This is a genomic window from Micrococcus sp. CS26 (genome assembly GCF_055522295.1).
Map to the genome: position 1 here is coordinate 1 of NZ_JBVFVY010000013.1, position 55613 is coordinate 55613.

Below are 55613 nucleotides of genomic sequence, written 5' to 3' on the forward strand. Positions count from 1 at the left end.
GCCCGCCGCCGTGGTCCGCGAGCCGGACCGCGAGCGCGGGCGGGACCACGGTGGTCTTGCCCGTGCCCGGGGGCGCCTCGACGACGGCCGCCCCGCGCGCGTCCAGCGCCGCCTCGAGGTCGGGCAGGGCGGCGGTGAACGTCAGCCCGGCACCGAGGCGGTCGAGGGCGGCGGCGAGGGCGGTGGGGACGGCGACGGGATCGGCGGGGGTGGGCATCGGGTCCATTGTGCCCGCCTCCGTCGCGCTGTCCCGGGACCGTCCCACTGACTAGGCTGTGACCCATGACCACACCCGTCCAGGAGCACCTCGATCGCCTCACGTCGGCCCACGCGGGTGAGGGGGAGGTCCCGGACGGGCTGGGCGTCGCGATGCTCATGGTGGACGGGCACCGCTACGTCTCCGGATCCATGACGCCCGTGCCGCTCGCCACGCTCGCCTCTCCCCTGTTCCACGCGCAGGCCCTCGAGGACCTCGGCGCGGTGCGGGTGGGCGAGCGCGTGGGCGCCGCCCCCGTGCGGGACCTGGACCACCGGGTCGAGGTGGACGCCGTCACGGGCCTGCCGCACAACCCGCTCCAGAACGCGGGCGCGGTGGCCACGGCCTCCCTGGTGAAGGGCCGCGGTGGCCGCGACCGCACCGCGCGCATGATGCAGCTGCTCTCCGCACTGTTCGACCGCGAGGTCACCGTCACGGAGTCGGCCGCGCGTGCGGAGAACCGCGCCCAGCATCACACCCGGTCCGCTGCGTGGCTGATGAAGTCCCTCGACACGCTGGACGCCGACCCCGAGACGCTGCTCGAGGACATCGCCACGGTGCGTGCCGCCGCCGTGACCGTGGAGGACCTCGCCCTGCTCGCCGGCACCCTCGCGCACGGCGGTGTCCACCCCGTCACCGGGGACCGTGTGCTGAGCGAGGAGACGGTCCGCGGTGTGCTCTCCGTGATGGACTCCTGCGGCATGGACACCCGGGACTCCCGGTGGGCATACGACGTCGGCCAGCCCGGCTGGGCGTCGACGCGCGGCGGCACGGTGCTCGTGGTGGTGCCGGGCCACCTCGGTCTGGCGCTGCAGTCGGACACGACGGACGAGAACGGGCTCGGCGCCGCGGCGATGGCCGCCCTGCGGACCCTCGTCGAGGACTTCGAGCTGCACCCGTCGGTGGTCACCGGCTCCCCGCGCGCGGCCCTGCGCACCCACTACCGGATCGATCAGGCGCCCTCGGGCACGGTGCGCAGCGCCGTCGTCCTCGAGGCGCTCGGGCGGTTCGCGGACACCGTGCACGTGATCGAGCTGGGCGGTCACCTCGGCTTCAGCCAGGTGGACGCGATCGCCCGCGTCAGCCGTGGTCTACCGGAGGTCCTCGAGACGCTCGTGGTGGACATGCGCTCGGTCAGCTCCATCTCCCGTCCGGCCCGGCTGCTGGTGGCCCAGTGGTTCGCCCGCGCGCTGGGCAACGGGCTCGACGTCGTCGTCGTGGACCGGGACGCCGCGGAGATGAAGGAGCTGATGGCGGCCGTCGAGGAGTCCGTGGAGGTCGACCTGCCCGAGCCGCTGCAGGATGAGGCCGAGGGGGTGGATCCCGCCGCCGAGGGTGCGCAGTTCGTGTTCTTCGACTCCCGCTCGCGGGCCGCCCAGTGGGCCGAGCAGCGGCTGCTCTCCCGGCACGCCCCCCACCTGCTGCCGCGGGACGCCCAGGAGGCGGCCGTGGCACCCCTGCTGCAGCACCTCTCCGCGGACGACGCGCGTCTGCTCGAGTCCATGATGGACGAGCGGGTCTACTCGGACGGCCAGATCATCCGTCGCGCCGGCCAGCCGTTCGGCGGCATCTACGTGATCGTCTCCGGCAGCGTGGAGCTCTCGGGTCAGGGCACGGGCAGCCGCCGCGTGCGCCGCACCCTGCTCACCCCGGGGATGACGTTCGGCGAGATGGCCCTGGGCCAGCCCGGCCGCCAGCCCTCCACCGTCCGCGCGCGCGGGCCGGTGACGGCGCGAGTCCTCACCGCCCAGGTGATGGTCGCGCTCCAGGAGGGCTTCCCCCAGCTGGCCCTGGCCCTGTGGGAGGCCCTGGCCCGCGACGCGTTCACCGCGCTAGGCCAGCTCATCCGGGAGACCGGCGCGCTGCAGGACTGACCACCCGCCGGGGCAGCGTCTCTGTGGGACGCGCCCCCACCCCCGTCACCGCCCGAGGATGTGGCGCAACGCGCCCTCCAGTTCGGGGTCGCGCATCTCGTAGCCGGAGGAGACCAGCCGGTCCGCCAGGACCTTCTGGTCGGCCGCGACGGTCTCCATCCGGCCCTCCTCGCCCAGCAGCAGGCGCGGCCCGGCCTCGGGCACCGGGATGACCGCGGGCCGGCGCAGCACCCGCCCGAGCACGGTGGCGAACTCCCGGGCCGTGACCGGCACGGGCGCCACTGCGTTCACCGGGCCGGTGACGCCGTCGTCGAGCACCGCGTGGGCGAAGGCCCCCGCGATGTCATCCGCGCCGATCCAGCTCAGCCACGGGCTGCCGTCGTGGCTCTCCCCACCCGAGGTCGCGACCGGACCGCCGAGGCCCGCGAGGAACAGCGGCAGCACCTGCTGCAGCATGCCCCCGGCCGGGCTCAGGACCACGCCGGTCCGCAGCATCGCGACCCGGATCCCGGCCGCCTCGGCGCGCCGGGCCTCCGCCTCCCAGTCCGCGACGACCTCGGCGAGGAAGTCGTCCCCGGGCTCCAGATCCTCGACGAGGCCGCTGCCGAACGGGCCCGTGCCCGCGTCCGCCCCGTAGTACCCGATCGCCGAGCCGTTCACGAGTGCCCGCGCCCGCGCCTCGTCCCCCTCCCGCGCGGCGATCCGGGCGAGCGCGTCCACGAGGGTGCGCGTGCCGCGCACGCGCGAGTCGTGCACGGCCTCCTTGTGCGCGTCCGAGAACCGGCCCGCGATGGGCTCGCCCGCCAGGTTCACGACGACGTCGGCCTCGGCCAGGGCGTCCTCATCCACGGTCTCCCGGCCGGGGTCCCACAGCGCCGCGTCCAGCGCGCCGGCCTTCTTCGGGCTCCGCACGAGCCGGATGACGCGGTGGCCGCCGGTGGTGAGCAGGGCACAGAGCTGCCGGCCGATCAGTCCGCCGGCCCCCGTCACGGCGACCGCGCGGGCCGGCCCGCCGACGAGGGGACCGGGGTGGGCGGCGTGGAAGTCCAGGTCGTCGGCCATCACGCGGGCGCGATAGGCGAACTGGCGGCCCAGCTCCGCCTCGAAGGCCTCGTGGGCGCGGCGCGAGGCCGCGGTGCCCAGAGCGGGCACGCGGGCCACCAGGGACTCCCCCGGCAGGGCGTACTCGATGTGGTCCGTCACGACCGTGCCGCGCCGGCCGTCCGCCGTGTCCGCCTCACCGGGCGCGGCGTCATCGAGCAGGTGAGTGTGCCGCCAGGAGGCCAGAGGTCCGGAGACCATCTCGTCCCGGAACATGCGGCCCTCCTCGTAGGCCGTGTGGCGGGCGCGCCACGGCACCGCGGGCGCGGCCCCACCGGGCAGGCGGGAGGCGACGGCGTCCGGCAGCAGGCCCGTGAGCATCCCGTGGGCCGCGCCGGCGAACAGGCCGGCCGCCCCGGGGGCCTGGATGCGCAGCCGTGACTCGGAGCCCACGCGGAGGCCGTCCGTGGGTCCCTGGACCACCTCGCCGGCGAAGGGCGGGGTGAGCCGCTCCAGCGCGCCGGGGTTCTCCAGCCAGCGGAAGACGACCTCACGCGGGTGGCGCAGGAGGGTGCGGTGCTCGAAGACGCGGATCTCAGTCATGGACGCCAGCCTGACACAGGGAGGGGACGCGCGAACACCTGTCCGGGCCGGGCCGTGCAGGACAATGAGGGGATGGACCTGCTTCCCGAGCTGCGCTGGACCGCCGCCGCCCTGCCCGCCACCGAGCTCACCCTCGTGGCCGTCTTCTCCCCCGAGGACCAGACGGTGCGCGCCTCCGGCGTGGCCGTGCCGGAGGACTCGGAGCCCCCCGCCGCCGCGATCGGGCGCCTCCTCGAGACGCTCATGGACCGGCTCGTGGCCCTGGACCCGGAGACCGCCGACCGCGAGATGAACCCGCGCCCCGTGGAGCCGCGCCCGGGCGTGTCCCAGCCCGTCGCCGACGCCCTGGCCGCCTACGCCGCGGGGGACGTGGCCGCGCTCGACGCCCTCGACGTCACCCAGCCGGGCACCGCGTTCCGGCAGCGGGCGTGGCGGGAGCTGCGCGGCATCGCCCCCGGCTCCCCCGCCACCTACGGCGGCCTGGCCGAGCGGTGCGGGGCCCCGCGGGCCGTGCGCGCGGCCGGCGGGGCGTGCGCCGCCAACCTGGTGGCCGTCGTCGTGCCCTGCCACCGCGTGGTGCGCGCCGACGGCGCCGCCGGCCACTACCTCTACGGCACCGCCGCGAAGCAGGCCCTGCTGGCCCACGAGGCGGCACACGCGGGCTGACCACCCCTCCCCCCGGGCAACGTCGGTTGAGTTGTCACGGGTCCGGGGCACGCACACCCGTGACAACTCAACCCGCGTTGCGGGCGGGGAGCCGTCTCGGGTGGCCGGGTGGCCGGGGGTCGGCGTCGGGCGCCGGGGAACGACAAGGGGCCGGGCCGCGCGCTCCACGCACGCGACCCGGCCCCCGGCGCTCGAATGCTCAGACGGAGAGCTTGTCCACGATCGCGTTGAGCGTCGCGGACGGGCGCATCACCGAGGTGACCTTCTCCAGCTCCGGCGCGTAGTAGCCGCCCAGGTCCACCGGGGAGCCCTGCACGCCGTTGAGCTCGGCCAGGATGGTCTCCTCCTGGGCCTCCAGCTCCTCGGCGACCGGCTTCGCCGCGGCCGCCAGCTCGGCGTCCTCGGTCTGCTTCGCCAGCTCGCGGGCCCAGTACAGCGCCAGGTAGAAGTGGCTGCCGCGGTTGTCCAGCTCGCCGACCTTGCGCTGCGGGGACTTGCCCTCGATCAGCAGGGTGCCCGTGGCGGCGTCCAGGGTGTCCGCCAGGACCTGCGCGCGGTGGTTCTCGTTCGCGACCGCCTCGTGCTCGAAGGACACGGCCAGCGCGAGGAACTCACCGAGGGAGTCCCAGCGCAGGTGGTTCTCCTCCACCAGCTGCTGCACGTGCTTCGGGGCGGAGCCGCCCGCACCGGTCTCGAACAGGCCGCCGCCGTTGAGCAGCGGGACGACCGAGAGCATCTTCGCGGAGGTGCCCAGCTCGAGGATCGGGAACAGGTCCGTGTTGTAGTCACGCAGCACGTTGCCGGTCACGGAGATGGTGTCCTCGCCGCGGCGGATGCGCTCCACCGAGAGCTTGGCGGCCTCGACCGGGGAGAGGATGCGGATGTCCAGGTCCTCGGTGTCGTGCTCCTTGAGGTACTCCTCGACCTTCTTGATGAGCTCACGGTCGTGGGCGCGGGTCTCGTCCAGCCAGAACACGGCCGGGGTCTGGGACGCGCGGGCGCGGGTCACGGCCAGCTTCACCCAGTCGCGCACCGGGACGTCCTTGGTCTGGCAGGCGCGCCAGATGTCGCCGGCCTCGACCTCGTGGGAGAGCAGGGTCTCCCCGGCGGAGTTCTTCACGGCCACGGTGCCCGCGGCGTCCATGATGAACGTCTTGTCGTGCGAGCCGTACTCCTCGGCCTTCTGCGCCATGAGGCCCACGTTCGGGACGGTGCCCATGGTGGTGGGGTCGTAGGCGCCGTTGGCCTTGCAGTCGTCGATCACGGCCTGGTAGACGCCGGCGTAGGAGGAGTCCGGGATGACGGCCAGGGTGTCCTGGGTCTGGTCGTCCTTGTTCCACATGCGGCCGGAGGTGCGGATCATGGCGGGCATGGAGGCGTCCACGATCACGTCGGAGGGCACGTGGAGGTTGGTGATGCCCTTGGCGGAGTTCACCATGGCCACGTCCGGGCCGTTCTCGTAGGCGGCGGCGATGGCGGCGCGCACACCCTCGGCGGTCTCGGCGTCGAGCTTGTCCAGGCCGCCCTCGATCGCGGCGAGGCCGTTGTTCGCGGACAGGCCGGCGGCGGCCAGCTGCTCGCCGTACTTCTCGAACAGCTCGGAGAAGTAGGCCTTCACGACGTGGCCGAAGATCACCGGGTCGGAGACCTTCATCATGGTGGCCTTCAGGTGCGCGGAGAAGAGGATGCCCTCCTCCTTGGCGCGCTTGACCTGCTCGGCGAGGAACGCGTCCAGGGCCTTGGCGGACATGAACGTGCCGTCCACGACCTCGCCCTTGAGGACCTTCAGGCCCTCCTTGAGCACGGTGGTCTTGCCGTCCTCGTCGGTGAACTCGATCGTCAGCACGTCGGCGGCCGGCAGGGTCACGGACTGCTCATTGGCGCGGAAGTCGTCCGCGCCCATGGTGGCGACGGCGGTCTTGGAGTCCGGGGTCCACTCGCCCATCGAGTGGGGGAAGCGCTTGGCGTACGCCTTCACGGCCTTCGGGGCGCGGCGGTCCGAGTTGCCCTCGCGCAGCACCGGGTTCACGGCGGAGCCCTTGACCGAGTCGTAGCGCGCCTTCGCGTCCTTCTCCTCGTCGGTCTCCGGCTCGTCCGGGTACTCCGGCAGCGCGTAGCCGTCCGCCTGCAGCTCCTTGATCGCGGCGCGCAGCTGCGGCACGGAGGCGGAGATGTTCGGCAGCTTGATGACGTTCGCCTCGGGGGACTTCACGAGCTCGCCGAGCTCGGCGAGGGCGTCCGCGGTGCGCTGCTCCTCGGGCAGGACGTCCTTGAACGCGGCGAGGATGCGGCCGGCCAGCGAGATGTCACGGGTCTCCAGCTCCACGCCGGCGGTGCCCGCGTAGGCGCGCACGATCGGCAGCAGCGACGCGGTGGCCAGCATGGGCGCCTCGTCCGTGAGCGTGTAGATGATCTTCGACATGCGGATGATCTCTCCTTCTGGCCGCACTCGAGACGCGGCCCTCGTCGGCAGGGAACGGGTGACTCGCCGCCAATCTACCCGGCGTCTCGGACGCGCCACACCGTGTGTGGCTCGGCGTCAGCGCCCCCGGCCGTCGCCGGTGCCCTCGCCGGGCCGGGAGGGATCGCCCGGGTACCAGGGGGGACGTCGGGTCGGAGGGGGCGCCCTCCGACGACGGCGTCGTGGGTCGTGGCCGGCTCAGATGCCGAGCACGGCCTGGGCGATGAAGAAGTAGACGACCAGGCCGAGGGCGTCCACGAGCGTCGAGATGAACGGGTTCGAGAACACGGCGGGGTCGGCGCCGATCGTGCGGGCCGCCAACGGCATGAGACCGCCGACGGTGGCGGCGAAGGAGCACACGGTGAACAGCGTCGCCCCGATCACGAGACCGACGGGCCACGAGAACACGAGCCCGGCGATCACGAGGCCCAGCAGGCCGATGCACCCGCCCAGGGCCATGCCGACACGCAGCTCGCGGAACATCACGCGCGGCGCGTCGCGGGGCCGGACGTCGTCGAGGGCGAGCGCCCGGGTGACCGTGGTGGCCGCCTGGTTGCCCGTGTTGCCGCCGGTGCCGATGATCAGCGGGATGAACAGGGAGAGGACGACCATCTCCTCGAGCGTGTCCTCGAAGACGCCGAGCACCTGCACGGTGAGGGTGGCGCCGACCGCGAGCACGAGCAGCCACGTGATGCGCGAGCGCATCAGCGCCAGCACGGAGGTCGCCAAATAGGGCCGGCCGAGGGGCTCCACACCACCGGCGCGCGCCGCGTCCTCCGTCGACTCCTCGTCGAGGACCTCGAGGGCGTCGGCCACGGTGAACACGCCGATCAGGCGCCCCTCCGAGTCCGTCACGGGGACCGTCCACAGGCGGCGGTCCGCACAGAGCCGGGCCACCTCCTCGGCGTCCTCGGTGGCGACCGCGGACACCGGTTCCCGCATGATCTCCGAGACCCGCGCGTCGAGCGGCTGCGTGACCAGGACGGAGACGTCCACGACGCCGGTCAGGCGCGCCTGCGGGCTCACCACCGGCACGGAGACGATGGCGGCCTGCTCCCGGCCGCCGTGGTCCCGGAGGTTCTCCAGGGCCACGGCCACGGTCCAGTCCTCGCGCAGACGCACCGGCGCCATGCGCAGCCGGCGGCCCACCGAGTCCGCCGGGTAGCCCAGGAGCCGACCGACCTCGCCGCGCGCCTCGGCGTCGAGCCCGGCGAGCATCTTCCGGGCCACGGTGGCCGGCATCTCGTCGAGCAGCCGGGCCTGGCCCGAGACCCGCAGCTCGGCGAAGAGGTCCTGGACCTGACCGTCCTGGAGCTGGCGCACCAGGTCGGACTGCTGGCCCGTCTCCATCGCCGCGAAGACGTGGACCGCCGTCGACTTGTCCAGGAGCCGGAACAGCACGGGGACCATGCGCGGCTCGGAGCGGTCGAGCAGTTCGAGCGCGTCGCCCGGAGACAGCGCGCGCAGCAGCTCGACCGCGCTGTCGAGGTCGTCCCTGCGCAGGTGCTCGCGGATGCGGTCCTCGACGCTCTCAACCTCGCGGCGGGTCATCGCCTCGTCACCTCCTGGGGGTCGCGGGGGCCCGGTCCGGGCCCCCGTCCGGCAGCGGCGCGCCGCGCTCAGCCGTGGAAGAAGTGGCGCGCCCCGGTCAGGTACAGGGTCACGCCGGCGGCCTCGGCCGCGGCCACGACCTCCTCGTCCCGGACGGAGCCGCCCGGCTGGACGACGGCCTTCACGCCGGCGTCGATGAGGATCTGCAGCCCGTCCGCGAACGGGAAGAACGCGTCCGAGGCGGCCACGGAGCCGCGGGCCCGCTCGGGGGCGCCCTCCCCGGAGACGTTCTCCGCGCCGCCGGCGCTGCTCACGTCCTGCCCGCCGGTCTGCGCGGCGCCCAGGGTGTTGGCGCGCTCGACGGCCAGGCGGCAGGAGTCGAGGCGGTTGACCTGGCCCATGCCCACGCCCACCGTGGCGCCGTCGTGGGCCAGCAGCACGGCGTTGGACTTGGCCGCGCGCACGGCACGCCACGCGAACGCCAGGTCGGCCAGGACGGCGTCGTCGGCGGCGGGACCGGCGGCGAGGGTCCAGGTGGCCGGGTCGTCGCCGTCCGCGTCCACCGCGTCCGCAATCTGCAGCAGCATGCCGCCGGAGACCTGCTTGGCCTCCACGGCGTCCCGCAGGAAGCCCTCGGGCAGGCTCAGCAGGCGCAGGTTCTTCTTGGCGGAGAGGATCTCCAGGGCCTCGGACTCGAACGCCGGGGCCACGACGACCTCCGTGAACACGTCCTTCACCTGGGCGGCCATGGCGGCGGTGACGGGGCGGTTGGCCGCGATCACGCCTCCGAACGCGGAGACCGGGTCGCACGCGTGGGCCTTGGCGTGCGCCTGCGCGATGTCCGTGCCCTCGTCCGTGACGGCCACGCCGCACGGGTTGGCGTGCTTGACGATCGCCACGGCCGGGACCGGGTGGTCGAAGGCGGCGCGCACCGCGGCATCGGCGTCCACGTAGTTGTTGTAGCTCATCGGCTTGCCGTGCAGCAGCTCGGCCTGCGCGATGCCGGGGGCCGCCGAGGAGTCCAGGTACAGCGCCGCGGGCTGGTGCGGGTTCTCGCCGTAGCGCAGGATCTGCGCGCGCTCGAGGGAGAAGCCGGCGTAGGGCGGGAACACGGGGATCTCGTCGGCGTGCGTGTCCTCGCCGAAGTGGGCGGCGGTCCAGGCGGCCACGGCGTTGTCGTACGCCGCGGTGTGGGCGAAGGCCAGGGCGGCCAGGCGCCGGCGGGCGTGCAGGTCGAAGCCGCCGGACTGCGCGGCCTGGACGACCTCTCCGTAGCGGGCCGGGTCCACGACGATCGCCACGGACGCGTGGTTCTTCGCGGCCGCGCGCACCATGGACGGCCCGCCGATGTCGATCTGCTCGACGACGGCGTCCTCCGCGGCGCCCGAGTTCACGGTGTCCACGAACGGGTAGAGGTTCACGACGACGAGGTCGAACGGCTCCACCTCGAGCTCGCGCAGCTGGGTCACGTGGTCCTCACGACGACGGTCGGCCAGGATGCCCGCGTGCACGCGCGGGTGCAGCGTCTTCACGCGGCCGTCCAGGCACTCCTGGAACCCGGTGACCTCGGCGACCTCGGTGACGGGCACGCCGGCGGCGGCGATGCGCTGGGCGGTGGAGCCGGTCGAGACGATCTGCACGCCCGCGGCGTGGAGCCCGGTGGCGAGCTCCTCGAGTCCGGTCTTGTCGTACACGGAGATCAGGGCCCGCTTCAGGGGCACCGTGTCCAGGACGGTGGGGATTGACTGGGCAGAGGTCACGAGGGGGCGCTCCTTCGAGGGGGTCCGGGTGCGTCCCCCAGCATAGGCCGGGCCGCATAATGGCCCAGGCGTCCGCGTGACGGACCGCCCCCACTCCACCCGACGAACGGGAGCCGACCATGTCCTCCGCCACCCCACCCCACCCCAGCGCCGACGGCGCGCACCCCGGGCCCACGTCCGACGTCGTCGCCCCCGACGCCACCCTGCCCACCGGTGAGGCGGTCGTCCAGGAGCTGCCGTGGCGCTGGTCCGTCCAGGGCCGCATCTTCCTGATCGGCGGCCTGGGCTTCATGTTCGACGCGTGGGACGTCACGCTCAACGGCGTGATGATCCCGCTGCTGCGCGAGGAGTGGGCCCTGGACAAGGCCGACGCCGCGTGGATCGGCACCGCCAACCTCATCGGCATGGCCGTGGGCGCGTTCCTGTGGGGCACCATCGCGGACCGCATCGGCCGCAAGGCGGCGTTCGCGTGGACGCTGGCGATCTTCTCCGTGTTCACGATCGCGGGCGCGCTGACGGACTCCCTGCTGTGGTTCGCGCTGTTCCGGTTCGTGGCCGGCATGGGCCTGGGCGGAACGATCCCCGTGGACTACGCGCTCGTGGGCGAGTTCACCCCGCGCCGGCTGCGCGGTCGCGTCCTGGCCGCGATGGACGGCTGGTGGCCCGTCGGTGCCGCGCTGTGCGGCCTCGTCTCCGCCTGGCTCGTGGGCACGTGGGGCGACTGGCGCCTGCCCCTGATGGCCATGGTCCTGCCGGCCCTGCTCGTGTTCGTCGTGCGCCTGGGCATCCCCGAGTCCCCGCTGTTCCTGATGAGCCGGGGCCGCGAGACACAGGCCCGCGCCGTCATCGACCGCATGGTGGCGGCCACCGGCGCGCCTCGCCGGCCCTACACGATGCCCCCGGCCGAGCCGGCCCGCTCCGGCGGCGTCGGCGCGCAGCTCGCCGCGGTCTGGCGGTTCTCCCCGCGCATCACCGCGGTCGCCTGGGCCCTGTTCGTGGCCATCATGCTCGTCTACTACATCGCGCTGCAGTGGCTGCCGACGTTCCTCATCGACGCCGGCTACGCGGAGGGCCGCGCCTTCATCATGACCTCCGGCATGGCCGCGGCCGGCCTGCTCGGCGTGGTCGTGGCCACCGCGCTGATCGAGGTCACCGGCCGCCGCTGGCTGCTGGCCGTCAGCGCCGTCGTCGCGAGCGCCCTGACCGTCTGGCTGGCGAGCGTGCTGGACGTGCCCGCTGCGGTGCTGCCGCTCGTGCTGACGTTCGGCTTCGTGGTGCAGGTCGCGATCCCGGTGCTCTACACGTACGTCTCCGAGCTGTACCCGACGACGCTGCGCGCCTCCGGCTTCGGCTGGGCGTCGGCGGCCTCGCGGGTGGGCGCGGGCCTGGGCCCGCTGCTCTTCGTGGGCACGCTGGTCCCCGCCCTCGGGCTGCCGGGGGCGTTCGCCGTCACCGGCGGGCTCGTGGTCCTGGCCTGCGCGGCGATGCTGGCGCTGGCCCCGGAGACCCGCGGCCGCGCCCTCGAGGTCAGCGCCGACTGAGCTCGCCGAGCACGCGCAGCAGCAGGGCCCGCTCCTGGACCTTGATGCGCTCGTGCAGCTCGGCCTCGGTGTCCGTGTCCAGCACGGGCACCGCGGCCTGCGCGAGGATCGGGCCGGTGTCCACGCCCGCGTCCACCACGTGCACGGTGCAGCCGGTGACCTTCACCCCGTGCGCCAGCGCGTCCCGGACGCCGTGGGCCCCCGGGAAGGACGGCAGCAGGGCCGGGTGGGTGTTGAGGATGCGGCCCTCGAACCGCTCGAGCAGCGGGGCGCCCAGGATCCGCATGAACCCGGAGCACACCACCCAGTCCGGCGCGTAGGCGGCGACGGCGTCCGCGAGCGCCTCGTCCCACGCGCGCCGGTCCGCGTGGTCCTTCGGTGACACCACGAACGTCTCGATCCCGTGGGCGCGGGCGCGCTCCAGGCCGCCGGCGTCGGCGACGTCGGCGCCCACCGCGGCGATCTCCACGTCCAGGGCGCCGGAGGCGACGGCGTCGAGGACGGCCTGCAGGTTGGTGCCGGAACCGGAGACGAGGGCAACGATGCGCATGCGCCCATCGTAGGGTGAGGGGGTGTCCGCCCCCGTTCCCTCCTCCCCGCCCCGCCCGCCGCAGGGCGCCCCGGACCCCGGCCGCGTCCGCACCGGTCGTGCCCTGCTGTGGCAGTCCGTGGCGCTGCTGGGGATGGTGCTCTCCTTCTCCCTCGTGCTGCCGTGGAAGCTGATCGCCCTCGCGCTGGGGCTGGTCGCCCTCGTGCTCGGCGTGCGCGTGTGGGTCACGAGCCGCGGCGCCGAGCGCTCGGGGCTGCCCCGCGCGGTGGCGTCCGCCGGCATGGCGATGGCGCTGATGGGCATGACGACGGCGGCGCTGCCGCTGCTCGCGTGGGACGCGACGGTCCAGCTCGAGCAGTGCAGCGCCTCCGCGCTCACCGTGCGGGCACAGCAGGCGTGCGCGGACGAGTTCACCCGTCAGGTGGAGGAGCGCACGGGGGTGCCCCAGCTGCGGCCCTGAGCCGCGGGCGTCAGTCCCGCGCCCGGCGCGGGGACGGCCGGTCGCGCGGGCCCGAGGCGCGGTCGCCGGACCGCGGCACCGTCGTCGTCCCGTCCCGGTGCCCGGCCACGGCCAGGGCGGTGAGGTAGCCGGCCGCGCAGCCCAGCGCGACCCACCCGGCGACGGCGGCGCACACCGCCCAGACGTGGGAGCCGATGTCCGTCAGCGTGCCGAGCCCGAGCGTCCCGGAGGTGAGGGCCAGCGGCACGAGCAGCAGCAGCCCCGTGAGCAGTCCGGTGAGCACGGCCAGGGCCAGCGTGGACAGTGTCAAGGACACCGCGCGGCTGCCGTGGCGGGTGTGCAGCCAGTCGTCGAGGTGGTTCTCCCCCTCCCGCAGCAGCCACACGCCGGCCACGGCGCCGGCGCCGATCGGCACGGCCAGCAGGAGCAGCTGCCACGGCGACCACGTCCCGGGCAGCGCACCCAGCGCCGGGAGGGCGGGCGCGGTGGCCGGCGTCGCGCCGAACACGGAGTAGAGGCTGTCCGCGCCCACGGAGAACCCCGGGCCCGCCGTCCACGCGATCGACCACGCGGTGAACGTGGGCAGCCAGCCGATCTGCAGCAGCGCCAGGAGCAGGCCGCCCAGCGGACCGCCCCCGATCGCCTCGGCCACGGTGACGACGGCGGTCCACTCGACGGCCAGCCGCCCCGCCACGAGCAGCGCGTTCAGGCCCGTCAGGGCGAGCACGGCGAGGACCGCGGCGCGCACCACGGACCAGGCGTACGAACCGGCCCAGCGTTCGTACTGCGAGCGCCGCGAGATCCGCTCCGTGAGGTCCAGGCCGATCAGGTGGGCCCAGGTGCCCGCCTCGCGCCGGGCCCCCGCGAGGGCGGCGACGCCGAAGAGCAGGGCGGGCAGCAGCGCCGCCGGGGCGGGGTGGACCGTCAGCTCGTCCGTGCCGGGCAGGAACGCCACGGCCAGCCCCACCAGGGCGTAGGCCCCCACCGCGCCCACGAAGGCCTGCCACGCCTGGTCCCGGTAGGACGCGCGGGCCAGGCGCCGGCCGGCCCGCCACGACAGCGCGAGCGGGACCAGGGTCAGGCCCCACGGCACGAGCCACGCCGTGCCGGTGATGAGGTGATCCGGCGCGGTGGGCATGGCCGTGGCCACGGTGACGGGCACCGCGTGCAGGGCCAGCCACAGGACGCCGCCCACCTGGACGGCACCCTCGATGGTCGGCCGCTCGAACCCGCCCGTGGCCCACACCGCGAGGGTGGGGACCATGACCGCCAGCAGGCTGATCATCGCCGTGACGAGCGCCTCGACCACCCCCTGCAGCCACAGCGGCAGGGGGACGGGGCGCAGCAGACGGGGCGCAGCGGGGCGGGAACTCACCCGTCCATGGTGCCACCCGACTCCGGGCGGCGCCTGGACGGGGGCGGGCCGCGCGGGCCGGTGCGACGACCGTCACGCGCCCCGAGAGTTCACCGCGGGGTCACCGGGCCGTCGTCGGCGGGTGTCCCGGCCGTGGTCCGGGGTCCTTAGCGTCGGCCACGTGCGTGTCGTCGTGGTCGCCGAATCGTTCCTGCCCCACATGAACGGGGTCACCAACTCCATCCTCCAGGTGCTGCGGCACCTGCGGGAACGGGGCGACGAGGCGATGGTGGTCGCCCCGGCCGCCTCGTGGTCCGCCGGGTGGACCCAACGCGCGGGCGCCGGTGAGGCCCCCCGCGAGGTCGAGGGCTTCCCCGTGCGCACCCTGCCCTCCGTGCCCCTGACCGGGTACACCTCCGTGCGGGTGGCCGCCGGCACGGTGGGCCGGCTGCGCGGCATGCTCGCCGACTTCGCCCCGGACGTGGTGCACATCGCCTCCCCCTTCGTGCTGGGCTGGCGCGCGGTGCAGGCGGCCGAGGAGCTCGGCATCCCCTCCGTGGCCGTCTACCAGACCGAGGTCCCCGGCTACGCGGCCCGGTACGGCGCCCCGTGGCTGGAGGACGTCCTGTGGAGCCACGTGGCGCGCCTGCACAACATGGCCACGCTGACGCTCGCGCCGTCGTCGTTCACCGTCCGGCAGCTGCACCGCCAGGGGGTGCGACGCGTGCACCTGTGGGGCCGCGGCGTCGACTCCCGCCGATTCCATCCCGCCAAGCGGGACGAGGCGCTGCGCGCCGAGCTCGCCCCGAACGGCGAGAAGCTCGTGGGCTTCGTGGGGCGGCTGGCGCACGAGAAGCAGGTCGGGGACCTGCGGGTGCTCTCGGACCTGCCGGGCACCCGCCTCGTGGTCATCGGCTCCGGGCCGCTGCGCGAACAGCTCGAGCGGGAGCTGCCCGGCGCGCACTTCGCCGGCTTCCAGGGGGGCGAGGACCTCGCGCGCCACGTGGCCAGCCTGGACCTGTTCGTGCACCCCGGCGAGTCCGACACCTTCGGCCAGACGCTGCAGGAGGCGATGGCCTCGGGCGTGCCCGTCGTCGCCGTCGGCCGCGGCGGCCCCCTCGACATCGTGGACGCCTCCCGCACCGGCTGGCTCTACCCGCCCGGCGAGCTGGACGAGCTGCGCCGCCACGTCGCGGACCTCGTGTACGACGACGTCAAGCGGGCCGCGTTCGCCGACGCGGCGTGGGCGTCGGTGCAGGGCCGGACCTGGCCGGTGCTGTGCGAGCAGCTCGTGGGCTACTACGAGAAGGCGATCGCGGTGCAGGAGCGCCGCCGCGTGGAGCTGGCCCGCCGGCTGCTGACGGCGCCGTCGCTGCTGGCCGCGCGCGTGTTCGGCTGAACCCCGGGCCGGACGCCGGGCGGGCGCCCGGCGGTCCGGGTCTCGCGTCCGGAGCCGTGGCTAGGGTGGCGGGCATGGACGCCACCCCGCACCCCCGACCCGCCGAGCCCGGCCCCCTGCCCGATCCCGCCGCGCCCCGCCGCCTCGCCGGCAAGGACGTGCACCCCGTCGGCCTCGGGTGCATGAACATCGTGCACGGCTACTCCGGATTCCTCGACGACGACGCCGCCGTCGACCTGCTCACCCGCGTGCTGGAGGACGGCACCGACCACCTGGACACCGCCACCCTCTACGGCGGCGGCCGCAGCGAGGAGCTCGTGGGGCGCGCGCTCGCCCGGGCGGGGTCGGACGTCCGCGAGCGCGTGCTGCTCGCCTCCAAGGGCGGGCTCGTGCGGGACGGGCAGCGGCGGATCGACGGCCGCCCGGAGACGCTGCGCGCGCACGTGGACGCCTCCCTGAGCCGGCTCGGCCAGGACCGGATCGACCTGTACTACCTGCACCGGCTGGACCCGGAGGTCCCCGTCGAGGAGTCCGTGGGGGCGCTCGCAGAGGCCGTCACGGAGGGCAAGATCGGGGCGATCGGCCTGTCCGAGGTCTCGGCCGTCACCCTGACCCGGGCCGTGGCCGTCCACCCGATCGCGGCCGTGCAGTCCGAGTACTCCCTCGCCACCCGCAACCCCGAGTGGGGCGTGCTCGAGGCGTGCCGCCGCCATGGGACCGCCTTCGTGGCCTTCTCCCCCGTCAGCCGCGGCCTGCTCACGGACGCGCCGCCGCGGCTGGGCGGGCTGGACGCGGGAGATCTGCGGCACCGGCTGCCCCGCTTCGCCGAGGGCCACTACGAGGCCAACCTGACGCTGCGCGAGGCGCTCTCGGCCGAGGCCGTCCGGCTCGGGACGAGCACGGCGGGGCTCGCCGTCGCCTGGGTCCTGGCCCAGGGCAAGGACGTCCTGGCGATCCCGGGCACCACCTCGTGGGAGCACTGGCTCGAGGACCGGGGCGCGCACGAGGTGCGGCTGACCCCGGCCGACGTCGCCCGGCTGGACGACCTCGTCAACGACGCGACCGTGGCGGGCCCGCGCTACAGCGAGAGCCAGCAGGCCAGCATCGACACCGAGGCGGCGCCGCCGCGCTGAGCCGAACGCGGGGCCCGGGGTGGCCCGCGTCTCATTTCGGCAACAGAGCGCACTCCCTGTCAGGATGGGCGTCAGGCACCGCGGCCTCCTCCGACCGCGGCGCGCCACGGCGGGGGCACCGCGGGGCGTCTCTACCCCGACGTCCGAGGAGGACACCATGAATGAGTCTCTGGAGACCCTGCGCGACGAAGTGTTCGCGCGCAACCCCGGCGAGGCCGAGTTCCACCAGGCGGTGTCCGAGGTGTTCGAGGCGCTGGGGCCGGTGGTGCAGCGCCACCCCCAGTACGTCGAGGCCGGGGTCATGCACCGCCTCTGCGAGCCGGAGCGCCAGATCATCTTCCGCGTCCCGTGGATCGACGACGCCGGCGTCGTGCAGGTCAACCGCGGGTTCCGCGTGGAGTTCAACTCGGCGCTCGGCCCGTACAAGGGCGGGCTGCGCTTCCACCCCTCCGTGTACCTCGGGATCGTCAAGTTCCTGGGCTTCGAGCAGATCTTCAAGAACTCGCTCACCGGCATGCCGATCGGCGGCGGCAAGGGCGGCTCGGACTTCGACCCCGCCGGCAAGTCCGACCGCGAGATCATGCGGTTCTGCCAGTCCTTCATGACGGAGCTGCATCGCCACATCGGTGAGCACACGGACGTGCCGGCCGGTGACATCGGCGTGGGCGCCCGCGAGATCGGCTACATGTTCGGCCAGTACAAGCGACTGACCAACCGCTTCGAGGCCGGCGCCCTCACCGGCAAGGGCCTGACGTGGGGCGGCTCGCTGGTCCGCACTGAGGCCACCGGCTACGGCGCCGTGATGTTCGTCGACTCCATGCTGCGCACGCGCGGCGAATCCATGGACGGTCAGCAGGTGCTGATCTCCGGCTCCGGCAACGTGGCCATCTACGCCGCGGAGAAGGCCGCCGCGCTCGGGGCCACCGTGCTCACCGCGTCCGACTCCTCGGGCTACATCGTGGACCCGGACGGCCTCGACCTGGACCTGCTCAAGCAGATCAAGGAGGTCGAGCGTGCCCGCATCTCCGAGTACGCCGAGCGCCGCGGCGGGCGGTCCCGCTACGTGACCGGCGGCAGCGTGTGGGACGTCGAGGGCACCGTGGCCCTGCCGTGTGCCACCCAGAACGAGCTCGACGAGTCCGCCGCGCGGACCCTGCTGAAGAACGGGGTGAAGGCCGTGGCCGAGGGCGCGAACATGCCCTGCACCGAGGCGGCCTCCCACCTGTTCGTCGACTCCGGGACGCTGTTCGGCCCGGGCAAGGCCGCCAACGCGGGCGGCGTGGCGACGTCGGCGCTGGAGATGCAGCAGAACGCCTCGCGGGACTCGTGGAACTTCGACTACACCCACGACCGGCTCGAGCAGATCATGCGCGACATCCACGACCGCTGTGTGGAGACCGCCGAGGAGTACGGCACGCCCGGCAACTACGTGGCGGGGGCGAACATCGCCGGGTTCATCAAGGTCGCCGACGCGATGATCGCCCAGGGCGTGGTCTGAGTCCCCGCCCTGCCCCTTCCGTGACCCTCCGCCGCCCTGCGACATCACCGCCGTTCTGACGCGCGGTGATGTCGCAGGGCGGCGGTCGCTCGAGGGCACCCGACTCCTGCACAGGCTCCCCGACGTCGGGTGCCCTCCACCGCCGGCGCGGCCGACCCCTCGCGCCCCGGACGGGCCCACGACACTGGGCCGCATGACCCCGCTCTCCGACCACTCGCGTACGCTGCTCCCGGGACGCGGGCCCCTGCTCAGCGCGGCGGACCCTCACGACGGGGCGGCGCGGCGCCGTCTCGAACGCGCCTGGACCCGCGGGGTCCTCGTGCGGCTCTGCCCGCGCGTCTACATCAGCGTCAGCGACTGGGCCGCGCTGCGTCCGTGCGACAGGGCGGTCGTGTCCGCCGTCGCCCTCTCGATCGCCCGCCCCGCGACGGTGTTCACGGGCCTGACCGCGGCCCGGTTGCACGGTCTGGGGCCGGCCGTCGAGCCGCCCGCGCTCGAGCTGCGCGCCCCCTCGCCCGGGCATCACGGCTGCGGTCCGCTGACCCGCCGTCCCCTCGCCCCCTCCCTGGTGGCCCACGACCGCCGGCTTCCCGTCCCGCCGCGCCGCCGACCCCGGTGGGGGCTGCCGGAGGCGGCCCCCGCCGCGCCTCAGCCGGTCGAGGCCGTCCTGTCGGACGGGCAGAGCCTGGGAACCGTCCTGGCGGATCCGCTGCCCACGGTGCTGCTGGTCCTCGGAGCGGCCACCCCGTTCCGCGACGCCGTGGCCCCGCTGGACGCGCTCGTCCGAGCCCGGCCCGAGGAGGCCGCACGCTGGGCGAGGCAGGCGGAGAGCCGACTCGGATCGGCGGCCGCCCTCCGCCGATTCGAGCGGGCCTGGCACTTCGCGGACGCGCGGGCGGAATCCGCCGGCGAGTCCTACAGCCGGGCCATCATCCACGAGCTCGGCTTCGTCCCGCCCACGGCGCTGCAGCATCGCCACCGGGATGCGAACGGACGCGAGGTGGCCCGCACGGACTTCTGGTGGGAGCAGGTGCGGGTGTACGGGGAGTTCGACGGGCTGGGCAAGTACGACCTGTCGTTCTTCGACGGTGACGACACGGCCCGCCGCGCCAGCATCCGCCGGGAGAAGGAACGGGAGGTGGCCCTGCAGCTGGTCACCCGGGCGGGTGCGCATTGGACGTGGGGAGACCTCCTGCGGCCGGACCGGCTGGCGCGGATCCTCACCGCCGCGGGCGTCCCCCGCTCGGTCTGATCCACGGCCGTCCCACGGGCCCGGTCCCGACTCGGCGAGCCCGAGCGGTCGACCTCCGCTCTGCGACATCGCAGCCGTGCTGCACGGCGGTGATGTCGCTGGGCGGCTGCCGGGCAGTCAGCAGCCCACCTCGGCCCACCTCAGCCGGCCAGCGCCGCCCGCTGCTCGGGGCTGATGCGCACGGGGCGGCCCGTCTGCCCGTCGACGAACACCATGACGGACGTCGCGGTGGCGCAGAGGGTGTCGTCGACGCCGTCGTGCAGGGCGTAGCCCACGTGCACCGAGGCGGCCTTCACGGCGTCCACGCTCACCACCACGCGCAGCGGCACGGGGCGGTAGGGCATCTGGGCCCGGTACTTCACGGTGTGCTCGGAGATGAACGTCCGCACACCGGGGGCCACCCCCTCGAGCAGGTCGATCGGCGGGGCCTGCCCGCCACCGGCGCCGGTGTTCGCGGGCACGCCGAAGGCCGCCACGCGGGCCTCCTCCAGCAGCTGCACCACGGCGATGTTGTTCACGTGGCCGTAGGCGTCCATGTCCGCCCAGCGCAGCGGGATGCGGACCTCGACGGAGCGCGAGGCGGTCATCGGGCGGCCTCCTCGTCCGCGGGCCGGCCGTCGCGCTGCCCCGGGGCGTCGAGGGTCGCCGGCGCCTCGTCGTCGCCGAGGATGTCCTCGCGCCAGGCCTCGGGCTGCACGTCCACGAACTCGACGGGCAGGATGCCCAGGTCCTCGAGCTGATTGGACAGCGTGGCCCCGTCCGGGCCGTAGCACCACGGGATGCCCGGGGTGGAATGGCGGGTGTCCTCCGCCCGGCCGCCCGCGAGCAGCGCCTGCGAGGGGGTCAGCTGCCGGATGACGATCGCCTTGACCCGGTCGGGGTGGCGCTGCGCGAACTCGGCGTAGATCTCGGGGTCGTGCTGGCCGTCGTCGCCCACCAGGATCCACTGGATGTCCGGGAACTGCTCGGCGAGGCGCTCGAGCTGGACCCTCTTGTGCTCCTGACCGGAGCGGAACCAGCGGTCCCTCGTGGGCCCCCAGCTGGTCAGCAGCAGAGCGCCGAGCGGGTAGAGGTTGCGGCCCAGGAAGCGGGTGAGGGTCTGCGCCACGTTCCACGCCCCCGTGGACAGGTACAGCACGGGGGCCTTCGGCTCGAGCTCGGCGATCCGGCGCAGCAGCACGGCGATCCCCGGGGTGGGCGTGCGGGCGTGCTCGTCGATCACGAACGAGTTCCAGGCCGCCAGCAGGGGGCGGGGCAGCGAGGTGACCACCACGGTGTCGTCGATGTCCGAGACCAGGCCGATCCGCGCGCCCGGCTCACAGATGTACAGGTCCATGACGGCGTGCTCCCCCTGGTCGCCGACGTGGAGGGTGGCGGTCTGCCAGCCGGGCTCCAGCTCGACGTCCAGCACGACGTCGACGACGCCCATCCGGTCCGTGCGCACCGTGGTGCGCAGGTCCCCCACCTGCACCTCCACCTCGGCGTAGGCCATGGGCGGGGCCACGAAGTTGCGCCAGCCGCGCACGCCGTCCGCCACCACCTTCGACAGCCGACGGCCGTTCATGAACTCCTCGTCGGAGGCGATCACCACACGGGAGAGGATCCGCACCCAGCTGGTGCTGCCGTAGCCCGTGAACGCCATGACCGTCGGCACGTTGCCGACACGCAGCGCGCGGGCGCGGTGCCAACGGTTCCACCCCTCCTGCAGGTGCGTGGCGACGTTCTCCACGGGAGTGGGGTCACCGGAAGGGGCCAGGCGGCCGCGCCGGGGCGCGGGCGTGGGGGCGTCGGAGGCTGCGGGCATGCGCCCAGTATTCCGCACCGCGCGCTCTCAGCGGATCTCGGGGACCAGCGCGGTCAGGCGGTCCAGCATGCGGCCGACCTTGCCGTTCTCGATCGCGGCGGCCACGTGCCCGTCCGCGAACCGCTCGCCGCGCACCAGGTAGGTGAACAGCGTGCCGAGGTCGGCCAGGGACGCCTCGGCGATGCCGGCCTCGCTCACCCGGTCCACGTTCCGCAGGTAGTCGACGTCGATGCCCGCCAGCTCCTGCGCGGCCACGAGGCCGGGGAACACGCGGTCGTCGTAGTCCGGGTAGACGCCGCCGAGGGTGCCGGGCGCGGGGGCGCCGTAGGAGGCGATCGGCCGGGCCTCGGTGCCGTAGCCGGCGGCGAGCAGCTCGCGCAGCGCACGCACGGCGGCCACGCGCTGGGGCGTGGGGGTCTGCGGGCCGGTGAGGGTGGCGTCGTCGTCGGGGGTCGGGAGGGGGTGCTCGGTCATGGCGGCTCCTCTGCTCGGGGGGGGTCGGCCCCATTGTCTCGCGTGCGGTCCGACGTGTCCGGGCCCCCGCCTAGGCTCGGGGCATGAGCCCCGCCCTGCCCCGCCCCGCCGAGCTGCGCGCGATCGCCCTCGACGCCGCCCGCGCGGTCGTCGGCGACCTCGCCGCCGCCTTCCGCTCCCCCACCGCCATCGGGCCCGAGGCCAAGACCACGCACCACGACCTCGTCACCGTGCACGACCGACACACCGAGGCCCGGCTCGTCGCCGCGCTCACGACGGCGGTCCCCGGCTCCGGCGTGCTCGGCGAGGAGCTCGGGGCGCAGGCCGGCACCGGTGAGGCCGCCCGGCTGACCTGGATCGTCGACCCCATCGACGGCACCTCCAACTTCACACACGGCTTCGCGATGTTCTCGGTGTCCCTGGCCGCCGAGGTCGACGGCGAGGTGGTGGCCGGCGTCGTGCTGGACCCCGTGGGCCGGCTGGCGTTCTCCGCCGACGCGGACGGCGCCTACCTCACCCGCGGCGACGGGCCGGAGCGCCCGCTGGCCGAGGTCGGCCGGCCGGCGCCGGCCGGCGGCGAGCGCGCCCAGAACCTCGTGACCTCCTATCCGGCGGGCGAGGCGCTCGCGCGCGAGGGCGAGGACGCGCTGCGCCGCTTCGGGCGGCTCGTGACCGCCCACGCGACCGTGCGCCGCACCGTCTCCGGCGCCCTCGAGCTCGCCCACACGGCGGCGGGCTGGGCCGACGCCGCGCTGTACGTGGACACCAAGCCCTGGGACGTCGCGGCGGGGCAGCTGATCCTGCGCCGCGCCGGGGGCAGGTGGCTCACGCCGGACCCGGCCGCGCCGTCGTCGGGCCGGCTCGTCGACGACGGCCCGCGCGCCCACACGTGCCCGTTCGCGCTCGCCGTCGCCCCGGGCCGCGAGGCGCCGACGACGGCGGCGGTGCTGGGTGACATCGTCGCCTCGCGGGCGACCGACCATGTATAGAGTGGATGTGAGCCCGATCTCAGCGCCGCGCCCGACGGCGCCCGTCCCGGCATGCCAGGAGGCCCCGATGACCCAGCAGCACCACGACACCGACGACGCCCCGTCGATGCAGCGCCCCGATCCGGTCGCGGAGCCCGGGGACCACCTGATGTTCGAGCACCCGGACGGCGAGGCCGTCCTGGTGCTGGACGAGGACCAGGTCTGGCGACTGCTGGGCCGCGTGGGCCACGCGCGCCTCGGGCTGGCCGTGGACGGGCGGCCGGACATCGTGCCGGTGAACGTGCGGGCCCACGACGGCGCCATCTACTTCCGCACCGCGCCCGGCTCGAAGCTCGCCGAGCTCACGGTGAACCCGCGCGTCGTGGTGCAGGCCGACGGGATCCTGGCCGACCAGGCCTGGTCCGTGCTCGTGCACGGCACCGCGCGCCGCCTGGACACGGAGGCGGAGATCGCGGAGGCCGAGTCCCTCGGCATCGAACCGTGGGTGCCGACGCTGAAGGACTTCTACGTCCGCGTGGACGTCCAGCGCGTGTCCGGCCGCCACTTCGTGTTCGGCCCGCACCCCGAGCGCAACGAGTCCCAGACCGACTGAGCCGCCGGCAGGACGCGTGGGCTGAGCCGGACGGCTCAGCCCACGTCCGCCGGGCTCAGGGCTGCGCCGGGGGCTGGCCGCCCTCGCCGCCCGCCGGGGGCTGGCCACCGCCGGGCCCGCCCATCCCGCCCTGCTCCTGCTCGGTGGTGGTGTCGATCGGGACGTCGATGGTGATGGCGAAGCCCTTCTCCGCGGAGCCCGTGATCTGCGGCAGCTGCGTCTCGTAGCCGTCCGAGAAGACGTTGTCCGTCTCGAGGCTGACCTTGGCGAAGTTCGCCGTCGACCCGTCGTAGGCTGAGGTGGCATAGACCTGCGAGGACTGCTCCTCGGGCATGGCGATCTGGGAGGTGAGGACGTTGTTCGTCGCGTCCGTGATGGACGCCTTGTCGGGGAACACCTCGAAGTGCAGATGGGGCCACCGGCCGTCGTAGCAGCCGGGCCACACCGTGGTGAAGGTGACCGTGCCGTCGTCGCCCACCACCTGGACGCCGCGCAGGTAGGTCTCCTCCGTGATGCCGTCCGAGTACATCGAGTAGCGGCCCTGCGCGTCGGCGTGCCAGAGGTACACGGCGGCGCCGGTCATCGCGGCGTCGCCGTTGGCCATGTCGATCACGTTCATCGTCACCGTCAGCGGGACGCCCTCGGCGACGGTGCCCGTGTCGATGCTCGTGGTCAGGTCGGAGCGTTCGATGCCGGACGCGTCGAGCACGTCCGGGCCGTTGGAGCCGTCGCCCGGGTACGGGCCTGCGGTCTCGGTGACCATCTCGGTCAGGGTGGCGGACGGCGAGGCGCTCGCCGCCGACGAGGAGGAGGCCGCGGGTGACGAGGAGCCGGCGCTCGCCGACGTCGAGCTGGAGGAGGACGAGGCGCCCTCCTGGACTCCGCACGCGGCGAGGACGAGGGCCCCCGCCCCCGCGCCGAAGATGCCCAGCGCGTTGCGGCGGGAGACGAGCGTGCCGACGTCGAAGGCGGCGCCCTGGTCCTCGACGTCCTCGGCCGGGGGGTGGGAGGCCCGGCCCTCGAAGGTGGGCGTGACGGCGGGGACCTCGCCTGCCTCGGTGACCTGGGGGAAGGGACGACGGGAGCGGGTCGGGAGCCAGGGGGCCATGGAGCTCCTCTCGTGGGGCGCCCGCCAGGTGGCGGGTCGCGTCGAGATGCCAGCATGGCAACGGATGCCGGACGTTTTCGTGAGATCGGCGGGATGGTTCCAGGACATCTCCTGGGCGGTTTCCGACACGGGCGGGACCGCCGGCGCCTCGGTCGACGCCTCAACTACCTGCCGGTCCAGCTCCGTTGCTGAAACATGCACCTGGAAAGGTGGCGCACACTCTCAGGGTCGAGTCAGCGATTCCGGCGCCGGGCCGTCTCAGACCTCCGGGGCCTCCCCCAGGTGGCTCGGCGCCCACATCGCCAGGCGGGTCTGCACCACCACGACGTTCGGCCCGTCCGCCTGGAACGCGCGCTCGAGCGCGCCGCGCACGTCCTCCACTCCCACCGTCTCGGCGGGCACGCCGAAGGAGGCGGCGAGGGCCTGGAAGTCCGGCCTGTCGAGCTCGGTGGCCGTGGCCTTGCCGAACGCGCCCTCCATGTACTCGCGCAGGATGCCGTATCCGCCGTCGTCGATGATCAGCCACGTCACCGCCGCGCCGTGCTGTCTGGCGGCCGCGAGCTCGGCGAGGGAGTACATCGCCGAGCCGTCGCCGGCGACGGCGAGCACGCGCCCGTCGATCCCGGTGCGTCCCTGGTGGGCCAGGCCCACCGCGCCGCCGAACGCGGCCGGGAACCCGTAGCCGAGCCCTCCGGCACCCTGCGCCGAGTGGAACTCGCCGTCCTGCGCGTCCCAGCAGTTCCACGCCCAGTAGGCGGCGATGGTCATGTCCCAGTACGTCTGCATGGTCGACGGAACGGCGGCGCGGATGTCCGCCAGGAGCCGGCGCTCCACGCCGAGGTCCTGGGCATCGAGGCGGGCGGTGATGCGCGCGTTGACGTCGGCGACCACCTCGGCCGGGGTGCGGCCGTGCCAGACGGCGGCGTCCTGCGCCACCGAGCCCGACTCGCGCAGCGCCGCGGCGAGCGCCTCGAGCGCCTGGCCGGCGTCGGCGCGCACACCCAGCGTGGGGTGGTTGGTCTCCAGCACGCGCGGCTCCGCGTCCACCTGGATGAGGCGGCCGCGCGGCTCGAGCGTGAAGTAGTTCGAGGTGACCTCGCCGAGCGAGGAGCCGACCACGAGCAGCACCTCCGCGTCCTCGAGCAGGTCTGTGACGAGGCGGTCCTCCACCCAGCCGCCGAGGCTGAGCGGGTGCTCCCACGGGAAGGCGGTGTTGCCGCCCGGCGAGCAGACCACGGGTGCCTGGAGCAGCTCCGCGACCTCCCGCAGGCTCTCCATCGCGGCCCGGCCGGAGCGGCGCACACCGCCGCCGGCCACGATCGCCACCCGCCCGGCCCCGCGCAGCCAGCGTGCGGACTCGGCCACGAGCTCGGCGCGCGGCGGGTGGTCGTAGGGCACGGCCAGGGCGTCCTCGACCGGGGGCACCATGACCTCGCCGAGCAGCACGTCCTGCGGGATCTCGACCCACACCGGCCCCTGCGGCACGGTGATGGCCTCGGCCCACGCGTCCTGGATGGCGGACGGGATGCCCGAGGCGTGGTGGACCGTGAACTGGGCCTTGGTGACGTTGCGGGCCGAGGCCTTCTGGTCGTCCAGCTGGTGCAGCATGCCCTTGCGCCGGGCGCCGAGCCCGGACAGCGGGATCTGCGAGGCGACCACGAGCATCGGCACGCCCGTGGCGTACGCCTCCTGCAGGCCGGCCAGTGAGGTGAGGGCGCCCGGGCCGGTGGAGAGGAACAGGACGCCGACCTCGCCGGTGGCCCGGGCGTATCCGTCCGCGGCGAAGGCGGCGTTGTTCTCCACGCGGTTCGAGACGAACTCCAGCGGGGAGCGGGACAGGGCGTCGAAGAGGCCGAGGGCGTGTTGGCCCGGGATGCCGAAGACCGTCCGTGCGCCCAGGGCGTGGAGCGTCTCGACGGCGAGGTCGCCGCCGTTGCGCCGCGGGGCCGCCGTCGTCGTCTGCTCGTCGCTCATCGGGCCGACTCCTCACCGGCGGCCGCGCGGGTGGCGCGGCGGTCGGCCATCAGGGAGATGAGGTCGTAGGCCACATGGGAGGCGGCGACGCCGGTCAGCTCGGCGTGGTCGTAGGCCGGGGCCACCTCCACCAGGTCTGCGCCCACGATGTCGAGCCCGCGCAGCCCACGCAGGATCTCGAGCAGCTCGCGGCTCGTGATGCCGCCGGCCTCGGGGGTGCCGGTGCCCGGCGCGTGCGCGGGGTCGAGGACGTCGATGTCCACCGAGATGTAGAGCGGCCGACCCCCGATGCGCTGGCGCAGCTGGTCCACGATCTCGTCCACGCCCTGACGGAACACGTCCGAGGAGGTGACGATGCCGAAGCCCATGCGGTGGTCGTCGTCGAGGTCCTTCTTGCCGTAGAGCGGACCGCGCGTGCCCACATGCGAGATGGCCTCGGTGTCCAGGATCCCCTCCTCCACGGCGCGGCGGAACGGCGTGCCGTGGGTGTACTCGGCCCCGAAGTAGGTGTCCCACGTGTCCAGGTGGGCGTCGAAGTGCAGCAGGGCAACGGGCTCGCCCGCCCGGGCGGAGGCGGCGCGCAGCAGCGGCAGCGCGATGGTGTGGTCGCCGCCGATGGTCATGAGCGAGGAGCCGTCCTCGGTGAGGTCCATCGCGTCCTGCTGGATCGCCTCGATGGCCTCGCCGATGTCGAACGGGTTCACCGCCATGTCCCCGGCGTCCACCACCTGGGCCTGCGCGAAGGGCGAGGTGTCCGTGGCGGGGTTGTACGGGCGCAGCAGCCGCGAGGACTGCCGCACGTGGCCGGACCCGAAGCGTGCACCGGGGCGGTAGGAGACGCCGGCGTCGAACGGTACGCCGACCACCTTGATCTCCGGGGCGACGCCGGCCGCGGCCGCCTCGTCCAGGCGCGGCAGCAGCGCGTAGGTGGGGGTGCCGCCGTAGCGGGGCACGAGGGCGGAGTTCACGGGGCCGAGGCGGCCGTTGTCCTCGACGCGGGGGATCTCGAGCATCTGGATGTCCTCTCTGGGCGGTTCGGTTCGGTCTGGTCGGTCTGGTCTGTCCGGTGTGGGCGCGCCGGACGGGGTCACGCGTGGCCCACGAGGGTCCACAGCACGACGGCGGGGCGGTCGTCCGGATTGGCCCACGAGTGGGGCTCGCGGCCGGGGAAGGTGACGGTGTCCCCCTCCTCCAACAGGTGCACGGCCTCGGTGGTCCGCAGCTCGAGGCGGCCGGTGACCACGTGCACCGCCTCCACGCGGCAGTCCACGGTGTACAGCTCCGCCTCCCCGCGGCCGCGCGGCGCGATGTCAGCGCGCAGGATCTGCAGGTCACGACTGCCGCGCGGGGTGATCAGGCGCTCGCGGATGCCCTCGCCGCCGAGGTTGACCGCGGGGGCGTCGGCGAGGCGCACGACCGTCACCTCGGGCGCGTCCAGGACGTCGCCCGGGCTCGCGCCGAGCACCTGGCACAGGGTCACGAGCGTGCTCACGGACGGGCTCGTCAGGTCCCGCTCGAGGCGGGAGAGGAAGCCCTTGCTGACGCCGGCCGCCTCGGCCAGCTGGGCCACGGTGAGCCGCCGCGCCTCGCGCAGCGCACGCAGCCGACGGCCGATCAGCGCCTGGCCCGGCGCGGTCTCGAGCGGGAGGGCCTTCATCGCGCTCCTCCCGACGTCGGCCAGGCGACATCGCCGATGTCACCCTGGACGACATGTTGTCTGATAAGCAACATGTGTTTACCGTAGGCCCGGATCGTGTGATCGGCAACACGACGATCTCTTGTGTCCCGCCGCGGCGCACCGCATCCCGGCGCCTCGGATCCCTTCGCTCCAAGGACCGCCCGTGACCCTCAACCTGACCATCGTCGCCGTCTACCTGGTCGGCATGCTCGCCTTCGGCTGGTGGGGCAAGGCCCGCGCCGCCAGCTCGGAGGACTACCTCGTGGCGGGCCGCCGCCTCGGGCCGGTGCTGTTCACCGGCACCATGGCCGCCGTCGTGCTCGGCGGCGCCGCCACCGTGGGCGGCGTCGGCCTGGGGTACGAGTTCGGGCTCTCCGGCGCGTGGCTCGTGGCCGCCATCGGCGTCGGCGTCCTCATCCTGTCGGTGGCGTTCGCCCCGATCCTGGCCCGCCTGAAGATCTACACCGTCTCGCAGATGCTCCGCCTGCGGTACGGCCGTGGCGGGGCCTCCCACGCCTCCTCCTTCGTGATGCTCGCCTACACGCTCATGCTCGCCGCCACCTCCACGGGCGCCTACGCGTCGCTCTTCGTGGTGCTCTTCGGCTGGGACCGCTGGCTGTCCGTCCTGGTGGGCGGCGGCATCGTGCTGGCCTACTCCGTGCTCGGCGGCATGTGGTCCATCACCCTGGCCGACATGGCCCAGTTCCTCATCATGACCATCGGCCTGTTCGCCCTCATGCTCCCCCTCTCCCTGGCCAACGCCGGCGGCTGGAGCGCCATGCAGGAGCGCCTGGGCGCCGAGTTCTTCAGCTGGGACGGGATCGGCGTGCAGTCGATCGTCACCTACTTCGTGATCTACACCCTCGGCCTGCTGATCGGCCAGGACGTCTGGCAGCGCGTGTTCACGGCCCGCTCCCCGCGCGTGGCCCAGATCGGCGGCGCCACCGCGGGGCTGTACTGCATCGTGTACGGCGTCGCCGGCGCCGTGATCGGCATGGCGGCGCGCACGGTGACCGCGGACATCGCCGCCACGGACGACGTGTTCGCGTGGGTCGCCCAGAACCTGCTGCCCGTGGGCGTGGGCGGCGTGGCCCTGGCGGCCGCCGTCGCGGCCATGATGTCCACCGCCTCGGGCGCGATCATCGCGGCCTCGACCGTGATGCGCACCGACATCCTCCCGATCCTCCGCGGCGAGGCCACCGCCGCCGAGGACGGCGCCGTCGCCGAGGACGCGGCCACGGAGACCGCGGCGGAGCTCGCCTCGAACCGCGGCTGGGTGCTGCTGCTCGGCGCCGTCGTGCTGGGGCTGGCGATCGTCGTCCCGGACGTGGTGGCGGCCCTGACCATCGCGTACGACATCCTCGTGGGCGGCCTGTTCGTCGCGATCGTCGGCGGCCTCGTGTGGAAGCGCGGCACCGGCACGGCGGCCCTGTGGTCCATGGTGGTCGGGACGGTGGGCACCCTCGGCACCATGGGCTGGCTCGAGCTGAACGCGGCCGAGCCCTTCGAGGGCGTCTTCGCGAACGAGCCGATCTACGTCGGCCTGGCCGCCTCCGCCGTCGTGTACGTCCTCCTCAGCCTGATGACCCGGCCCACCGACCCCGCGGTCCTCGAGGCCTGGCGGGTGCGCTCCCGCCACGGCGTCGACCCCGCGGTCCGAGCGCAGGTCTGACCCACGCTCCCGGGGCCTGTGATCCTCCGACGCCCGCACGATGGCCGAGGCCACGTGGTGCGGCGGGCGGCGGCGGGCGACCCTTCCCGCGGGCTCCCCCCGGCCCCTAGTGTCTCCGTACAGCCTGAGACCGGGACTCCCCCTCGGGTTCGCCCCGTCTCTCGCCCCACCTGGGGCCTCGCTGGAGACAGAAAGGCAACAGTTCTCATGACCACCAAGAACCGCGCCGTGGCATTCCACGGCATCAAGGACGTGCGCGTCGACGAGCTGGACTTCCCCAAGCTGGAGATGCCCGACGGCTCCGCCGCGCCGCACGGTGTCATCCTCAAGATCGTCGCGACCAACATCTGCGGCAGCGACCTGCACATCTACCGCGGGTCCTTCCCCGCCCCCGAGGGCATGGTGCTGGGTCACGAGATGACCGGCCAGGTGCTGGAGGTCGGCAGCGACGTCCAGTTCCTGCAGGAGGGCGACCTCGTCTCCGTGCCGTTCAACGTGGCCTGCGGCCGTTGCCGCAACTGCCGCGCCGGCCGGACCGAGATCTGCGAGACCGCCAACCCGGACCAGGCCTGCGCCGCCTACGGCTTCAATCTGGGCGGCTTCCAGGGCGGGCAGGCCGAGTACCTGTTCGTGCCGTACGCCGACTTCCAGCTGCTGCGCTTCCCGGACCAGGAGCAGGCGATGGAGAAGATCCTGGATCTGACCGTGCTCTCGGACATCCTCCCGACGGCGTTCCACGGCCTCGTGGAGGCCGGCGCCAAGCCCGGCTCCACCGTCTACATCGCCGGTGCCGGCCCCGTGGGCCGGTGCGCCGCGGCCGCCGCTCGGCTGCTGGGCGCCTCGTGCATCATCGTGGGCGACCAGGACGCCTCGCGACTGGAGCTGGTGCGCAAGCACGGCTGCGAGACCATCGACCTCTCCACCACGGAGAACCTGCAGGACGCCGTGAGCGACATCCTCGGCGAGCCGATGGTGGACTGCGCGGTGGACTGCGTCGGCTCCGAGGCCCACGGCCTGGGCTCCGCGTCCGATGAGATGCAGCCGATCGCCGCCGTGAACCAGGTCCTGGACATCACCCGTCCGGGCGGCGCCACGGGCATCATCGGCATCTACGGGCCGGACCCGATCGCGGAGACGAAGGCCGAGCAGGAGGGCACCTTCCCGGTGGACTTCGGCAAGGCCTGGATCAAGTCGCCCCACATCATCGGCGGCCAGGCGCCCGTCATGCGCTACAACCGCCAGCTGATGATGTCGATCCTGTGGGATCGGATGCCGTACCTGACGGAGATGGTCAACCCGCGCGTGATCAGCCTGGACGAGGCACCGCAGGCCTATGCGGAGTTCGACCAGGGCTCCCTGGAGAAGTTCGTCATCGACCCCCACGGCATGATCGCCCGCTGAGCGGTCCGCCTCCGGATGCACGACGGCGCCCCTCACCCGCCCCGCGCAGGTGAGGGGCGCCGTCGTCGTCCGCGGATCATGCCGCGTGCAGCAGCGTGGCGGTGATCCCGAGGGCCGCCAAGCCCACCACCAGCGCGACCATGCAGGCCACCGACGCCAGGGCCGGCCGGGCCTGCTCCCGCGCGATTCCGTCCGCGTGCGCCACGTAGCGCCGGCGCTGCGTGGCCAGCACCGCCGCCCCGCCGACGGCCGCCACCACCGCAGGCCCGAACGCCCACGCGCCGACGGTCGGCCACCACCTCAGGAACGTGAGGCTGAGGACGCCCAGCGCCAGGACCGTGCGGCCCCAGCTCATCACGGTGCGCTCGGGCTGCAGCCCCGGGTCGTGATGCAGGCGCATCGTCTCAGCCCCGCGGAAGGACGACGGCGGCCAGCAGCACCACGACGGCCAGCACGACGCCCCCCGCGAGGACCGGGACGATCAGCGGCAGCGGCAGCGGACGGCCGCGGCGCATCGCCCGCTCCACCCGGAGCCAGCGCGCGCCCGCGCCCAGGGCGAGCAGCGCCGCCAGGACGAGCAGCACCGTGCTCAGCACCACCCGGACCGGCGGCGCGAAGAGGGCGCCGGTGAACGCCTCCACCGCGACCCCGCCGGCCAGCAGCGCCAGCGCCGTCCGGACCCAGGCCAGGAACGTGCGCTCGTTGGCGAGCGTGAACCGGGGGTCCGGCTCCTCCCCGCCCGCCAGGAGGCGGTGCTGCCAGGCCGGCCGGCCGCCGTCGTGGGCGGCGGTCTCGGGGCCGTCGGGGGTCTCTGCTGCGTCCATGCGGCCATGGTAGCGACGGCGTAGACTGGCCGGTCGGGCGCGCCCGGCCGCGACGGCGCCGCCCGTCCCCGCCCGCCCATCCGATGGAGCCCCATGAGCCCCGCCCACACCGCCACGCCCGCGGCACGTCCCGAGCCGACCCGCGAACAGGTCCGACGCTGGCGCCGCTACCTCGCCGACGAGATCGCCGAGGGCCAGATCTACCGCGACATCGCCGCTCGCAAGGACGGCGTGGAGCGCGACATCCTGCTCGGCCTCGCCGAGGCCGAGCGCCGCCACGAACAGCACTGGCGGGCCCTCCTGGGCGAGCACGCCGAGAACCCGCCGCGCCCCTCCCTGCACCGCATCCTGCTGCGCTGGCTCGCGCGGATCTTCGGCTCCGTGTTCGTGCTGGCCCTGGCCCAGCGCGCCGAGTCGGACACTCCCTACGCGGAGGACCAGGACGCCCCCGAGGGCATGGTGGCGGACGAGGCCATCCACGAGGAGGTCGTGCGCGGCCTCGCCGCCCGGGGTCGCGAGCAGCTGGCCGGCAACTTCCGCGCCGCCGTCTTCGGCATGAACGACGGGCTGGTCTCCAACCTGGCGCTCGTGATGGGCATCGGCGCGACGGGCGTGGCGCCGTCCGTGGTGCTGTTCACCGGCGTGGCCGGCCTGCTGGCGGGCGCGCTGTCCATGGCGGCCGGCGAGTACGTCTCGGTGCGGTCCCAGCGGGAGCTGCTCGAGGCCTCCTCCCCCACCCAGATCACCCTCGAGGCGGCCCAGCACCTGGACCTGGACCACAACGAGCTCAAGCTCGTCTACCTGGCCCGCGGCATGACGCCCGAGGATGCCGAGCACCGCGCGCTCGAGCGCCTCGGCTATCTCACGTGCGACTGCAACCCGCAGTTCTCCGCCCGTCCCGACGGCTCCCAGGGGCCGGTGGACCACTCGGACTCCTTCGCGGAGATCGGCTCGGCGTGGAGCGCCTCCCTGTCCAGCTTCGCGTTCTTCGCCTCCGGCGCACTCATCCCGATCCTGCCGTACATCTTCGGCATGTCCGGGCTGTGGGCCCTGGGCCTGGCGGCGGCGATGGTGGGCGCGGCCCTGCTCTTCACCGGCGGTGTGGTCGGGCTGCTGTCCGGCTCCTCACCGCTGGCTCGGGGCCTGCGCCAGCTCGCGATCGGCTTCGGCGCCGCTGCCGTGACGTACGTGCTCGGCCTGCTCTTCGGCGCGAACGTGGGCTGACGGGCGCCCACCGCCTGCTCCGCCCCGCACAGCACACGGCCCCTGCCCCTCAGGACGAGGGACAGGGGCCGTGGTGCATCCGCCTGCCGGTGCGGAGCGCCGGCATCGGCGCCCCCCACCGCGGGATCAGGCCTGGGCCTGCAGGATCTCCCGCATGAGCTGGGCGGTCTCGGACGGGGTCTTGCCGACCTTCACGCCCGCGGCCTCGAGGGCCTCCTTCTTGGCCTGCGCGGTGCCGGCGGAGCCGGAGACGATGGCGCCGGCGTGGCCCATGGTCTTGCCCTCCGGGGCGGTGAAGCCGGCCACGTAGCCGACGACCGGCTTGGTGACGTTGGCCTTGATGAACTCGGCCGCACGCTCCTCGGCGTCGCCGCCGATCTCGCCGATCATCACGATGGCCTGGGTGTCCGGGTCGGCCTCGAACGCCTCGAGGGCGTCGATGTGGGTGGTGCCGATGATCGGGTCGCCGCCGATGCCGATGGCGGTGGAGAAGCCGAAGTCACGCAGCTCGTACATCATCTGGTAGGTCAGCGTGCCGGACTTGGACACGAGGCCGATGGGGCCGGAGCCGGTGATGGTGGCCGGGGTGATGCCCGCCAGGGCCTCGCCCGGGGTGATGACGCCGGGGCAGTTCGGGCCGATGATGCGGGTCTTCGGCTTGCCGTCCTCGCCGGTCTTGGACTGGGACAGGGCGAAGAACTCGGCGGTGTCCTGCACCGGGATGCCCTCGGTGATGACCACGAGCAGCGGGATCTCGGCCTCGATGGCCTCGATGGCGGCGTCCTTGGCGAAGGCCGGCGGCACGAAGGCCACGGACACGTCCGCACCGGTCTTCTCCATGGCCTCCTTGACGGTGCCGAAGACGGGCAGCTCGACGGCGTTGCCGTCCTTGTCCTCGTGGGACACGGTGGTGCCGGCCTTGCGGGCGTTCACGCCGCCCACGATGTTCGTGCCGGCCTTGAGCATGAGGCGGGTGTGCTTGGTGCCCTCACCGCCGGTGATGCCCTGGACGATGACCTTGGAGTCCTTGTTCAGGTAGATCGACATAGCTGTTTCCTCAGTCTTTCCGAACGGTCAGTTCGCGGAGTGGGCGAGCTCGGCGGCCTTGTCGGCGCCCTCGTCCATGGTGGCGGCCAGGGTGACGAGCGGGTGGTTCGCCTCCTGCAGGATGCGGCGGCCCTCCTCCACGGCGTTGCCGTCCAGACGCACGACCAGCGGCTTGGTGGCGGTGTCGCCCAGGATCTCGAGGGCCTTGACGATGCCGTTCGCGACGGCGTCGCACGCGGTGATGCCGCCGAAGACGTTCACGAACACGGACTTGACCTGCTCGTCGCCCAGGATGACATCGAGGCCGTTGGCCATGACCTCGGCGTTGGCGCCGCCTCCGATGTCCAGGAAGTTGGCCGGCTTCACGCCGCCGTGGTTCTCACCGGCGTACGCGACGACGTCGAGGGTGGACATCACGAGGCCGGCGCCGTTGCCGATCACGCCGACCTGGCCGTCCAGCTTCACGTAGTTGAGGTCGTTGGCCTTGGCCTTGGCCTCCAGCGGGTCCTCGGTGCGCTCGTCGACGAGGGCGGCGTGGCCCTCGTGGCGGAACGCCGCGTTGTCGTCGAGGGAGACCTTGCCGTCCAGGGCGAGGATCGTGCCGTCGCCGGTCTTCACCAGCGGGTTCACCTCGACGAGGGTGGCGTCCTCCTTCTCGAAGACCTCCCAGAGCTTCTGGATGACCTCGGCGACGTCGGCGCGCAGCTCCTCGGGGAAGCCCGCCTCGGTGACGATCTTCTGGGCGGTCTCGGCGTCGATGCCGGTCAGCGGGGAGACGGGCACCTTGGCGAGGGCCTCGGGGCGCTCCTCGGCGAGCTGCTCGATCTCCATGCCGCCCTCGACCGAGCACATGGCCAGGTAGGTGCGGTTGGCGCGGTCCAGCAGCACGGAGAAGTAGTACTCCTCGGCGATGTCGGCGCCCTGGGCGATCATGACCTGGTGCACGGTGTGGCCCTTGATGTCCATCCCCAGGATGGCCTTGGCGTGCTCGTAGGCCTCGTCGGCCGTCTTGGCGACCTTCACGCCGCCGGCCTTGCCGCGGCCGCCGACCTTCACCTGCGCCTTGACGACGGTGACGCCGCCGATCTTCTCCGCGGCCGCCTTGGCCTCGTCCGGGGTCTGCGCAACGATGCCGGCCAGCACGGGGACGCCGTGCGCCTCGAACAGATCGCGCGCCTGGTACTCATACAGGTCCACGGTGGTGTGTCCTTCTTGGTCGAAGACAGGGTCTGCCGGCCTCGCCTGCGGGCGCGGCCGACGTCGACGCCCCCTCCGTGGCCGGGCCGGGCACGGGGGCACAGCAGGGCGGCGGACGGCGGCGTTCCACGGCTCACTCTAGTCCACACCCCGGAGAGACCGGGGAGTCGGCGGGCCGGTCCCGTCAGCCCTCGACCTTCGTCAGCGGGGCGTAGCGCAGCAGCAGCCGCTTCTGCGCCCCGGTGGCGTCGAAGGTGACGGTCGCGACGGTCTTGTCCCCCGCGCCCGCGACGGCGTCCACACGCCCCTCGCCGAAGGTCGCGTGGGAGACGCGGTCGCCCGGGCTGAGCGCCACGATCTCCTTCTGCGGCTGCACCCGGCTCGGCGCCTTCCCGCGCACCACGGCGGAGGGCACCGTGAGGTCCGCCGGCTCGTCCCCGCGGGTGAGGCGCTGGGGCCGCGCGCCGTCGTCGTCCCGGGACCGCCACGCCGGCCGGCCGCCCCCGAACCGCCCCGCGTACCGCGAGGTGCCGGCGCCGGTCAGGCTCAACGACCCGGCCGAGCGCGTGGTGCCCTCCCGCTCCCAGTCGATGAGCGTCTCCGGGATCTCCCCGAGGAACTGGCTGGGCGGGTTGAACTGGTGCTGGCCCCACAGCGAGCGTGCCTCGGCGCGCGTCAGGAACAGGCGACGGCGGGCGCGCGTCAGGCCCACGTACGCCAGGCGACGCTCCTCCGCGAGCTCCTTCTCGTCCGTCATCGAGCGGGCGTGCGGGAACACCCCGTGCTCCATGCCCGTCAGGAACACCACGGGGAACTCGAGGCCCTTGGCGGTGTGCAGCGTCATGAGCGTGACCTGGCCCTGCTGCTCGGCGAGCGCCTCGCCCTCCACGTCCGGGGCCGTGGGCAGCTGGTCTGCGTCCGCCACGAGCGCCACCTGCTCGAGGAAGTCGGACAGGGTGCCGTCCGGGTGCGTCGTCTCGAAGGAGCGGACGACGGCGACGAGCTCGCCGAGGTTGTCCGCGCGGGACTCGTCCTGCAGGTCCTCGGACTCGCGGAGGGCGGCCAGCATCCCGGACTGCTCGAGGACGGCCTCCAGGACGGTGGCCGGGCCGGCGGACTCGGCGACCTGGCCGAGGTCGTCCATCATCTGCACGAAGCCGCGGACGGCCTTGAGCGAGCGGGCGGCCATGCCGGGGGCGTTCTCGGCGTCGCGCAGGGCCGCGGAGAACGTGGAGCGGTTGCGCTCGGCCCACGCGGCGATGGCGCCCTCGGCCCGGTCCCCGATGCCCCGTTTGGGCTCGTTGAGGATGCGGCGCACGTTGACGTCGTCGTCGGGGTTGACGATCACCCGCAGGTAGGCGAGCGCGTCCTTGATCTCCTTGCGGTCGTAGAAGCGCGTGCCGCCGATGACCCGGTACGGGATGCCGCGCGTCACCAGCCGCTCCTCGAGCGCGCGGGACTGCGCGTTGGTCCGGTAGAACACGGCGACGTCGGCCGGGCGGATCCCGTCCTCGTCCTGCAGCCGGTCGATGGTGGTGGCGATCCACTCCGCTTCGGCGGACTCGTTCTCCGCGGCGTAGCCGACGATCGCCGGGCCCTCCCCCTCGGCCGTCCACAGGCGCTTGGGGCGGCGGTCCGGGTTGCGCTCGATCACCGCGTTGGCGGCGTCCAGGATGGTCTGCGTGGAGCGGTAGTTCTGCTCGAGCTTGATGGTGACGGCGTCCGTGAAGTCCTGCTCGAACTCGACGATGTTGCGGATGTCCGCGCCGCGGAACGCGTAGATGGACTGGTCCGAGTCGCCGACGACGGTCAGCTCGCCGCCGGGGGTCTCCACGCCCTCGGGGTCGCCCGCCGGGCCGGCGAGGAGCCGGATCAGGCGGTACTGTGCGTGGTTGGTGTCCTGGTACTCGTCCACGAGGACGTGGCGGAACCGGCGGCGGTAGTTGTCCAGCACGCGCGGGAACGCCTCGAACATGTGGACCGTCATGCCGATCAGGTCGTCGAAGTCCAGGGCGTTGGCCTGGCGCAGGCGGGCCGTGTAGTCCCGGTAGACGGCGGCGACGGCGCGGCCCCACGGGTCCCCCTCGGCCACGGTGGCGGCGTAGTCGTCCGCCTCCACGAGCTCGTTCTTCAGGGAGCTGATGCGGTTCAGCAGGGCCTTGGGCGCGAAGCGCTTCGGGTCCAGCTCGTGCTGCTTGGCGACGGTGGTGACCAGGCGCAGGCTGTCCGCCGAGTCGTAGATGGTGAACGTGGACTTCAGCCCGATGTTGGCGGCCTCGTTGCGCAGCAGCCGCACGGCGGAGGAATGGAACGTGGAGATCCACATCCGCTGGGCGGTGGGACCGATCAGCCCGGCCACGCGCTCGCGCATCTCCGCGGCGGCCTTGTTCGTGAAGGTGATGGCGAGGATCTCGTGCGGCCGCGCCCGGCCGGTGGCGAGCAGCCACGCGATGCGGTGGGTCAGCACCCGGGTCTTGCCCGAGCCGGCGCCCGCCACGATCAGCAGCGGCGCCCCCGTGTGGGTCACCGCGGCGGCCTGCTGCGGGTTGAGCCCCGCCACGAGCGACTCGGGAGTGTGCGCCGGAGCGGCCGGGCGGGCGTCCTCGCCCCAGGCCTCGGGGTCCGCGGCCGCGCGCGTGACGGCCGGGGGCACGAGCCCGGGCAGGGCGGTCTCCGGGTCCGCGGGGCGGCGGGTCCGGTCGAGGTTCAGGGGCGTGCGTCCGAGCGCGGAGAAGAGGTCAGCCATGGCGGACCCAGTCTAGGCGCGGCCCCGGACGCGACAGGGGGCGCCGTCGTCGCCATCCCCCACCGCGCCGCCCCGCCCCACCCCACCCGCACTTTCGAACGTGATGTGGGGCCTATCTCGCGTTCGAAAGTCCCCAAGACCCCGATTCCACGTTCGAAAACCGGCGGGAATCGAACGGCCCGCTATGGTCTTCTGGGCGTTCCGCGCGATGTGGCGGCGGAGCCTCCTTCCCCTGCCCCGCCACGTCACCCCGGAGCCGCCATGTCCACCACGCCGACCCCGCCCATGTCCCACGGGTCCACCCCCAGCCGGATGACCTGGATGGACGCGATGCGCGGATTCGCCGTGCTGCTGGTGATGTTCACCCACACCTACACGATGCCGCAGGGCCTCGACGCGACCTTCAGCTCCGTGGCGTTCGCGAACGTGGTGCAGGTGTTCCAGTCGTGGCGGATGCCGATGCTCGTGTTCCTGTCCGGCGTCCTGCTGCCCCGCTCCGTGTCCAAGCCGCTGGGCACGTACTACCGCGGCAAGGCGGAGCGGATCCTGTGGCCGTTCCTCGTCTGGATGGTCGTCCTGGCGCTGGCCACGGGCAGGCCCGGATCCCTGCTGTCCGTCGAGTTCTGGCGCGGCGGCGCGTGGCACCTGTGGTTCCTGTGGGTGCTCATGCTCTGCTACCTCATCGGCCCGGTGATCCGTCGCGTCCCGGCGCTGGTGGTCGCCGTCGTCCTGTTCGTCCTGCTCCTCGAGTTCGTCAGCGGCCCCCGCCACTGGGTGCGCCCGCTGTACTGGGGCGTGTACTTCTTCCTCGGTGCCGCCTCCGCGCGACTGCTCCCCCGGATCCGCACGGCGCCCGCCGCCCTGGGCGTGATCGCGGTGATCCTCATGGTGCTCACCGTGACGGCCACGCGCACCGGCGCGCTCGTGGTGGCGGAGCGCCAGCCCTGGTCCGTGTTCGCCGCGCTGCCGGGGATCCTCGTGGTGCTGTGGCTCGGCCCGCGCCTGCCCCGTCTGCCGTTCCTCGAGTTCTGCGGCCGCCGCTCGATGGTCCTCTACGTCGCCCACATGCCGGTGCTGATCCTGGCGGTGGCGGCCTTCCGCGACCTCGCCGCGGTCCGCCCGGTCGACTTCTACGTGGCCATCGCGTCGTTCACGTTCCTCGTCCCGCTCGCCCTCGCGCTCGGCTACCGACGGGTGCGCTGGCTCTTCGAGTTCCCGACGGCGGGACGCGGCCGGGAGCGGCCACGCACCCGGGCAGCGGTCCCGGAGGCGGCCGACGCCGTGCCGGCGCAGACCGCCGAGCCCGCCCCGACGACGGCGCCCCTGCCGGTCGTCGAGCCGGCGTCCGAGCCGCAGTCCACCGCGGGGCCGGCCCCGGCCACCGAGCCGGCGTCCGACGCACCCGCCCAGGTCCCCCGCCCGCGGCCTCGCCACGCGGACTGAGCCGCCCCGGACTCGCCCCCACCCGCACTTTCGAACGTGATGTGGGGCCTATCTCGCGTTCGAAAGTTCCCATGACCCCGATTTCACGTTCGAAAGTGAGCTGGGCTGGGCGGGGCTGGGCGGGACCGGACCGGCTCGGCCGGTCTGGGAGGATGGACCGCGGAGGTGCCCCGTGTCCCAGAAGTCCCGCAAGTCCCGTCCGCGCCCGTCGCGGCCCGCCGCGCGCCCGGTCGCCGAGTCCCCGCGCTCCCGTCCCACGCTGCGGGACGTCAACGTCCGTGAGGACCTCGCCGCGGCCGCTGAGCGCGAGGGCAGCCCGGCGATCCCGGTGAGCGCGCTGATCGTGACCACCCTGCTCGTGGGCGCGTACCTCCATCTGCTGGTGCTGCAGCAGATGACCCAGCTCAGCGGCGGCCTGGCGATGCCGGACTCCCTGCTGTTCTACGGGCAGGACCACATCCGCGCGCTCTCCGCGGTCATGGACGAGGACGCCCGCGGCCAGCTGAACTGGGTGCACAAGACGGCCGGCGTGATCTTCCCGATCGCCGTGGCACTGACGGTCACCGCGGTCGGCGCATGGCGCCTGCGTCCCGTCGGCGCCAAGTGGGCCGTCTTCGGGCTGGGCGTGCTGTTCGCGGTCGTGGACATCTGCGAGAACATCGCGATCGAGCAGGCGATCGCCGCCGGCGGCCCGGGCACCGGCCTGGCCGCCGCCCTGACGCTGACCCGCTGGGTCCTGCTGGCGCTGCTCGCGCTGGCGGTGGCCGTGATGCTGTGGGCCGGGCGGCGCCGTCGTGGTCGCGCCACGCGGGCGGCCTGAAGGGCTCGGCTAGACTCGCTCACCGGACCGACGCACGGTCCGCGCCCCAGTAGCTCAGTTGGATAGAGCGACCCTCTCCTAAAGGGTAGGCCGTCGGTTCGATTCCGGCCTGGGGCACCTGGGCGGCCGGTCCGGTCGCCGCCTCATTCCGCGTCGGCGAACTGCGTGGTGTAGAGCTCCGCATACCGCCCGCCCGCCGCGAGCAGCGCGGCGTGCGTGCCGCGCTCCACGATCCGCCCGGCCTCGACCACGAGGATCTCGTCCGCGCTGCGCACGGTGGAGAGCCGGTGCGCGATCACGATCGCGGTCCGCCCGGCCAGCGCCTCCCCCAGCGCCTCCTGGATGGCGCGTTCGTTGGTGGAGTCCAGCGCCGCCGTCGCCTCGTCCAGCACCACGACGCGCGGAGCCGCCAGCAGCAGCCGCGCGATCGTCATGCGCTGCCGCTCGCCGCCGGAGAGGCGGTAGCCGCGCTCGCCGACCACGGTGTCCAGCCCGTCCGGCAGCGCCTCGACCACGGGGCGCAGGCGGGCCCGCTCGACGGCGTCCCACAGCTGCTCGTCCGTCGCGTCGGGGCGGGCCAGCGTCAGGTTGGCGCGCACGGTCTCGTGGAAGAGGTGGCCGTCCTGGGTCACCATGCCCACGGCCCGCTGCAGGTCCGCGAACGCGAGGTCCCGCACGTCCACGTCGCCGATCTCGACGGCGCCGGAGGTGACGTCGTGCAGGCGCGTGACGAGCGAGGCGATGGTGGACTTGCCCGCACCCGAAGAGCCCACGAGGGCCACGGTGGCCCCGGCGGGCACGGCCACGTCGATCCCGTGCAGCACCTCCTCGCCGCCGCGCGTGTCCAGCACGGCGACCTCCTCGAGGGAGGCCAGGGACACCTGCTCCGCGGTGGGGTAGGCGAAGCGCACGTCCCGCAGCCGCACGGACAGGGGCCCCTCCGGCAGGGCCGCGGGCCGCGCGGGCTCCGTGATGAGCGGCTCCAGGTCCAGGACCTCGAACACGCGCTCGAAGCTCACGAGCGCGCTCATGATCTCCACGCGGGCGTTCGCCAGCGCGGTCAGGGGGGCGTACAGGCGGGTCAGCAGCAGGGCGAGGGTGACGACGTCGCCGGCGTCGAGGGTGCCCGCGATCGCCTGGAGCCCGCCCACGCCGTACACGGCCGCGAGCGCGAGCGCGGAGACCAGGGTGAGCAGCGTGGTGAAGACGGCCTGGCGCACGGAGATGTCCACGCCGGTGGCGCGCACGCGGTCCGCGCGGCGGGCGAACTCGGCGGACTCGGCGGCGGGGCGGCCGAAGAGCTTGATGAGTGTGGCGCCGGGAGCGGAGAACCGCTCGGTCATCTGGTCGCCCATGGCCGCGTTGTGCCCGGCCCGCTCGCGGGACAGGCCCGCCAGCTTCGAGCCGACCGCCCGGGCCGGCAGCAGGAACAGCGGCAGCATCACGAGGGACAGGACGGTGACCTGCCAGCTGGTGGCCACCATCACGCCCAGGGTCAGCGCGACGGACACCACGTTCGCGACGACGCCGGAGAGCGTCCGCGAGATCGCCGACTGCGCCCCGATCACGTCGTTGTTCAGGCGCGAGACGAGCGCGCCGGTGCGGGTGCGCTGGAAGAACGCCACCGGCATGCGCTGCACGTGGTCGAACACGGCGGTGCGCAGGTCGTAGATGACCTGTTCCCCCAGCCCGGCGGAGAGCCACTTGGTGAACACGGACAGCGCCGCGTCGAGCACCGCCACGAGGGCGATCAGCAGGGCCAGCCGCACCACGAGCCCGCGGTCCGCGCCGCCGGTGATCGCGTTGACGACGTCGCCGGCCAGCACGGGCGAGGCCACGCCGAGCACCGCGCCCACGATGGACGCCGCGACGAACACGATCAGGCGGGTGCGGTACCGGCCCGCGAACGCGATGGTCCGGCGCACCGTGCCGCGGGCGAGGCTCTGCTGGGCGTCGGACTGCCCGCGGGTCATCCGCATCATGGACATCCGTGCCGCCGACTCCATGCTCATGGGCCCCTCCGCTCTCTCGACCGTTGGAGAGTCTAGGAACCGCCGGGCACGGGCGGGCGCGATTCCGCTTCCGGCGTCAGGCCGCCAGGCGCAGGTAGTCCCGCCACGCTTCGGCGGGCCGCTCCAGCTCGCGGATCCGCCACTGGGCCCCGCGCGGGCGCACCGGCTCCACCCGCAGCCGCCAGCCCAGGGCCTCGAGCGAGCGGTCCGCCTTCGCCCCGTTGCAGCGCAGGCAGCAGGCCACGAGGTTCTCCCACGAGTTCTCGCCGCCCCGCGAGCGCGGCCGCACGTGGTCCACGGTGGTGGCGTGGGCGCCGCAGTAGGCGCAGCGGTGTCCGTCCCGGCGCAGCACGCCCTTGCGGGAGACCGGGGCCGCATCCGTGTGGGGCACCCGGATGTACTGGTGCAGCAGGATCACGAGGGGTCGGCCCCACGCGCGGGTGGGGCTGCGCATCGGGTCACCGGCGTCCTCGAGCACGCTCGCCTTGCCGGTGGCCACGAGCAGCAGCGCCCGGCGGTCGGAGACGACCGAGAGGGGTTCGTAGCCGGCGTTGAGGACGAGTGTGCGCATCGGGGGCCTCGGAAGCGTGGGGACACAGGGGCGTCGTGTCTCCACGCTAGACGCGGGTGCATCGGCGCGCCACGTGTCGCCTGCGGCGGCGGAAGAGGTTCACCGGCCCGTCACCGGGCCATCACGCCCCCGTCACGCACGACGACGGCGCGCCGCGCCTCAGCCGTCGAGACGCTCGACCCACACGTGCGCGGCCGTGGCCTCGGCCAGCTCGAGGGCCCCGCCGTCCGCGGCCGCGCCGTCCTCCGCCTCGCCCTCGACCCGGATGTACCCGGCGTCGCGGGCGGCCTCGGCACGCACCACGCGGCCGGGGGTCACGCCGGCGCCGGCCAGCTGGGCCAGCAGCTCGGGGTCGGTCTGCACGCCCTCGGCCAGCCCGCGGACGCGGAACCGGCCGGCGGTGGCGGCCTCCTCGGAGAGCCGGGCGCCCGCCAGGCCCATGTCGCGGCTCCAGTCCTCGGCGGAGGCCTGCTCGGGCCGGGGCGGGATCGGGGTGCCGTAGGGGGTCTCGGTGGGGTTCTCCAGGAGCGTGAGCAGGCGGCGCTCCACCTGGTCGCTCATCACGTGCTCCCAGCGGCAGGCCTCCTCGTGGACGAGCTCCCACTCGAGGCCGATCACGTCCGCGAGCAGGCGCTCGGCCAGGCGGTGCTTGCGCAGCACGGACACGGCCCGCTCGCGGCCCGCCACGGTCAGCTCCAGCCGACGGTCCGCGCCCACGTGCACCAGCCCGTCCCGCTCCATGCGGGCCACGGTCTGGGAGACGGTGGGGCCGGAGTGCTCCAGACGCTCGACGATGCGGGCGCGCAGCGGGGGGATGCCCTCCTCCTCGAGCTCGAGGATCGTGCGCAGGTACATCTCGGTGGTGTCGATCAGATCCGTCATGGCACGTCCTCTTCCCTCGGGCTCTTCGTCCCGGACATCCTAGCGAGGCGTGAGTCACGTGGACGGCCGGTGGTCCCGGGCGCGGGAGAATGGGCGCGACCCGCGACCCCGAAGCGTCAGGAGCACGCATGACCTCCCCCGCCGAGATCACCATCCCCCAGGACCTGCTGCCGGCCGACGGCCGCTTCGGCGCCGGCCCCTCCAAGGTCCGCCCCGAGCAGCTGAGCGCGCTCCAGGACGCAGCCGGGCTGCTCGGCACGTCGCACCGTCAGAAGCCGGTCAAGGACCTGGTGGCGAGCGTCCGGTCAGGCGTCGCCGAGCTGTTCTCGGCGCCGGAGGGCTACGAGGTGATCCTCGGCGTCGGCGGCTCCACCGCGTTCTGGGACGCGGCCGCCTTCAGCCTGGTCCGCGAGCGCGCCCAGCATCTGAGCTTCGGCGAGTTCGGCTCGAAGTTCGCCAAGGCCACCGACCAGGCGCCGTTCCTGGCGCCGTCGGACATCCGCACCTCCGAGCCGGGCACCCGCCCCGAGCCGGAGGCCGTGGCCGGGGTCGACGTGTACGCGTGGCCGCACAACGAGACCTCCACCGGCGTGATGGCGCCCGTCGTCCGCCCCGCGGGCATCGACGAGGACGCGCTGGTCGTCGTCGACGCCACCTCGGCCGCGGGCGGCCTGCCGGTGGACGTGTCCGAGGCGGACGTGTACTACTTCGCGCCGCAGAAGAACTTCGCGTCCGACGGCGGTCTGTGGCTCGCGCTGTTCTCCCCGCGGGCCCTGGCGCGGGTCGCGGAGATCAAGGAGTCCGGCCGCTGGATCCCGGCGTTCCTGGACCTGGCCACGGCCGTGGAGAACTCCCTCAAGGACCAGACCTACAACACGCCCGCGCTGGCCACGCTCGTCATGCTGGACGCGCAGCTGCGCTGGATGAACGGTCAGGGCGGGCTGGACGCGATGACCGCCCGCACCGCCGACTCCTCCTCGCGCGTGTACGCGTGGGCCGAGGCGTCGTCCTTCGCCACGCCCTTTGTGGCCCGGTCCGAGGACCGCTCCGCCGTGGTCTGCACCGTCGACTTCTCCGACGACGTCGACGCGGCGGCGGTCGCCCAGGCCCTGCGCGCGAACGGCGTGGTGGACGTGGAGCCCTATCGCAAGCTCGGCCGGAACCAGCTGCGGATCGCGACCTTCGCCGCGATCGAGCCCGAGGACGTCGCGGCACTGCTGCGCTGCATCGACCACGTGGTCGAGCGCCTGGCCTGAGCCGTCCCCGGACGGGGACACGGGCCCGCGGGGGACTCCACCGCGGGCCCGTTGCGTGTCCGCCCCGGCGGGTCAGCCGGGGCGCGCCGTCTCAGCCGCGGTCGTCCGGCGCGGTCTCAGGCGCCGGGGCGCCGGGCACACGGCCCTCGGCCACGGCCTTGAGCCGCTCGCGCTCCTCCTCGTTCACGCGCTCGGCGTACGGCACCCACGGGGGCGCCACGAGCGCACCCTCCCCCGCCATGAGGCCGGTCTCGCACACGGTGACCTGCTTGGCGCGTGGGGCCCGGGCGATCGTCACGTACCAGAGCCAGCCCGCGTAGCCGGGCATGCGGCACGCGAAGCGGTGCGTCAGGAGCCGGTCGTCGTCCACGAGCACGTCCACGTGCTCCCCCACCTCGTCCGGGGCGGCCAGCCCGGCCAGCCCCGCGCGGGCGGCGTCCACGGCGGCGGCGAGCAGCTCGTCGCGGCGCGGGGCCCGGCGACGCGCGGGCGGCACGGCCGCCCTCTCCTCCGCGGGCGCGGGCTCGGCGTCGGGGCTCCGGTGGTCGACGCGCGGGGCGTCGTCGTGGGTGGTCATGGCTCAGGCCTCCAGATCGTCGGCGACACGGCGCAGCACCTGCGCCATCTTCTGCGCCTGGGCGCGCTGGGGGTAGCGGCCGCGGCGCAGGCCGTTGGAGGTCTGGTCCAGCCACGTGATGAGGTCCTCCATGAGGACGGCCATCTCGGTGGCGCCGGGTCGGTGGTTGCGGACCACCGAGGGTGCGGCGTCGAGCACGCGCAGCGAGAGCGCCTGCTTGCCGCGGCGGCCCTCGGCCACGCCGAACTCCACGCGGGTGCCTCCGCGCAGCTCGGTCACCCCGGCCGGCAGGGCCGAGGCGGGCACGTGGACCTCCTCGCCCTCGTCCGTCTGGGCGAACCCGAAGCCCTTGGTCGAGTCGTAGAACTTGATGCGCCCGGTGGGCATGTGCGTCACCTGCTCCTCGTCATGTGGGTCCACCGCGTCGGGCCGGCGCCGCAGGGGCGGCCGTGCTCTCGTCTCGGGTCGGCGGGGTCCGGCACCGGCGTGGCGGTGCGCCGCGGCATCGGTGGGACCAGCCTGGCCGTGCGCCCGGAGGGGACGGCGGAGGACGTGGTCGTCAATGACCTCCCAGGATAGCCCGACTAGAGTGGCGGGCATGCCTCGGACCTCCACCCTCCCCGCCTCCGCGCCCGCCGCCGACCCCGCCGATCACCGGGGCGGTCGTGGCGTCGTCCTGGTGCTGGGCGTGGCCGTGACGGCGGTGTCCGCTCTGGCCCTGGTGGCCCTGCTGGTCGCGTACTTCCTGGCGTGGCCGGCGTCCCCGGCGCTGTTCGCGCTCGCGCTGTTCGGCCTGCCCGTCGGCTTCGGCCTGATGCTGCTGCACGTGGTGCTGGGCGCCGTCCGGCGCTCGCGCCCCTGAGCCGTCGGGCCAACGACGCCCCGTGACATCCAGCACCCTTTCAGGGTGTTCCCAGGTCGGGGCGGTTGACTGGGCTCCATGCAGCCTCAGAACCCCGAAGCACGCCTCCTGGTGGTGGACGACGAGCCCAACATCCGCGAGCTGCTCTCCACGTCCCTGCGCTACGCCGGCTTCGAGGTCACGGCCGCGGCCAACGGCCGGGAGGCCCTGGACGCCGCCGAGGAGTTCCAGCCGGACCTGGCCGTGCTGGACGTGATGCTCCCGGACATGGACGGCTTCACCGTGACCCGCCGCCTGCGCTCCGCCGGCCGTCACTTCCCCGTCGTGTTCCTCACCGCGCGGGACGGCACCGAGGACAAGATCACCGGCCTGACGGTCGGCGGTGACGACTACGTGACCAAGCCGTTCTCCCTCGACGAGGTGGTCGCCCGCATCCGCGCCGTGCTGCGCCGCACTGCCTCCCTCGACGACGACGACGCGGCGGTGCTGCGCGTGGACGATCTCGAGCTCGACGACGACGCGCACGAGGTCCGCCGCGGCGGCGAGGTCGTGGAGCTCTCCCCCACCGAGTTCAAGCTGCTGCGCTACCTCATGATGAACCCGAACCGGGTGCTCTCGAAGGCCCAGATCCTGGACCACGTGTGGGAGTACGACTTCAACGGGGACGCCTCGATCGTCGAGTCCTACATCTCCTACCTGCGCCGCAAGATCGACGTCGGCGGCCGCGAGAAGATGATCCACACCAAGCGCGGCGTCGGCTACATGCTCCGCACCGCGGACAAGCGCTGACGTGCGTGCGCGGCTCGACGCCGCGGCGGCCCGCGTCCGCCATCCGCGCGCCTGGCTGAGGGGCGCGTGGCAGGGGCAGTCCCTGCGCACCAAGCTGGTCGTGATGATCGCGGCGCTCATGCTGGCCCTGGTCGCCGTGACCGCCGTGGCGACCGCGGTGCTGTTCCGCCAGGAGGCGGTGCGCCAGCTGGACGAGGACATGGCCGCCAACCGGGACACCGTCTCGATGTACCTGGCCAACGTCGCCCAGACCGGCGAGTACTACATGCCGCAGCTGCCCATCCTGCGCTTCTACGGCGTCGTGTGGGACAACGAGGGCGCGCGGGTCGTCCAGACCCCGGTGATGCCGGGTGCGGACGAGCCGGCCCTGCCGGACATCACCCCGGCCGAGGCCCTGGAGCGCGGCTCCGCCTCCTTCGAGGTGCCCGGCACACAGCCGGACTCGAGCGGCTGGCGCGTGCAGCTGTACGGGCTCAGCAGCGGCGACGGCACCATGGCCGTGGCCCTTCCCCTGCAGAGCGTGACCTCCTCCGTCGAGCGCGTCACCTCGATCGTCGTGACCATCGGCCTGCTCGCGACGGCGGGCACCGTGATCGTGGCCAACCTGGCGGTCCAGCGCGCGTTCCGCACCCTGAACCGCGTGGAGCGCACCGCCGCCAAGATCGCCGCCGGCGACCTGAGCCAGCGCGTGGAGAGCGCGGCGCCCGACACCGAGGTGGGCCGGCTCTCCCGCTCCCTCAATGCCATGCTCGCGCACATCGAGTCCGCGTTCCGGGACAAGGAGATCTCCGAGGACAAGATGCGCCGATTCGTGCAGGACGCCTCCCACGAGCTGCGCACCCCCCTGGCCACCATCCGCGGGTTCTCCGAGCTGTACCGGCACGGCGGGCTGCGCGAGGAGGAGGACGTCGCCGCCGCCATGCAGCGCATCGAGTCCGAGGCCACCCGCATGACCCGCCTCGTGGAGGACCTGCTCACCCTGGCCCGCCTCGACGAGCAGCGCCCCCTCGAGCACGCCCCGGTGGACCTGCTCATCCTCGCGATGGACTCCATGATGGACGCCTCCGTGAACGCCCCGGACCGCAAGGTCACCCTCGTGGGCCCCGACGGCGACCGGGCGGCCCCGGCGCCCATCCTCGGCGACGAGAACCGGATGCGCCAGGTGGTGGTGAACCTCATGGCCAACGCCCTGCGCTACACCCCCGCCGGCACCCCCATCGAGATCGCGGTCGGCACCGTCGACCACCTCGGCGGCCAGGCCGGGGCGGACGGCGCGGGCCGCAGCTCCGTGATCGAGATCCGTGACCACGGGCCGGGCGTGTCCGAGGAGGACCGCGCCCGCATCTTCGAGCGGTTCTACCGCGCGGACACCTCCCGGCACCGCGAGACGGGCGGCACGGGGCTCGGCCTGGCCATCGTCGCGGCGATCGTGGCCCAGCACGGCGGCTCCGTCCGGCTGCTGGAGACCGAGGGCGGCGGCGCCACCTTCTCCGTCCACCTGCCGTGGGCGCCGTTCGAGGACGAGGCGGACGAGGACGTCGAGGACGAGCGCCCGTCCGCACGGGACACCGACGACGACGCGGCCGGCCCACCCACCGGCCCTCTCGCCCAGACCGCGCCGTCGGGCGCCGGCGCCAGCGCCGCGGACGCCGCCCGGCGCAGCCGCCTGCTGCGGGCGGCGGAGCGGTTCCGTCGCGCCTCGGCCGAGCGCCGCCGCCGGGTGTCTGCTCCTGCACAGGCGCCTCAGGCCGACGCCCCGTCCCCAGGCGGGGACGACCCGGCGGCCGGGCGCGACGCGCGTCCCTAGCGTGGTGCCCGGCGGCACCCGCCGCCCATCAGCACTCATCAGAGGGGACAGTCACATGAGCATCGTGCAGATCGACGTCGAGGACCTGCGGGCCAAGAGCGGGGCGGTGGAGGGCTCCATCGGCCGCCTCCAGGCGGAGGTGAGCACCATGGAGGCCAACCTGCGCCAGCTGCAGGACACCTGGCGCGGCCAGGCGGCCGCGAACTTCCAGGGTGTGCTCACCGAGTGGCGCGCCACCCAGCAGCGCGTGGAGGAGTCCCTGGCGGGCATCCGCCGCGCGATGGACGCCGCCGCCACCCAGTACCAGGACGCGGAGACCGCCAACGCCGCGATGTTCCGGTTCTGAGCGCCCGGAACGGTCCGGGGTGCGGCCGGCCGGCCGCGCCCCGGTCCGTGCTTCCTAGAGTGGGGGCATGACCGTCCTGATCGACCCGCCCGCGTGGCCCGCCCACGGCACCGTGTTCTCCCACCTCGTCTCCGACGCCTCCCTCGAGGAGCTCCACGCGTTCGCGCGGGCGGCGGGGCTCTCGGAGCGGGCCTTCGACCGGGACCACTACGACGTGCCCGCGCACCGACGCGCCGAGCTCGTGGCCCGCGGGGCGGTGCCCGTCACCGGACGGGAGCTGGTGCGCCGCCTCGCCGCCTCGGGGCTGCGCGTGCCCGCCCGGAGCCGCGCCGAGAAGCGCGACGTCGTCCTCGCCCGGCGCTGGGCGCGGCTGTTCGAGGGCACGGCGGCGAGCCCGGACGCGGTGACGACGGCGGGACGCGACCTGCTGGCCCGCTGGGCGGAGCCGCATCGGCACTACCACGACCCGGCCCACCTGCTCGCGGTGCTCGAGTCCGTGGACCTGCTCGAGCGGGCGGGGGCGAAGGCCGGGCCGGATCCGCGTGCGGTCCGCCTGGCCGCGTGGTTCCACGACGCCGTCTACGTCGGGGACCCCGCCGCGCCCGCCGGCCAGGACGAGGCGGACTCGGCCGCCCTGGCCCGGGACGTGCTCACCGACCCGCGGCTGGCGGTGCCGGCCGACGTCGTCGACGAGGTGGCGCGCCTCGTGTTGCTCACCGCCGCCCACGACCCCGCCCCGCACGACGCGGCCGGGGCGGTGCTCTCGGACGCGGACCTCGAGGTCCTCGGCCGCTCCCCCGAGGCCTACGCCCGCTACGTGGCCGCGGTCCGGCAGGACTACGCGCACGTGTCCGACGCGGACTGGGCCCGCGGTCGCGGCGCGGTGCTGGACGCCCTGCTGGACGCCGAGCGGCTGTATCGGACCGCGCCCGGCCGAACGCGCTGGGAGGCCGCCGCCCGCCGCAACCTGGCGGCGGAACGAGCCGCGCTGTCGGCCTGAGCGGGGCGCCCCGGTGCCGGCCCCGGACGCGGCGAGGCCCGCCTCCCCGGACGGGGAGACGGGCCTCGCTGGCTGGGCGCCCGAACGGGCCGGGCCGGCTCAGCGGCTGATCACATCATGCCGCCCATGCCGCCCATCGGGTCCATGCCCTCGGCGCCGGCGGCGGCCTTCTCGGGCTTGTCCGCGACGACGGCCTCGGTGGTCAGGAACAGGCCCGCGATGGACGCGGCGTTCTGCAGGGCCGAGCGGGTCACCTTCACCGGGTCGTTGATGCCGGCGGCCAGCAGGTCCTCGTACTCGCCGGTGGCGGCGTTCAGGCCGTGACCGTCGTCGAGGGTCTTGACCTTGTCCGCCACGACGCCGGGCTCCAGGCCGGCGTTGAAGGCGATCTGCTTCAGCGGGGCCTCGATGGCGACCTTCACGATGTTCGCGCCGGTGGCCTCGTCGCCCTCGAGCTGCAGGCCGCCGAACGCCTTGGCGCCGGCCTGGATCAGGGCCACGCCGCCGCCGGCGACGATGCCCTCCTCCACGGCGGCCTTGGCGTTGCGCACGGCGTCCTCGATGCGGTGCTTACGCTCCTTGAGCTCCACCTCGGTGGCCGCGCCGGCCTTGATGACGGCCACGCCGCCGGCCAGCTTGGCGAGGCGCTCCTGCAGCTTCTCGCGATCGTAGTCCGAGTCGGTGTTCTCGATCTCGGAGCGGATCTGGGCCACGCGGCCGGCGATCTGCTCGGCGTCGCCGCCACCCTCCACGATGGTGGTCTCGTCCTTGGTGACGACCACCTTGCGGGCGGTGCCCAGCAGGTCGAGGGTCGCGTTCTCCAGGGACAGGCCCACCTCGGAGGAGATGACCTGGCCGCCGGTGAGGATGGCGATGTCGGCGAGCATGGCCTTGCGGCGGTCACCGAAGCCCGGGGCCTTCACGGCCACGGACTTGAAGGTGCCGCGGATCTTGTTGACCACGAGGGTGGCCAGGGCCTCGCCCTCGACGTCTTCGGCGATGATCAGCAGCGGCTTGCCCGACTGCATGACCTTCTCGAGGATCGCCACCATGTCCTTCACGGAGGAGATCTTCGAGTTGACGATGAGGATGTAGGGATCCTCGAGGACGGCCTCCTGGCGGTCCGCGTCGGTCACGAAGTAACCGGAGATGTAGCCCTTGTCGAAGCGCATGCCCTCGGTGAGCTCGAGCTCGAGGCCGAAGGTGTTGGACTCCTCGACGGTGATGACGCCCTCCTTGCCGACCTTGTCCAGGGCCTCGGCGATGAGGGAGCCGATCTGCTTGTCCGCGGCGGAGATCGAGGCGGTGGCCGCGATCTGGTCCTTGGTCTCGATCTCGCGGGAGGCGGAGAGCAGCTCGGAGGTGACGGCCTCCACGGCCTTCTCGATGCCGCGCTTCAGGGACAGCGGGTCGGCGCCCGCGGCCACGTTGCGCAGGCCCTCGCGGACCAGCGCCTGGGCCAGCACGGTGGCGGTGGTGGTGCCGTCGCCGGCGACGTCGTCGGTCTTCTTGGCGACCTCCTTGACGAGCTCCGCGCCGATCTTCTCGTACGGGTCCTCGAGCTCGATCTCCTTGGCGATGGAGACGCCGTCGTTGGTGATGGTGGGGGCGCCCCACTTCTTCTCCAGCACCACGTTGCGGCCGCGGGGGCCGAGGGTCACCTTCACGGCGTCGGCCAGGGTGTTCAGGCCCTTCTCCAGGCCGCGGCGGGCCTCTTCGTCGAATGCGATGGTCTTGGCCATGTGCAGGTCCTTTCTGGACGTCGGCTTCCTACTGCTGGTGGCTGACCCGCGCCGGTGCCCGCGACGGACGGCCCCTGGGGGCCTCACCGGTGGACAGGTCCTCCTCCACGGCGCCGGGCCGACCGGGGTACGGCTGGCAGTCGCGCCTTCGGAGTGCTAACCCCATTATGAGCACTCGCACCGGGAGAGTGCAAAGGGTCCGCAGTGCGGGGCCCGCCCTTCCGCGGACGGCGGACGGCCCCCGGCAGAACGCCTCGGAAGGCGCCCCGCCGGGGGCCGGAAAGGGTGCGCGGCCGGCACGGCCGCACGACGGGCGGATCAGCTGGTGACGACCACCGCGATACCGTTCACCTGCAGGTTCGGGGTCTGCATGACCGGGAAGCCGAGCTCCTTGCCGACCGCCTCGGCGGCGGCCTTGTTGGCCGAGCCGTTGTACAGGACGGTGGAGGACTGGATGCCGTAGCCGCTCCAGTTCTTCGCGTCCACCGAGGTGTAGCCGGCGCCCGTGAGCCGCTGCGCGTAGGAGGCGGCGAGGCCCTGGGTGCGGGTCGCGTTGTACACGGTGACGTGGGTGCCGCGCACGGCCGCGGACTGCGCGGCTGCACGAGAGCTCGACGCGGCCGCAGACTGCGCGGCCGCACGAGAGCTCGACGCGGCCGCGGACTGCGAGCGCGAGGCCTCCGCCGCGGCGGCCGAACGGGACGCGGCGGCGCGCGAGGACTCCGCCGCCTGGACGGCCGCCGCCGACCGGGACGCCTCTGCGGACTGCGCGGCGGCCTCGGAACGCGAGGCCTCCGCCGCCTGTGCCTCGGCGGCGGCACGGGACGACTCGGCGGACTGCGCGGCGGCTTCGGAACGCGAGGCCTCCGCCGCCTGTGCCTCCGCGGCGGCCCGGGACGACGCGGCAGCCTGGGACGACTCGGCGGCCTCGGCGGCAGCCGCCTCCTGCGCCGCCCGCGAGGACTCGGCCGCGGCCGCGGAACGGGACGCCTCCGCCGCGTCCTCGGACGGGGTGGCGGACTCGGTCGCGGACGCAGTCGACGCCGACGCGGAGGACGCCGAGGAGGACACGGACGACGCCGACGTCGACGGCGCGGCAGCCGGGGCCGTCGTCGAGCTCTCGGCGGCGACGGGCTCGGAGCGGTCGCCGGTGAGCCACGGCAGGACGACGCCCACGAACAGGCCGGCGAGCAGGACGAGGCCGGCCACCCAGAGCAGCGGGCTCAGGCGGCGACCCCCGCCCGCGGCGGTTGCGCCGGCAGCGGCGAAGGACTCGCGGTGCGCGCCGCGCTGGTCCGTGTACTCGGGGACCTCGTCGAAGCGGTCGGGCTGGTAGGCCATGGGTCAGTTCTCCTGGCGGGAAGCGGGCGTGGACGGCGCCGGATCCGCGGGTCCCCTCCGGGCCCGGCTGCGGGTGCCGCGCTTGCGCAGCAGCCGCGTGACCAGCAGGGGTCGGTAGGCCAGGGCGGCCTCACGGTCCAGCAATCCGTTCAACACCTGATAATAGGCGGTCGGAGACAGCCCCAGACGCTCTCGGACGGCGTGGTCCTTGGCCCCGCCGTACCGCCAGGTGGCGGCCTCCAGGTCCAGGACCGCACGCTCCAGGTCCGTCAGCTCGTCCCGTCGCGCACGCGCGCGGGCACCCTCGTCCGGGGCCGGATCGGGCGAGACGGGCGTGGGGTGGGACATGGCGGCCACTGTACCCACCCGGTCTACCCTCGGGGCATGGAGTTCATCGCGCCCCTGGATCCGGGCTGGGAGGCGGCCCTCGCCCCGCAGGCCGCCGCGTTCGAGCAGGTCGGCGAGCGGCTGCGGGCCCGCCGGGCGGCCGGAGAGCAGGTGCTGCCGGCGCCGGAGCACATCCTGCGGGCGTTCCGTCAGCCGTTCGCGGACGTCCGCGTCCTCGTGCTGGGCCAGGACCCCTACCCGACGCCGGGCCATCCGATCGGCCTGAGCTTCGCGGTGGACCGCCACGTGCGGCCGCTGCCCCGCTCCCTGGCCAACATCCACCGGGAGCTGCACGACGACCTCGGCATCACCCCGCCCGCCCACGGGGACCTCTCCGCGTGGACGGACCAGGGCGTGCTGCTGCTGAACCGCGCCCTCAGCGTGCGGGCCGGCGCACCCGGCAGCCACCGCGGCCTCGGCTGGGAGCAGATCACGGAGGCCGCGGTGCGGGCCCTCTGCGCGCGCGGCACCCCGCTCGTGGGGCTGCTGTGGGGAGCCGACGCGCGGCGCATGGCGCCGCTGCTGACGGCGGCGGGGGCCGGCGTCGTGGAGTCCCCGCATCCCTCGCCCCTGAGCGCCCACCGCGGGTTCTTCGGCTCCCGGCCGTTCAGCCGGGTGAACCGGCTCCTCGAGGCGGCCGGCGCGGCCCCGGTGGACTGGCGCCTGCCCGACTGAGCCGGGCCGCCGGTCAGCCGCGCTGGTGCATCACGAGTTCGGTGGGCAGCAGCGTGCCCATCCGGTCGGTGATCGGCTTGGCCAGGGTGTTGCCGAAGGCGACGCCGGCCGCGATTGCCACGACGATGACCGCGGCGTTGAAGAGTCCCTCGACGCCCAGCAGCGTGGCCCCGGTCTCCACGGTGAACCCGTAGACGGACCGGAACATGGTGAGTCCGGGAAGCAGGAACAGCATGGACGGCAGGACGATCACGAGCGCCGGGGCCGCGAGCCGCTGGGCCACCAGGCGGCCGAGGAACCCGACCGCCGCCGCGGCGACCGCGGGCACCAGCCGGTCGCTGACCCCGATCTGCTGCGCTGCCAGGTACGCGCCGAAGCCGGCCCCGGACACGAGACCGCAGGCCAGGATCTGGGGCCACCGCGACTGCTCCACCACCGCGTCCGCCATGCCCGCGGCCATCACGAGGCCCAGCAGCAGCAGCGGCGGATAGCTCAGCGTCCCCGCCTCGGCCAGGTCCAGCTGTTCGAATCCCACGAGATCCCCGATGCCCACGGCGATCATGATCCCGGCCATCACGCCGGCGAACACGAGCAGCGCGGAGAGGAAGCGGCCCGCGGCGGTCACCGGGAAGCCGTGGATGGCGTCCTGCACCGCGGTGACGAACCTCGCCGTGGGCAGGAGCATCATGATGCCGCCGGCGATCACCAGCGCCGGGTTGACCGGCAGGTCGAGGGCGTGGGCCATCAGCGCGATCACCGTGGCCGTGATCGCCCCGAACATCGTGGAGAAGATCTCCGGGAAGCGCGCCTTGTCCGCCTGGACCTTGAGCCAGAAGACCAGCCAGGTGGAGACCATGCCCAGGGCCGCGCCCGTCCAGGTCCCGCCGATGAACGGCACGAAGCAGGCCACGAACACGCCGGAGAAGAGGACCTCGAAGACGGCGGGGAACGGCTTGGGCTGATGCCGGATCTCC

General features: G+C 73.8%; 50 protein-coding genes and 1 tRNA gene (1 of these 51 running past the window's edge). 23 read left to right on the forward strand and 28 right to left on the reverse strand.

What is annotated here, in order from left to right; translation table 11 throughout:
• The coding region (locus tag ACZ1IK_RS07195; RefSeq protein ID WP_465098425.1) for a hypothetical protein at positions 1–217 on the reverse strand (217 nt) is incomplete at its 3' end.
• 65 nt (positions 218–282) lie between these two features.
• On the opposite strand from ACZ1IK_RS07195, the gene ACZ1IK_RS07200 reads away from it, so the two are divergent.
• Positions 283–2130, forward strand: coding sequence for a glutaminase (locus tag ACZ1IK_RS07200; protein ID WP_448940876.1), 1848 nt, complete (start codon positions 283–285; stop codon positions 2128–2130).
• A gap of 45 nt (positions 2131–2175) precedes the next feature.
• Here ACZ1IK_RS07200 and ACZ1IK_RS07205 read toward each other — a convergent pair whose 3' ends face one another.
• Positions 2176–3774, reverse strand: coding sequence for a TIGR01777 family oxidoreductase (locus ACZ1IK_RS07205; RefSeq protein WP_063188956.1), 1599 nt, complete (start codon positions 3772–3774; stop codon positions 2176–2178).
• A gap of 72 nt (positions 3775–3846) precedes the next feature.
• Here ACZ1IK_RS07205 and ACZ1IK_RS07210 point away from each other — a divergent pair, with 72 nt between their 5' ends.
• Entirely contained in the window at positions 3847–4440 is a 594-nt protein-coding gene (locus tag ACZ1IK_RS07210; RefSeq protein WP_134416276.1) for a methylated-DNA--[protein]-cysteine S-methyltransferase, read from the forward strand.
• 199 nt (positions 4441–4639) lie between these two features.
• On the opposite strand, the gene ACZ1IK_RS07215 is transcribed toward ACZ1IK_RS07210, so the two are convergent.
• The 3 genes from ACZ1IK_RS07215 to purH all read right to left on the reverse strand — a co-directional run bounded on the left by ACZ1IK_RS07215 (position 4640) and on the right by purH (position 10212).
• Positions 4640–6862 carry an NADP-dependent isocitrate dehydrogenase gene (locus tag ACZ1IK_RS07215; RefSeq protein WP_465098426.1) on the reverse strand — a complete coding sequence of 741 codons (2223 nt, stop codon included), beginning with the start codon at positions 6860–6862 and terminating at the stop codon, positions 4640–4642.
• 237 nt (positions 6863–7099) lie between these two features.
• On the reverse strand, positions 7100–8452 hold the full coding sequence (gene mgtE / locus ACZ1IK_RS07220; protein ID WP_101967362.1) for a magnesium transporter: 1353 nt from the start codon (positions 8450–8452) through the stop codon (positions 7100–7102).
• A gap of 68 nt (positions 8453–8520) precedes the next feature.
• Positions 8521–10212 carry a bifunctional phosphoribosylaminoimidazolecarboxamide formyltransferase/IMP cyclohydrolase gene (purH, locus tag ACZ1IK_RS07225; protein ID WP_101967363.1) on the reverse strand — a complete coding sequence of 564 codons (1692 nt, stop codon included), beginning with the start codon at positions 10210–10212 and terminating at the stop codon, positions 8521–8523.
• A gap of 119 nt (positions 10213–10331) precedes the next feature.
• Between purH and ACZ1IK_RS07230 the strand changes: the two genes are divergently transcribed.
• Entirely contained in the window at positions 10332–11753 is a 1422-nt protein-coding gene (locus tag ACZ1IK_RS07230) for an MFS transporter (RefSeq protein ID WP_101967364.1), read from the forward strand.
• Here ACZ1IK_RS07230 and purN read toward each other — a convergent pair.
• Positions 11740–12303, reverse strand: a complete 564-nt coding sequence (purN, locus tag ACZ1IK_RS07235; protein ID WP_069941533.1) for a phosphoribosylglycinamide formyltransferase — start codon at positions 12301–12303, stop codon at positions 11740–11742. The two genes, ACZ1IK_RS07230 and purN, sit on opposite strands and share 14 nt — an antisense overlap.
• A 22-nt stretch (positions 12304–12325) precedes the next feature.
• Here purN and ACZ1IK_RS07240 point away from each other — a divergent pair, with 22 nt between their 5' ends.
• On the forward strand, positions 12326–12763 hold the full coding sequence (locus tag ACZ1IK_RS07240; protein WP_036382019.1) for a hypothetical protein: 438 nt from the start codon (positions 12326–12328) through the stop codon (positions 12761–12763).
• Positions 12764–12773: 10 nt separating this feature from the next.
• On the opposite strand, the gene ACZ1IK_RS07245 is transcribed toward ACZ1IK_RS07240, so the two are convergent.
• A complete protein-coding gene (locus ACZ1IK_RS07245; protein WP_231862054.1) occupies positions 12774–14138 on the reverse strand; it encodes a cell division protein PerM in 1365 nt (454 codons plus the stop codon).
• A 160-nt stretch (positions 14139–14298) separates the two neighbouring features.
• On the opposite strand from ACZ1IK_RS07245, the gene ACZ1IK_RS07250 reads away from it, so the two are divergent.
• From ACZ1IK_RS07250 to ACZ1IK_RS07265, 4 genes are all read left to right on the forward strand, one after another.
• Positions 14299–15516: a glycosyltransferase family 4 protein gene (locus tag ACZ1IK_RS07250; RefSeq protein WP_061866968.1), complete on the forward strand. Its 1218-nt coding sequence runs from the start codon at positions 14299–14301 to the stop codon at positions 15514–15516.
• 74 nt (positions 15517–15590) lie between these two features.
• Entirely contained in the window at positions 15591–16649 is a 1059-nt protein-coding gene (locus ACZ1IK_RS07255; RefSeq protein WP_020621605.1) for an aldo/keto reductase, read from the forward strand.
• Positions 16650–16806: 157 nt separating this feature from the next.
• Positions 16807–18147 (forward strand): NADP-specific glutamate dehydrogenase, encoded by a 1341-nt coding sequence (gene gdhA, locus ACZ1IK_RS07260; RefSeq protein WP_061866954.1) that lies wholly within the window; start codon positions 16807–16809, stop codon positions 18145–18147.
• A 193-nt stretch (positions 18148–18340) separates the two neighbouring features.
• The gene (locus tag ACZ1IK_RS07265; protein WP_061866955.1) at positions 18341–19399 is read left to right on the forward strand and encodes a hypothetical protein; all 1059 of its coding nucleotides are present in this window, start codon (positions 18341–18343) and stop codon (positions 19397–19399) included.
• Positions 19400–19539: 140 nt separating this feature from the next.
• On the opposite strand, the gene ACZ1IK_RS07270 is transcribed toward ACZ1IK_RS07265, so the two are convergent.
• The 3 genes from ACZ1IK_RS07270 to ACZ1IK_RS07280 are packed head-to-tail and all read right to left on the reverse strand — an operon-like array spanning position 19540 to position 21677.
• Positions 19540–19986, reverse strand: coding sequence for an acyl-CoA thioesterase (locus ACZ1IK_RS07270; protein ID WP_002853740.1), 447 nt, complete (start codon positions 19984–19986; stop codon positions 19540–19542).
• A complete protein-coding gene (locus tag ACZ1IK_RS07275) occupies positions 19983–21203 on the reverse strand; it encodes an App1 family protein (protein ID WP_465098427.1) in 1221 nt (406 codons plus the stop codon). The genes ACZ1IK_RS07270 and ACZ1IK_RS07275 overlap by 4 nt, the downstream gene beginning before the upstream one ends.
• Positions 21204–21230: 27 nt before the next feature.
• Complete coding sequence (locus ACZ1IK_RS07280) at positions 21231–21677, reverse strand: DUF6508 domain-containing protein (RefSeq protein WP_020621601.1); 447 nt, start codon at positions 21675–21677, stop codon at positions 21231–21233.
• A gap of 83 nt (positions 21678–21760) precedes the next feature.
• Here ACZ1IK_RS07280 and ACZ1IK_RS07285 point away from each other — a divergent pair, with 83 nt between their 5' ends.
• The gene (locus tag ACZ1IK_RS07285) at positions 21761–22666 is read left to right on the forward strand and encodes an inositol monophosphatase family protein (RefSeq protein WP_020621600.1); all 906 of its coding nucleotides are present in this window, start codon (positions 21761–21763) and stop codon (positions 22664–22666) included.
• Positions 22667–22733: 67 nt separating this feature from the next.
• Positions 22734–23258: a pyridoxamine 5'-phosphate oxidase family protein gene (locus ACZ1IK_RS07290; RefSeq protein WP_020621599.1), complete on the forward strand. Its 525-nt coding sequence runs from the start codon at positions 22734–22736 to the stop codon at positions 23256–23258.
• 55 nt (positions 23259–23313) lie between these two features.
• On the opposite strand, the gene ACZ1IK_RS07295 is transcribed toward ACZ1IK_RS07290, so the two are convergent.
• The 4 genes from ACZ1IK_RS07295 to ACZ1IK_RS07310 form a co-directional block, all read right to left on the reverse strand.
• Positions 23314–24366, reverse strand: a complete 1053-nt coding sequence (locus tag ACZ1IK_RS07295) for a dioxygenase family protein (protein WP_465098428.1) — start codon at positions 24364–24366, stop codon at positions 23314–23316.
• Between the two features lie 258 nt (positions 24367–24624).
• Complete coding sequence (locus tag ACZ1IK_RS07300) at positions 24625–26340, reverse strand: thiamine pyrophosphate-binding protein (protein ID WP_041103045.1); 1716 nt, start codon at positions 26338–26340, stop codon at positions 24625–24627.
• Positions 26337–27353 carry an agmatinase gene (gene speB, locus ACZ1IK_RS07305; protein ID WP_041103046.1) on the reverse strand — a complete coding sequence of 339 codons (1017 nt, stop codon included), beginning with the start codon at positions 27351–27353 and terminating at the stop codon, positions 26337–26339. Before speB ends, ACZ1IK_RS07300 begins: the two co-directional genes overlap by 4 nt.
• A gap of 74 nt (positions 27354–27427) precedes the next feature.
• The gene (locus ACZ1IK_RS07310; RefSeq protein ID WP_041103047.1) at positions 27428–27997 is read right to left on the reverse strand and encodes an XRE family transcriptional regulator; all 570 of its coding nucleotides are present in this window, start codon (positions 27995–27997) and stop codon (positions 27428–27430) included.
• Positions 27998–28181: 184 nt separating this feature from the next.
• On the opposite strand from ACZ1IK_RS07310, the gene ACZ1IK_RS07315 reads away from it, so the two are divergent.
• Together ACZ1IK_RS07315 and ACZ1IK_RS07320 are read left to right on the forward strand one after the other, a co-directional pair.
• Positions 28182–29690 (forward strand): sodium:solute symporter family protein, encoded by a 1509-nt coding sequence (locus ACZ1IK_RS07315; protein ID WP_465098429.1) that lies wholly within the window; start codon positions 28182–28184, stop codon positions 29688–29690.
• A gap of 207 nt (positions 29691–29897) precedes the next feature.
• A complete protein-coding gene (locus ACZ1IK_RS07320; RefSeq protein ID WP_041103050.1) occupies positions 29898–31091 on the forward strand; it encodes an alcohol dehydrogenase catalytic domain-containing protein in 1194 nt (397 codons plus the stop codon).
• Between the two features lie 76 nt (positions 31092–31167).
• Here the strand turns inward: ACZ1IK_RS07320 and ACZ1IK_RS07325 are convergent, their stop codons facing one another.
• Both ACZ1IK_RS07325 and ACZ1IK_RS07330 read right to left on the reverse strand, forming a co-directional pair.
• Positions 31168–31491 (reverse strand): DUF202 domain-containing protein, encoded by a 324-nt coding sequence (locus ACZ1IK_RS07325; RefSeq protein ID WP_041103052.1) that lies wholly within the window; start codon positions 31489–31491, stop codon positions 31168–31170.
• A 4-nt stretch (positions 31492–31495) separates the two neighbouring features.
• Positions 31496–31915, reverse strand: a complete 420-nt coding sequence (locus tag ACZ1IK_RS07330) for a YidH family protein (RefSeq protein ID WP_041103054.1) — start codon at positions 31913–31915, stop codon at positions 31496–31498.
• 93 nt (positions 31916–32008) lie between these two features.
• Here ACZ1IK_RS07330 and ACZ1IK_RS07335 point away from each other — a divergent pair, with 93 nt between their 5' ends.
• On the forward strand, positions 32009–33139 hold the full coding sequence (locus ACZ1IK_RS07335) for a VIT1/CCC1 transporter family protein (RefSeq protein WP_101965709.1): 1131 nt from the start codon (positions 32009–32011) through the stop codon (positions 33137–33139).
• A gap of 126 nt (positions 33140–33265) precedes the next feature.
• Here the strand turns inward: ACZ1IK_RS07335 and sucD are convergent, their stop codons facing one another.
• From sucD to pcrA, 3 genes are all read right to left on the reverse strand, one after another.
• Positions 33266–34186, reverse strand: a complete 921-nt coding sequence (gene sucD, locus ACZ1IK_RS07340; protein WP_044659020.1) for a succinate--CoA ligase subunit alpha — start codon at positions 34184–34186, stop codon at positions 33266–33268.
• 27 nt (positions 34187–34213) lie between these two features.
• Positions 34214–35383 carry an ADP-forming succinate--CoA ligase subunit beta gene (gene sucC, locus ACZ1IK_RS07345; protein ID WP_098093557.1) on the reverse strand — a complete coding sequence of 390 codons (1170 nt, stop codon included), beginning with the start codon at positions 35381–35383 and terminating at the stop codon, positions 34214–34216.
• A gap of 184 nt (positions 35384–35567) precedes the next feature.
• Positions 35568–38129, reverse strand: a complete 2562-nt coding sequence (pcrA, locus tag ACZ1IK_RS07350; RefSeq protein ID WP_406017466.1) for a DNA helicase PcrA — start codon at positions 38127–38129, stop codon at positions 35568–35570.
• 261 nt (positions 38130–38390) lie between these two features.
• Here pcrA and ACZ1IK_RS07355 point away from each other — a divergent pair, with 261 nt between their 5' ends.
• The 3 genes from ACZ1IK_RS07355 (at position 38391) to ACZ1IK_RS07365 (ending at position 40509) form a co-directional block, all read left to right on the forward strand.
• Positions 38391–39572 carry an acyltransferase family protein gene (locus ACZ1IK_RS07355; RefSeq protein ID WP_159227918.1) on the forward strand — a complete coding sequence of 394 codons (1182 nt, stop codon included), beginning with the start codon at positions 38391–38393 and terminating at the stop codon, positions 39570–39572.
• Between the two features lie 172 nt (positions 39573–39744).
• The gene (locus ACZ1IK_RS07360; RefSeq protein WP_044659023.1) at positions 39745–40392 is read left to right on the forward strand and encodes a hypothetical protein; all 648 of its coding nucleotides are present in this window, start codon (positions 39745–39747) and stop codon (positions 40390–40392) included.
• Between the two features lie 43 nt (positions 40393–40435).
• Positions 40436–40509 (forward strand) — tRNA-Arg (locus ACZ1IK_RS07365).
• 26 nt (positions 40510–40535) lie between these two features.
• Here the strand turns inward: ACZ1IK_RS07365 and ACZ1IK_RS07370 are convergent.
• The 3 genes from ACZ1IK_RS07370 to ACZ1IK_RS07380 form a co-directional block, all read right to left on the reverse strand.
• Positions 40536–42404 (reverse strand): ABC transporter ATP-binding protein, encoded by a 1869-nt coding sequence (locus tag ACZ1IK_RS07370; RefSeq protein WP_060974277.1) that lies wholly within the window; start codon positions 42402–42404, stop codon positions 40536–40538.
• 76 nt (positions 42405–42480) lie between these two features.
• Complete coding sequence (locus ACZ1IK_RS07375) at positions 42481–42975, reverse strand: HNH endonuclease (RefSeq protein ID WP_020628346.1); 495 nt, start codon at positions 42973–42975, stop codon at positions 42481–42483.
• Between the two features lie 159 nt (positions 42976–43134).
• Entirely contained in the window at positions 43135–43857 is a 723-nt protein-coding gene (locus tag ACZ1IK_RS07380; RefSeq protein WP_020628347.1) for a metal-dependent transcriptional regulator, read from the reverse strand.
• A 128-nt stretch (positions 43858–43985) separates the two neighbouring features.
• Here ACZ1IK_RS07380 and serC point away from each other — a divergent pair, with 128 nt between their 5' ends.
• On the forward strand, positions 43986–45113 hold the full coding sequence (gene serC, locus ACZ1IK_RS07385) for a phosphoserine transaminase (protein WP_044659024.1): 1128 nt from the start codon (positions 43986–43988) through the stop codon (positions 45111–45113).
• 91 nt (positions 45114–45204) lie between these two features.
• Here the strand turns inward: serC and ACZ1IK_RS07390 are convergent, their stop codons facing one another.
• Positions 45205–45690: a DUF3027 domain-containing protein gene (locus tag ACZ1IK_RS07390; RefSeq protein WP_041103071.1), complete on the reverse strand. Its 486-nt coding sequence runs from the start codon at positions 45688–45690 to the stop codon at positions 45205–45207.
• 3 nt (positions 45691–45693) lie between these two features.
• Positions 45694–46077, reverse strand: a complete 384-nt coding sequence (locus tag ACZ1IK_RS07395) for a cold-shock protein (RefSeq protein ID WP_020628350.1) — start codon at positions 46075–46077, stop codon at positions 45694–45696.
• Between the two features lie 211 nt (positions 46078–46288).
• Between ACZ1IK_RS07395 and ACZ1IK_RS07400 the strand changes: the two genes are divergently transcribed.
• The 5 genes from ACZ1IK_RS07400 (at position 46289) to ACZ1IK_RS07420 (ending at position 50494) form a co-directional block, all read left to right on the forward strand.
• A complete protein-coding gene (locus ACZ1IK_RS07400) occupies positions 46289–46552 on the forward strand; it encodes a hypothetical protein (RefSeq protein ID WP_041103073.1) in 264 nt (87 codons plus the stop codon).
• Between the two features lie 78 nt (positions 46553–46630).
• The gene (locus tag ACZ1IK_RS07405) at positions 46631–47341 is read left to right on the forward strand and encodes a response regulator transcription factor (protein ID WP_041103075.1); all 711 of its coding nucleotides are present in this window, start codon (positions 46631–46633) and stop codon (positions 47339–47341) included.
• A 1-nt stretch (position 47342) separates the two neighbouring features.
• Positions 47343–49148 (forward strand): sensor histidine kinase, encoded by a 1806-nt coding sequence (locus ACZ1IK_RS07410; protein ID WP_465098430.1) that lies wholly within the window; start codon positions 47343–47345, stop codon positions 49146–49148.
• 55 nt (positions 49149–49203) lie between these two features.
• Complete coding sequence (locus tag ACZ1IK_RS07415; protein ID WP_010079419.1) at positions 49204–49494, forward strand: WXG100 family type VII secretion target; 291 nt, start codon at positions 49204–49206, stop codon at positions 49492–49494.
• A gap of 67 nt (positions 49495–49561) precedes the next feature.
• The gene (locus tag ACZ1IK_RS07420; RefSeq protein WP_036315913.1) at positions 49562–50494 is read left to right on the forward strand and encodes a DUF4031 domain-containing protein; all 933 of its coding nucleotides are present in this window, start codon (positions 49562–49564) and stop codon (positions 50492–50494) included.
• 110 nt (positions 50495–50604) lie between these two features.
• Here ACZ1IK_RS07420 and groL read toward each other — a convergent pair whose 3' ends face one another.
• From groL to ACZ1IK_RS07435, 3 genes are all read right to left on the reverse strand, one after another.
• A complete protein-coding gene (groL, locus tag ACZ1IK_RS07425) occupies positions 50605–52236 on the reverse strand; it encodes a chaperonin GroEL (protein ID WP_036315916.1) in 1632 nt (543 codons plus the stop codon).
• Positions 52237–52554: 318 nt separating this feature from the next.
• Positions 52555–53577, reverse strand: coding sequence for a LytR C-terminal domain-containing protein (locus ACZ1IK_RS07430; protein ID WP_036315919.1), 1023 nt, complete (start codon positions 53575–53577; stop codon positions 52555–52557).
• Positions 53578–53580: 3 nt separating this feature from the next.
• Positions 53581–53925 (reverse strand): DUF3263 domain-containing protein, encoded by a 345-nt coding sequence (locus tag ACZ1IK_RS07435; RefSeq protein WP_205805498.1) that lies wholly within the window; start codon positions 53923–53925, stop codon positions 53581–53583.
• A gap of 36 nt (positions 53926–53961) precedes the next feature.
• Here ACZ1IK_RS07435 and ACZ1IK_RS07440 point away from each other — a divergent pair, with 36 nt between their 5' ends.
• Positions 53962–54639: a uracil-DNA glycosylase gene (locus ACZ1IK_RS07440; protein ID WP_036315921.1), complete on the forward strand. Its 678-nt coding sequence runs from the start codon at positions 53962–53964 to the stop codon at positions 54637–54639.
• 13 nt (positions 54640–54652) lie between these two features.
• Here the strand turns inward: ACZ1IK_RS07440 and ACZ1IK_RS07445 are convergent, their stop codons facing one another.
• A protein-coding gene (locus tag ACZ1IK_RS07445; RefSeq protein WP_036315922.1) for a threonine/serine exporter family protein crosses the window boundary here: on the reverse strand, positions 54653–55613 show its 3' portion. Its footprint extends 956 nt past the window's final position; the window shows 961 of its 1917 coding nt (coding positions 957–1917); its start codon lies off the right edge, out of view; its stop codon occupies positions 54653–54655.

Coding starts and splice junctions, on each gene's coding strand:
- ACZ1IK_RS07330 (WP_041103054.1), bottom strand. CDS start 31,915: ATGGACGCAGCAGAGACCCCCGACGGCCCCGAGACCGCCGCCCACGAC.
- ACZ1IK_RS07275 (WP_465098427.1), bottom strand. CDS start 21,203: ATGCCCGCAGCCTCCGACGCCCCCACGCCCGCGCCCCGGCGCGGCCGC.
- ACZ1IK_RS07380 (WP_020628347.1), bottom strand. CDS start 43,857: ATGACGGATCTGATCGACACCACCGAGATGTACCTGCGCACGATCCTC.
- ACZ1IK_RS07265 (WP_061866955.1), top strand. CDS start 18,341: ATGACCCCGCTCTCCGACCACTCGCGTACGCTGCTCCCGGGACGCGGG.
- ACZ1IK_RS07200 (WP_448940876.1), top strand. CDS start 283: ATGACCACACCCGTCCAGGAGCACCTCGATCGCCTCACGTCGGCCCAC.
- ACZ1IK_RS07210 (WP_134416276.1), top strand. CDS start 3,847: ATGGACCTGCTTCCCGAGCTGCGCTGGACCGCCGCCGCCCTGCCCGCC.
- sucD (WP_044659020.1), bottom strand. CDS start 34,186: ATGTCGATCTACCTGAACAAGGACTCCAAGGTCATCGTCCAGGGCATC.
- ACZ1IK_RS07270 (WP_002853740.1), bottom strand. CDS start 19,986: ATGACCGCCTCGCGCTCCGTCGAGGTCCGCATCCCGCTGCGCTGGGCG.
- ACZ1IK_RS07370 (WP_060974277.1), bottom strand. CDS start 42,404: ATGAGCATGGAGTCGGCGGCACGGATGTCCATGATGCGGATGACCCGC.
- ACZ1IK_RS07300 (WP_041103045.1), bottom strand. CDS start 26,340: ATGAGCGACGAGCAGACGACGACGGCGGCCCCGCGGCGCAACGGCGGC.
- ACZ1IK_RS07320 (WP_041103050.1), top strand. CDS start 29,898: ATGACCACCAAGAACCGCGCCGTGGCATTCCACGGCATCAAGGACGTG.
- ACZ1IK_RS07405 (WP_041103075.1), top strand. CDS start 46,631: ATGCAGCCTCAGAACCCCGAAGCACGCCTCCTGGTGGTGGACGACGAG.
- ACZ1IK_RS07310 (WP_041103047.1), bottom strand. CDS start 27,997: ATGAAGGCCCTCCCGCTCGAGACCGCGCCGGGCCAGGCGCTGATCGGC.
- gdhA (WP_061866954.1), top strand. CDS start 16,807: ATGAATGAGTCTCTGGAGACCCTGCGCGACGAAGTGTTCGCGCGCAAC.
- ACZ1IK_RS07395 (WP_020628350.1), bottom strand. CDS start 46,077: ATGCCCACCGGGCGCATCAAGTTCTACGACTCGACCAAGGGCTTCGGG.
- ACZ1IK_RS07255 (WP_020621605.1), top strand. CDS start 15,591: ATGGACGCCACCCCGCACCCCCGACCCGCCGAGCCCGGCCCCCTGCCC.
- ACZ1IK_RS07205 (WP_063188956.1), bottom strand. CDS start 3,774: ATGACTGAGATCCGCGTCTTCGAGCACCGCACCCTCCTGCGCCACCCG.
- pcrA (WP_406017466.1), bottom strand. CDS start 38,129: ATGGCTGACCTCTTCTCCGCGCTCGGACGCACGCCCCTGAACCTCGAC.
- ACZ1IK_RS07280 (WP_020621601.1), bottom strand. CDS start 21,677: ATGACCGAGCACCCCCTCCCGACCCCCGACGACGACGCCACCCTCACC.
- ACZ1IK_RS07325 (WP_041103052.1), bottom strand. CDS start 31,491: ATGCGCCTGCATCACGACCCGGGGCTGCAGCCCGAGCGCACCGTGATG.
- ACZ1IK_RS07435 (WP_205805498.1), bottom strand. CDS start 53,925: ATGTCCCACCCCACGCCCGTCTCGCCCGATCCGGCCCCGGACGAGGGT.
- ACZ1IK_RS07285 (WP_020621600.1), top strand. CDS start 21,761: ATGAGCCCCGCCCTGCCCCGCCCCGCCGAGCTGCGCGCGATCGCCCTC.
- mgtE (WP_101967362.1), bottom strand. CDS start 8,452: ATGACCCGCCGCGAGGTTGAGAGCGTCGAGGACCGCATCCGCGAGCAC.
- ACZ1IK_RS07355 (WP_159227918.1), top strand. CDS start 38,391: ATGTCCACCACGCCGACCCCGCCCATGTCCCACGGGTCCACCCCCAGC.
- ACZ1IK_RS07375 (WP_020628346.1), bottom strand. CDS start 42,975: ATGCGCACACTCGTCCTCAACGCCGGCTACGAACCCCTCTCGGTCGTC.
- serC (WP_044659024.1), top strand. CDS start 43,986: ATGACCTCCCCCGCCGAGATCACCATCCCCCAGGACCTGCTGCCGGCC.
- ACZ1IK_RS07215 (WP_465098426.1), bottom strand. CDS start 6,862: ATGTCGAAGATCATCTACACGCTCACGGACGAGGCGCCCATGCTGGCC.
- ACZ1IK_RS07230 (WP_101967364.1), top strand. CDS start 10,332: ATGTCCTCCGCCACCCCACCCCACCCCAGCGCCGACGGCGCGCACCCC.
- ACZ1IK_RS07335 (WP_101965709.1), top strand. CDS start 32,009: ATGAGCCCCGCCCACACCGCCACGCCCGCGGCACGTCCCGAGCCGACC.
- speB (WP_041103046.1), bottom strand. CDS start 27,353: ATGCTCGAGATCCCCCGCGTCGAGGACAACGGCCGCCTCGGCCCCGTG.
- ACZ1IK_RS07440 (WP_036315921.1), top strand. CDS start 53,962: ATGGAGTTCATCGCGCCCCTGGATCCGGGCTGGGAGGCGGCCCTCGCC.
- ACZ1IK_RS07415 (WP_010079419.1), top strand. CDS start 49,204: ATGAGCATCGTGCAGATCGACGTCGAGGACCTGCGGGCCAAGAGCGGG.
- ACZ1IK_RS07390 (WP_041103071.1), bottom strand. CDS start 45,690: ATGACCACCCACGACGACGCCCCGCGCGTCGACCACCGGAGCCCCGAC.
- ACZ1IK_RS07295 (WP_465098428.1), bottom strand. CDS start 24,366: ATGGCCCCCTGGCTCCCGACCCGCTCCCGTCGTCCCTTCCCCCAGGTC.
- ACZ1IK_RS07290 (WP_020621599.1), top strand. CDS start 22,734: ATGACCCAGCAGCACCACGACACCGACGACGCCCCGTCGATGCAGCGC.
- ACZ1IK_RS07420 (WP_036315913.1), top strand. CDS start 49,562: ATGACCGTCCTGATCGACCCGCCCGCGTGGCCCGCCCACGGCACCGTG.
- groL (WP_036315916.1), bottom strand. CDS start 52,236: ATGGCCAAGACCATCGCATTCGACGAAGAGGCCCGCCGCGGCCTGGAG.
- purN (WP_069941533.1), bottom strand. CDS start 12,303: ATGCGCATCGTTGCCCTCGTCTCCGGTTCCGGCACCAACCTGCAGGCC.
- ACZ1IK_RS07400 (WP_041103073.1), top strand. CDS start 46,289: ATGCCTCGGACCTCCACCCTCCCCGCCTCCGCGCCCGCCGCCGACCCC.
- ACZ1IK_RS07430 (WP_036315919.1), bottom strand. CDS start 53,577: ATGGCCTACCAGCCCGACCGCTTCGACGAGGTCCCCGAGTACACGGAC.